A 57,671-nucleotide genomic window follows, 5' to 3' on the forward strand; every position below is an offset into this window, starting at 1 on the left:
TCGGTGTGTCTCGGTGTCGCGGTGATCCCGGTGGATCGGACGCTCGGGGGTGACCGCGTCCCGGTGGAGGCCGGTGCGGAGCAGTCGTGTCCTCCCGCGGCGCATTCGGCGTGGAACGCAGGCCGGTTCGCGTGGAATCAGCCTGGATCCCGCCCGCCTCTCAGGGTGGCCACTCAGCAGGGCGAAGGGTCCGGCTGCCGGCGGAGTCGTCGTGGGGTCCTGCTCCCTGCGCCCCGCGCCCGCCCGTTCCGGGCGGTTCTGCCCGTGCGCTCTCGCGTGGGCGACCGGCGCCGCAGGGATGTGAGGGCTGACGAGGGCCGGTGCGCTCCTGTCGGGTTCTCGCCGCAGGACCCGGCTCGGTTCACGCGCCTGCTCCACCGCTGCTCTCACCACGACGCCTCGGACCCCGAGGGCCGAGACGTGGCCGTGCTTCAGTCGGCGTGTGGTCTCAGGTTCGGCTCACCCCGGTCTCGAGGCTCCCGGTCCCGAGGCTCTCGGACCCGCCGGCCACGGCCCCGCGACGTCGCAGGATCGCCCGGATCATGGCCACCGCCGCCAGAGCGAACGAGATCGGCAGGAGCACCATCGGCAGATAGGTGAGCACGTGCGAGGGAGTGCGGCCCATCCACGCCTGTCCCAGAACGCCGATGAGCCCGGCTGCCCCGAGCACGGAGGCGGCAACGGCCACGACGATGATGGTGGTGTCGACGCGCTTGGCAGACAATGCTCATCCTTCCCGAGATCCTCATCATTTCGACCGCTCCATTGTACCCCGCAGGATAAACTGGGCCCGATGCCCATGACCTTCAGCACGTGGCTGGCCCAGTGCCCCGAGCCCGATTTCGAGTCCTTCGTCAGGACCCGCCGCGATCTCCTCCGTCCCGAGGCGCCGACCATCGCGGCCCTGGCCGCCGCCGCGTCCTCGCGCATCGGGGTCTCCCGCGGCATCGAGGCACTGCGCGCCGCCGAGCTCGACGTCGCCATCGCCCTGGCCACCGCCGCCCGCACCTCGTCCGACATCGCGGTGAGTGAGAATTCCCATATCGACGCCGCCCTCGCCGAGGCGGTCCTCCCCCGCCTGCGCGACCTCGGACTCGCGTGGCCGAGCTCCGAGTCCCCGTCCTCCGCCGAGGTGCTCTCTCCCGCCGTCGCCCCGGCCGAGGTGGACTCCCCCACCGGGTCGGCTGCACCGTCCCCGTCCCCCGACGGGATGCCCTCCCGCACCACTCCCGCTGCGGACCGCTCCGCGCTCGCCGCCCACCCCGTGTGGCGGATCCAGTCGGAGGCGATCACCCTCCTGCCCACCTCGGCGGCGGAATCGGTCCGCGCCCATCCATGGCGGTCCCCTGCGCGAGGGGTCGACGACACCGCGGAGGCGATCCCGCAGTCCCTCATCCACAACGGCGAACAGGCTGCCGTCGCCGAGGTGATCTCCTCCCTGCGCGGACTCGTCGACGAGCTCGCCGCCTCCCCCGTTTCCCGCCTGACCAGCGGAGGAATCTCCAAACGCGATGTCTCTCGGCTCGCGCGGACGATCGACCTCGGACTCGAGCAGACGATCACCCTGCTGCTGGCGGCGAAGTCGCTTCGCCTCATCGGCGTCCTCGACGACCCGCTCGACCCGCAGTGGACCGCCGCCGACACCGCCGCCGAGGCACTCGAAGGCGATCGCGGCGAGCTGTGGGCCCGGCTGGTCACGACCTGGCTGCGCGAGTCCCAGGACGTCACCCAGCTCATCGCCGGCTCGAGCGCCAATGAACGGCTCACGGTCCTCGCGACGCCGAAGAAGGCCCTGTTCAAAGGATTCGCGCAGTCGGTGCCCGCGATGCCGCTGCTGCGCCTGACCGTGCTCGAGGTCCTCCACGACATCGGGCTCGGATCCTCCCGGTCCGCAGCCTGGATCCACGCCCAGGTCCTCGACCGGCATCCGCTCATCCCCGCCCACGAGTTCCGGATCACCGAGCAGGTGCTCCGGACGGCCGTCACCCTCGGATTGGCGACCACTCCGCTCAAGAGCCCTGACCGCTTCGGCCCGAGCCGGTTCGGTGCGATGCTCGCCGCCGGTGTGACCCGGGCGATGGACGAGGAGATCGGAGAGGATCCCTCGATCGCGCCCCTGGGCTTCAGCCTCGACCGCCTTCAGGTCACCGCCGAGGTGACCGCGGCCGTGCGCGACGGACTCGTCGAGGAGGTCGACTCCGTGCTCATCCAGTCCGATCTCACCGCCGTCGCCACCGGCCCCATCCAGCCGCGCGTCCATCACATCCTGAGGAGGTACGCCGTCGTCGAGGCGCGCGGCCAGGGGACGGTCTATCGCATCGACGCGGACACCGTCGAGGCCAGCCTGCAGTCGGGCGTCGACCCGCACGACGCGCTCGCCGAACTCGCGGAGATCAGCGCCGAGGCGCTGCCCTCGACGCTCGAGTTCCTCATCACGAACACGGCGGCCCGCCTGCACCGGGTCCGCGTCGCCGGCGCCCGCGCGGTGCTCGTCGTCGACGACCCCGTCGACCTCGACGTCATCCTCTCCGATCCGCTCATGCTCCCCGCGGCACTCGAGCGACTCGCGCCCACCGTCGCGGTCAGCCAGATCGGGCCCGAGCGCACGATGCATCTGCTCGAGTCCGCCGACCACCATGCCCTCCTCCACGCCCCCGAGGGCGCGCCGCGCCGGCGCTCGGTGATCACCGCGAGCGAACCGGAGGTCCACGTGCGCCGGCGTGCGCGCGTCACGGACGCCGACCTCGGCGAGTACATCCGGATCCTGCGCTCCCCGGACTCCCGCCGGACGAGGGCGCACACCGAGGAGCCGCTGGGACACATGGACCGCCTCCGCGAGGCCGCGACCCAGGGGCAGATGGTGCGGATCCGGCTCGCCGACTCGCACGGGCAGGAGCGGGTCATCGAGATGCTCCCGGCGACTGTCAACGGGGGTCGCGTCCGCGGTCGGGTGACGACGACCGGCGCCGAGGCGTCCCTGTCGATCGCGCGGATCGTCAGCGTCGAACTCGCCGAGGCGAGCGCCTGACCCACGCGAATCCGCCCCACCCTGTCCGCCCCGCACTCCCTGCCGGTCCGCGAACTCCATCCCGTTCACCCCGCACTCCCTACACTTGGCAGGACAACCGCGCGGTGCAGCACGACGACATGGCGCTATGCGTAGGACATTCGGGAAATGCTCCGGAGGCACCCGGCCGCCGGATCGGCCCCGCGGAACAATCGGCGCTCCTCGTGCGTTGACTTCGGCGGAGATCGGGACGGTCCCGGCATGACCGCGGATGACGCGGAACGCGCGCACCGCCTCGGCGTCGCAAAGACACCTCGGGGAGAGGGGAATCAGGAGAGAGATGAACGGTCCCTTGATCGTGCAGTCCGACCGGACCGTGCTGTTGGAGTCGGGGCACCCCCTGGCCGTCGAGGCGGCGGTGGCGATCGCCCCGTTCGCGCAGCTCTCGCGGACCCCCGAATACATCCACACCTACACGATCACCCCGCTGGGACTGTGGAATGCCCGGGCCAGCGGCCACGACGCGGAATCCGTCGTCGACGTCCTCCTCGAATTCGCCAAGTACCCCGTCCCCCACGAACTGCTCGTCGACATCGTCGACATCATGGACCGCTTCGGGGTCCTCACCCTCATCGACCATCCGATCCACGGCCTCACGCTGACCTCGACCGAACCCGACCTGCTCGATGAGCTGGTCGGCCAGCCCGACCTCGTCGGGAAGTTCGGCCGCCGTCTCGACGCCGACTCCGTGCTCGTCCACCCCTCGGAGCGCGGCGAGCTCAAGCACGCCCTGCTCACCCTCGGCCATCCGGTCTCCGACCATGCCGGCTACGTCGACGGCGAGGCCCATGAGATCGAGCTCAGCGACGACGCCCACGGCGGGGCCTGGCACCTGCGCGACTACCAGCGGGAGGCGATCGAGACGTCCCTCACCGGAGAGTCGGGCGTCGTCGTCCTCCCCTGCGGGGCGGGGAAGACGATCGTCGGGGTGGCGACGATGTCCCGCGTGCAGACGACGACGCTGATCCTCGTGACGAACTCGGTGTCGGCCCAGCAGTGGAAGGACGAGATCCTCGCCCGCACGACCCTGACCGAGGACGAGATCGGCGAGTACTCGGGATCGACGAAGGAGATCCGGCCGATCACGATCGCCACGTACCAGGTGCTCACGACCCGCCGGAAGGGCTCCTACCTGCATCTCGAGCTCCTCGACGCCAAGGACTGGGGGCTCGTCATCTACGACGAGGTCCATCTGCTGCCCGCACCGATCTTCCGGCTCACGGCCAGCCTCCAGGCCCGGCGCCGACTCGGGCTGACCGCAACCCTCGTCCGGGAGGACGGACGCGAGGACGAGGTGTTCTCCCTCATCGGGCCCAAGCAGTACGAGGTGCCGTGGAAGGAGCTCGAGCGGCAGGGATTCATCGCCACGGCGAACTGCCATGAGGTCCGGGTCCGCCTCGACGGGGGCACGCGGACGGCGTACGCCCGGGCCGACGGCGAGGACCGCTACCGGCTGGCCGCGACCTCGGATGCGAAGCTGCCGATCGTCAGCCAGCTCGTCGCCGACCACCCCGACGCCCAGATCCTCGTCATCGGCCAGTACCTCGATCAGCTCGAGGAGGTCGGGGACGTGCTCGGGGCACCCGTGCTCACCGGTCAGACCCCGGAGTCGCGGCGTCAGGAGCTCTTCCGCGACTTCCGGTCTGGTGATCTGCGGGTGCTCGTCGTGTCGAAGGTCGCGAACTTCTCCGTCGACCTGCCCGCCGCCTCGGTGGCGATCCAGGTCTCCGGCGCGTTCGGGTCCCGGCAGGAGGAGGCTCAGCGGCTCGGGCGGATCCTGCGGCCCAAGGCCGATGCCGGTTCCGCGACCTTCTACACCGTCGTCGCCGCCGACACCGTCGACGAGCACTTCGCCGCTCAGCGCCGCCGGTTCCTCACCGAGCAGGGCTACAGCTACGACATCGAGATGCGCTGAGCGCCGGCACCCTCACGTGATGCGAAGGGACAAATTCGATGCGGCGCCACGTCGAATTTGTCCCTTCGCATCACGTCAGCGTCGCGGGGTTCAGTCGCGGGCGAGCAGGGCGGGCTCCGGCTCCGAGAGCGCGAGCACCTCGCGCCTGGCCACCCGGCGGGCCAGCCGGGCCTCGCCCCACTTGATGAACCCGACCCCGCCGAGGATGAACACGCCTCCGAAGAGCTGGATCGGCGCCGGCATCTCGGCGAGGAGCAGCCAGGCCGCGATGACGGAGAACGGGACCTCGATGAGGTTGACGAACGAGCCGACGGTCGCGCCGATGTAGCGCAGTCCGACGATGCCGGTGATGTAGGCACCGACGGTGAAGAGGACGATCATCGCCATCGGCAGGATCCACGAGACGCTGCGTCCCCCGAAGTCGACGTCGGCGGTGACGATCCGCCCGGGCATGACGCCGGCGAGGACGACGATGCCCATGACGAGGGCGCCCACGCCCATTCCGAGTCCGGTCAGGGCGACCGGGGGCACATTGATCGACTCCTTCGCCGAAACGAGGAAGTAGCTGGCCAGGCATACCGCCGCGGCCAACGCCATGAGCACCCCGAACAGGCTGATGGAGGAGTTGCGCAGGTCGAGGATGAGCACGAGTCCGATCATCGACACGACGACTCCGATGAAGGTCACGGTCGCCGGGCGCGTCCGCGTCCGGGCCCAGATCCAGAACACGATGAGCATCGGGGCCGTCATCTCGAGCAACAGCGCCACCGCCACGGTCAGGTGCTCGACGGCCATGAAGTAGAAGCCCTGGACCCCGGCCATCGAGACCAGTCCGTAGGTGGCGACGGTCTTCCAGTGCCGGCGGACCTCGTCCCATCGGCCGCGCAGGGCGATGAGGCTGGGGATGAGCAGGAGCAGCGCCGACCCGGTGAGGCGGATGAGCACGACCGAGCCCGGGTTCCAGCCGATCGCGTACATCGTCTTCGCGATCGGTCCCGACACCGCGAAGAAGAATGCGGAGGCGAGGGTGAGGAGGAACCCCATGACGACGGCGCGATTCATTCCTGACCTCCTGGCTGTGGGACGTGGCGCGTCCGGTGCGGGACGTGCTCGGCGGTGTGGCGTGCTGGGTGCGCGACGCGCTGCGCACTCGCGGCCGGACGGCAGCGGTCTGAGCCCCCAGGGTGCGGGAAGACCGTGCGTCGCAGGCTCCCTGACAGTATTTCCCGGGAGGATGAAATGAGTCAAATGCGTTTTGCTCCTTACGGGCCGTGTCACAATGGAGTCATCATGACCTTCGCCCACGATGTCCGCTCGAACCTGCTCATGCTCGTCGACCTGCTCAACTCCGCCGGCGACGACGCCGGGGCGCCCGACACCCTGACGACGAGCGCTCAGCTCCGTGATTTCGCGGCACGGCACGACTTCTCCGGACCGCTGGAGGCCACGGACGCCGATGTCGCGGCGACCCGGCGACTGCGCGCCCGCTTCGCCCGGGCCCTCGACACCGCCGCCGAGGCGATGGAGGAGGAGGTCGCGAATGCGGCGAACCTCACACTCACCGAGACCGCTGCGCTGCCCCAGCTCGTGCGCCACGACGACTGGGACTGGCACCTCCATGCCGTGGGCGCCTCGGCGAGCCTGTCCGACCGGGTCGCCGCCGACGTCGCCCTCGTGCTCATCGACCTCATCCGCGCCGGAGAGCTCGATCGCCTCGGCCGCTGCGCCGCCGAGGACTGCAGCGCCTACCTCGCCGACTTCAGCCGCAACCGTTCGAAGCGGTTCTGCGACACCGGCAACTGCGCGAATCGCACGCACGTCGCGGCCTTCCGCGCCCGCCAGGGCTCATAGACTCACGACGGCCCGCATTCACCCGCCGGCGACACTGCCCACGACGACCGGCGACACCGATCCCCGCAACCGGTGACGTCGACCCCGGCGGCCGTCGAACCTGTGAAGCGATTGCATGCCGGCTGAAACAGTCCTCAATTCGCCACTCGATTCCTGAGAGTGGTGAGCGTCGAGGTGACCGGAATCGGATTCTCCGGGAAATTTTCAGTGACGCCGATCACATTCGCATTCAGGTGAAAGCCAAGTAACTCTCAGACTCCGGGACCAGACTGGGGTCATGAGCACACAGAACGATACCGACATCGAAGCCACCCTGCTCGTTGTCGACGATGAGCCCAACATCCGCGAACTTCTCTCGACCAGCCTGCGCTTCGCCGGATTCGACGTCGTCTCCGCGGCCAACGGCGCCGAGGCGCTCCGCCTCGCCGAGCAGACCAACCCCGATCTCCTCGTCCTCGACGTCATGCTGCCCGACATGGACGGATTCACCGTCACCCGTCGGCTGCGCCAGATCGGCATGAACGCCCCCGTCGTCTTCCTCACCGCCCGCGATGACACCTCGGACAAGATCACGGGCCTGACGGTCGGCGGCGACGACTACGTGACCAAGCCCTTCAGCCTCGAAGAGGTCGTCGCCCGCATCCGCGCCGTCCTCCGCCGCACCCGCAGCCTCGAGGACGAGGAGAACGCCGTCATCGTCGCCGGTGACCTCGAACTCGATGACGACACCCATGAGGTCCGCCGCTCCGGCATCCTCATCGACCTCTCCCCCACCGAGTTCAAGCTGCTGCGCTACCTCATGCTCAACGCCAACCGGGTGCTGTCGAAGTCGCAGATCCTCGACCACGTCTGGGAGTACGACTTCGGCGGGGACACCGGCATCGTCGAGTCCTACATCTCCTACCTGCGCCGCAAGATCGACGTCACTCCCGAGACCGATGCCGCCGGTCACCCGATCGAGATGGAGTGGACGCCGATGATTCAGACCAAGCGCGGAGTCGGTTACATGCTGCGCACACCCGAGTCCAAGTAGTCGTCCAACCGCAGGCGGTACATTACCCACGTGGCAAGAGAATCCCGTCCCAGCTCGCCCAGCTTCTGGGAAGAGTGGTCGCTGACCACCAAACTGCTGGCCATCATGATGCTGCTCATGCTGCTCGTGCTCTCCGGCACGAGCGCGTGGGTGCTCGAGAACCTCCGCGACAGCCTCATCGAGCGCACCGACGAGCGGCTCATCTCCGCCTCGGAGACCTTGGCGAAGCAGGCGTACCAGGAGGTCTTCCAGCCGGCCGAGCTGCAGTCGACGGATGACTCGGAGTCGGCGGAGACGACGATCGACCCGAATTCCTGGGACGAGCTCCAGGATCTCCTGCCCGGCGGGTTCTACGTCCAGTTCTACGACTCCGACGGGGATCCGATCAGGGACCCGGTCGCTCCCGAGCCGAACAATCGGCCGGTCCTCCCCCATGTCAACGAGGCCAAGGTCTACGAGCTCTCCGGCGCCCCGTTCACGGTCAGCGGCACCCAGTCCCAGTGGCGGGCACGGGCGATGAAGGTGCAGAACACCGACATCCTCGTGTCGATCGCGGTGCCCTTCGACCGCGAGATCGACAACATCAACGAACGCGCCCGCAACACGATGATCGGCATCGGGCTCATGGCCCTGGCGATGGTCGCGGGCGTCGGCTACTGGGCGATCAACAATACGTTCCGCCCGCTGCGCGACATCGAGAAGACGGCCTCGCGCATCGCCGCCGGCGATCTCAGCCAGCGTGTCCCGAGCTTCCCCCGCAACACCGAGCTCGGGCGGCTGTCGGCGGCTCTCAACACGATGCTCGGACGCATCGAGGACTCCTTCGACGGGCAGACCCGCTCGGAGAAGCGGATCCGCCAGTTCGTCTCCGACGCCTCGCACGAGCTCCGGACGCCCTTGGTCACGATCCGCGGCTACGCCGAGCTCTACCGGCAGGGTGCGATCACCAGGCCCGAGGATGTCGCCCAGGCGATGGAGCGGATGGAGTCGGAGGCCAAGCGCATGGGCGTGCTCGTCGACGACCTCGTCGTCCTCGCCCGCCTCGACGAGCAGCGGCGAGCGGAGATCGGTCCGCTCGACCTCCACACGATCGTCCGGGATGCGGCCGCCGACACCGCGGCCCAGGCGCCCGACCGCGACATCAGCTTCATCGGCCTCGACGGCGGCGATGCTCCGCAGGTGCCCCTCATCCAGGGTTCGGAGACGAAGATCCGGCAGGTCATCGTCAACCTCGCGGGCAACGCGGTCAGGCACACCCCGGAGAACACCGCGATCGAGTTCGCGGTCGGTGCTCTCGGCTCTCCCGCCGAGGAGGCTCGGAAGTCGCAGTCCGCGCAGGGTTCGCGGGACTCCGGGGCCAAGGAGAAGACCCGGGAGCGCGGTTTCGTCACCGGGGGTGTGCGGATCTTCCGCCGAGGCGAGGCGAACGGCGGCGACGCGTCCGAAGCGGGCCAGAAGCCCCAGGAGACGGGCCATCCCGCGGGAATCGTCCCGGATGTCACGGCCGCGGGCACGGTGGCGCTCGACGACTCCCTGCGCGGGTTCCCCAACGGCCGCGTGCGGTTCGAGGTCCGCGACCACGGTGAGGGCATCGATCCCGAGGTGGTTCCCCGCATCTTCGAGAGGTTCTACCGACTCGATGTCTCCCGCACCCGAGACACGGGCGGTTCCGGTCTGGGGCTCTCGATCGTCAAGGCGATCGTCGAGAACCACCACGGTGCGATCTCCGTGCACCGGACCCCCGGCGGCGGAGCGACATTCCGCGTCGACCTGCCGATCCCCGAACCCGATGACAATGCTCCGAACGCGCGAAAGGACGAGCGATGAGCAGCAACGACGATTCCGGCACCACCCCCGACGGTGGTCGGAGCGAGGACCGCAACGGGGTCCCCCCGCAGCGGGGACGTCACGGCGAACCCGCTCAGCGGACGTTCCCCGACAACGGCTCGCGCGGCCGGAGCGAGGTTCCCCGCACCTTCGGATCGGACTCCCCGCATGGCCCCGGCCGCGTGAGCCCACCGGTCGCGCCCCCGGCTCGCGGGTACTCGCAGTCCCCGCAGAGCACCCCACCCTACGCACAGAACGGCCCGTCGTCCCAGCAGAACAGCCCGTCGTCCCAGCAGGACGGGCAGTCGTTCCAGCAGGGTTCCTCGCCGTACCAGCAGGACGGTCCGCCGTACCGGCAGGACACACGACAACCCCAGCCGAACGCCTCGCCGTCCGCACAGGACCCGCAGCACGGGACCGGGTCCGCCTCTCCCCACGGTGCCGGTCCGACGCACGGCTCCGGGCCCTCGCCCACGGCCGGCCAACCGCGGATCGACCCCACTTATGCTCATTCGCCTGTGGACTCGGCGTCGGGGCACGGTTACGGGTACCCGGGATCCGAGGGCTCCTCGGGAGACGGCGGGCAGTCATCCCCGTACGCGGCTCCTCCCGGCTACCCGCCGACCGCCCCGCCTCGGCGTGCGAAGAAGGGCCCCGGCTGGGGCGCGACGATCGCGATCGCCGCCATCGCGGCTCTCCTCGGCGGCGGGGCGGCCTTCGGGGGAAGCTATGCGGTGACCTCGATGCAGGACGAGCCCAACCGTCAGGTGGCCGAGCAGACGATCGAGACCCCGGACTGGACCGAGGTCGCGAAGAAGACCTCGCAGAGCGTCGTCTCGATCCAGGCGGCCTCGGGCGGCCAGGTCGTCGCCCTCGGCTCGGGCTCGCTCTACGACGACCAGGGCCACGTCGTGACGAACAACCACGTCGTCGCACCCGCCGACACCCCGGATGGCGAGCTCAACGTGACGATGAAGAACGGGGCCTCGATCAGGGCCGAGATCGTCGGGCGCGACCCGTCGACCGACATCGCGATCATCAAGCTCGAGCAGGTGCCCGACGGGGTCACCCCGCTTCCCGTCGGGGAATCGGCGGATCTGCAGGTCGGGGATCCGGTCATGGCCCTCGGCAATCCGCTCGGGCTGGCGGACACGGTCACCACCGGGATCGTCTCGGCCCTCGACAGGCCGGTGTCGACGGAGAACATCGGGGAGGACGTCAGCGCCCAGGAGCGGGAGATGACGATCACCAACGCGATCCAGACGGATGCCGCGATCAATCCGGGCAATTCGGGCGGACCGCTCGTCGACGGCAACGGCAAGTTCATCGGCGTGAACTCGGCCGCCGCCTCGCTGAGCCAGCCGGGTGAGAGCGGGCAGTCGGGCTCGATCGGCATCGGCTTCGCGATCCCGTCCGCCCAAGCGGTGATGATCGCCGACCAGCTCATCGCGACCGGCGAGGCCAAGCACCCGTTCCTCGGCATCACCCTCACCGATGGTCAGGTCAACAGCGCCGGCATCACGCGCGGCAGCGCCAAGGTCCAATCCGTGCAGAACGGCTCACCGGCCGCGGCGGCAGGCTTCCAGGCCGGCGACGACATCATCGCCGTCGGGGGTTCGACGGTGAACAATGCGATCGGGCTGCGAGCCCTTGTCCGCGCCCAGCCGGTGCAGCAGCCGGTCGAGTTCACGGTCATCCGCGGCGGACAGGAGCAGACGCTCACCGCGACCCTGGTCCTCCAGTAGGCCGCGCCCGGTGCGTCGTGGTCGGCCGGGCTGCTGTCGCTCGGGCCGCGGCCGGTCGAGGAGTGGCCGGCCGGACTGCGGCCGGTCCCGGCGCGGTCGGTCCCGGCGCGGTCGGGCGGCCGCACGGAATCGCCGGTCCCGCCGAGTCGGCGCCGCCGGGGACTCGGGTGCACAGGGCCGATCCACTCGTGTGCGGAACGGGTGTGGACGCCGAGCGCGCGTCCACACCCCGGCTCTCGGATCTTCCCCCGCACCTGGTTCGGGCCGACGATGGTGGAGTCAGCGACAGATCCCGAACAGGAGCAGCCATGAGCTTTGAAGTCGACGCCGATCGCGTCTCCTCCGCAGCCACCGCCACCGCCGCCACCTCCCAGACCCTCGTCGCCGAGGCCCATGCGATGCTGAGGAATCTGCTCGCCCTGCAGGACTGCTGGAAGGGCAGCGCGGCGCAGAACTTCCAGGGGGTCATCAACGAGTGGGAAGGCGCGCAGAAGCAGCTGTTCGCCTCCCTGGACTCCATCCACGGCGCGCTCAACACGGCGGCTCAGCAGTACTCCGAGGTCGAAGCGGCGAACTCGCGGCTCTTCGCGCCCTGATCTTTGACGCCGCAGGGAGCTCCTCCGACTTGTGCTCCGACGCCGCCGCACCCCCGGTGACGTGGACGATTTCCTTGTGACGCACCTGGCAAACTATCAGTCTTTGTCAGTAAGCTGATGACGATAGTTCCGGACTGTGTCGACAGGCGAATCCTCTCGGGGATCATGGTCAAGCAGCCTCGGGTCAGAACCAATGCAGGAGTCGACTACGGATGAGCATCTTCCAGAGAATCGCGACGATCTTCGGAGCGAAGGCCAACAAGGCCTTGGACAAGGCCGAGAACCCCAACGAAACTCTCGACTACTCGTACCAGAAGCAGCTTGAGCTGCTGCAGAAGGTTCGCCGCGGCGTCGCCGACGTCGCCACGAGCCGCAAGCGGCTCGAACTGCAGATCACTCAGCTCGAACAGCAGCAGAACAAGCTCTCAGGCCAGGCGCAGAAGGCGATGGAGATCGGTCGGGAGGACCTCGCTCGCGAGGCCCTGACCCGCAAGTCGGGGCTCTCCCAGCAGATCACCGACCTCCAGACCCAGCACGAGGCGCTGCAGGGCGAGGAGCAGAAGCTGACGATGGCCTCTCAGCGCCTCCAGGCCAAGGTCGATGCCTTCCGGACGAAGAAGGAGACCATCAAGGCCACCTACACCGCGGCGGAAGCCCAGTCGAAGATCGGCGAGGCGTTCTCCGGCATCTCGGAGGAGCTCGGCGACGTCGGGCTCGCAGTGCAGCGTGCGGAGGACAAGACCGCGGCCCTGCAGGCTCGCGCGGGAGCCGTCGACGAGCTCATCGCCTCGGGCGCCCTCGACGACGTCACCGGTTCGCGCAAGGACGACATCAGCGCCCAGCTCGACGCCCTCTCCAGTGAGAACGACGTCGAGATGGAACTGGCGCGGATGCGCGAATCGCTGCCCGCCGGTTCCGAGAGCCAGCAGAAGTCGCTCGAAGGCGAGGACAAGCGATGATCGTCAGGATCATGGGCGAGGGCCAGTTCGACGTCGCGGACGTCGACAGCGAAGTCCTCCAGAGGTACGACAACGAGGTCGAGGACGCCGTCAGGAGCGGCGACGAGGAGGCAGTGAAGTCGAAGCTGAGCGCCCTGCACGACTTCGTCATCGAACACGGCAAGCCGGTCTCCGACGATTTCCTCGGCACCAGCGACTTCGTGATCCCGTTCGTCGACGCGTCGCTCGAGGAGATCTCCGAACTCCTCACCGGCGAGGGATTCATCCCCGATCCGGCCTGATCCCGCACTCGGCCTCGCTGCTCCGGCCCATCGCCTCTGGCAGGCGGTGGGCCGGAGTTGCCGAACGAGGGTGCGAGCACGAACTCTGAGAGGATGACACCATGAAGAACCGCTTCGTCAAGGACAACGGGCTAAGCATGCGCATGGGGTGGACGATCTTCCTCAACGGCCTCATCTACGTCGTGCTCATCCTCGCGATCTGGTGGATCCTCGGAGGCAGCACCTCCGGGGTCATCATCGCCGTGCTGCTCAGCGCCGGCGCGTTCTTCTTCCAGTGGTACTTCTCCGATTCGATCGCGATGCGCGCCATGGGTGCCAGGGAGGTCACTCCCGAACAGGCTCCGCAGCTGCACACGATGATCGACCGGCTGTGCCAGCTCTCGGACTCGACGAAGCCGAAGGTCGCGGTCTCCGACTCCGCGACCCCGAACGCCTTCGCCACCGGCCGCTCCCCGCAGCGGTCCGTCGTGTGCGTGACGAGAGGGCTGCTCGAGACCCTCGACCGCGACGAGGTGGAGGTGGTCCTCGCGCACGAGCTCTCGCACGTCGCCCACAGAGACGTCACCGTGATGACCGTGGCCGGAGTGACCGGCGTCGTCGCCGGACTGATGATGCGCGCGGGCTACTACATGAGCTTCGGCCGACGCGACAACAACAACGGCGGCATTCCGGTCCAGCTGCTCTTCGTCCTCGTCGGCGCCGTCGTCTATGCCCTCTCGTTCCTGCTCATCCGCAGCCTGTCGCGCTATCGTGAGCTCGCCGCCGATCGTGCCGCCGCGATCCTCACCGGCGCACCCTCGACGCTCGCCTCGGCGCTGACGAAGCTCAGCGGGGACATGAACAAGATCCCGCAGAAGGATCTGCGGGCCAGCGCCTCGGCGAACCACCTCGCCCTCATCCCGGCCGCGCACGGCGGCTCCGGCTTCGGGGAGCTGTTCTCCACCCATCCCTCGCTGGATCGGCGGCTCGAGCAGCTGGCGACGATCTCCCGCCAGCTGTCCCAACCACACTGAGGATCAAGGACTTCCATGGGATTCTTCGACGCACTGCTCGGACGCTCCACCCCGAAACGGGCCAACCTCGACGATCTGTTCGCCCTTCCGCCGGCGGCCCTGACGCTGCAGGCCGCCACCGGCTTCGTGCCGACAGGAGCCGGAGCTGTGGCCTTCCGGCAGGTCGAAGGCTCGGCCTTCAGAACCGCCGAGCAGGAGAGCGTGGCCCTCATCGGCTCGGACCCGGCCACCTCGGTGACTCAGGTGAATGACGGGTTCGGGTACACCTGGCAGGTGATCACGGACGCCAACCGGGACGTCTCCAACCTCGTCACGAACCTCCATGCGGTCAATGCCGCGCTGGTCGCTCAGGGGTTCGACACCATGCTCCTGTGCTCCACGGTCTACTTCGCCGACCCCGAGGGACGACGGCTCGCGCTCGTCTACCAGTACAAGCGGGGCACCTACTATCCCTTCGCCCAGACGGGTCCTCAGCAGCGGGACAACTCTCTGGAGATCCAGGTGAGAGGCGTGCTGGCGAGCGAGCTTCCCTTCGAAGCCGACACCTCGCGCTGGTCGGCGCTCTGGGACGCTCCGGGACTGGACCGCTGACCGGTCTGCTACTCGGGATGGACCGCTGGCTGGTCTGTTGTTACTCGGGACAGGGCGGCTGGCTGCACCGGGGCCGGCGCTCGAACCCGGTCCGCCGACTGACGTGCACTGGGGATGTGTGCTGGGATCGGTCTGCCGGAAACGGTCCCCGGCGACTAGTCCTCGGCCGCGACCTCGAAGACCTCGCCCATCGCCTCGACGCGGTCTCCCGGTCGGATCGTGGCGCCTCGGCGCGTCTCCACCTCGCCGTTGACCATGACGTCGCCTGCGGCGATCATGTCCTTGGCCATCGCTCCGTGCTCGGCGACGCCGTGGAGTTTGAGCAGCTGGCCGAGTCGGATCGACTCGTCGCGGATGACGATCGTCTCCATCAGAGGTCGAAGCCTCCGAAGTCGAATCCTCCGCCGTCGCCGCCGAAGAGACCGCCGCCGTCTCCACCGTCGAAGAATCCGCCGCCGTCACCGGCATCGCCGCCGGCGTCTCCGGCACCACCGACGTCGCCCATTCCGTCGCCGTAGGCGCCGTCCCAGCCGCCGCCCATTCCGCCGAAGAGCATCGCTCCCATGAGGACTCCGGGCAGAAGGCCGGAACCGGCATAGGAGTTGAAGTAGCCGCGGTTGTACTCGGCGTAGGCGGGTCCCGCCTCCCAGTACGCGCGTCGGGTGTGTCCGTCTCCGGTGACGACCTTGCGCACGGCGGGCTCGGCGCCGACGGCCACGCGCTCGGCGTCGGCCGCGCACACCGGCACGGGGCGCAGCTGGCCGCCGGCAGGGGCCCAGTCGATGTCCTCGACGGAGGGGCCGTGCTGGGGGTTGAAGAAGCAGGGCGGGCGCCGGACGGGCAGCGGCTTGCCTTCGACGCGGGCGCGCACGCACTTGCCGGCGTAGCGACCGTCCTCGAGTGCTTCGGTGACGTGCCGGATGTCGCTGGGCTCGTCGACCTTCTCGAGCGTCTCCTTGGCGGTGTCATAGGCGTCGAGTGCGCGCTTGTAGTCCTGCGCACCGCCTTCGTCGAGTTCGACACCGGCGGTGAGGATGTCGAGTTCGGCGACTTCTTCGCCGAAGGAGGTGACGTCTTCCTCCGCGCTCTTCCTGACCTGGGCCAGCTCCGCTTCGAGCTGCTCCCGCTTGCGCTTCTTCTCCTTGCGGTGACCGACGAAGAAGATGGTTCCGAGAACGATGAGAATCAACAGGAATACTGTTCCCACGGTGTGCGCCTCCCCAGCTGAAAGTTCCTCACCCAGTATGCCGGATGAATCTGACAGACGACTGAGGTCAACCACCACGTCCGCTCAGCATCTCCGCCTCGCGTCGGTTTCACTGCAGGAGCCCCTTGAGCAGTGTCGTCACTCCCCCGCCGAGGGCGAGGAGGATCATCGCCGCCCGCGCCGCCGAGACAGGGATCCGTTTCGCCAGCCATTCTCCCGACGACAGGCCCCCGGCCATGACCGCGGCGAGGCCGAGCCACGCCGGAAGGCTCAGCTGCGGCCAGGCGCTCGGTTCCAGCGCGAGCTTGAGGGCGACGGCGGATCCCGCTCCGATGATGAGGAACGGCTGCAGGGTGGCTGCGAAGGCCCGGTGCTCCCAGGTCGTCAGCACCGCATAGGCGCTGATCGCCGGGCCGCCGGTGCCCGCCGAGGCGGACATCGCCCCGGACAGCGCTCCGGCGGTGAGACGGGTGGGGAGTGTTCCTGGGAGGACGTGTCCGAAGCGGCCGATGACGAGGGAGCTGAGGAGGGAGACGATGATGAGCGCCCCGATGAGGATCTGCAGGCCGGCGGCCGGCAGCGCCGAGGCGAGCAGCGCTCCCGGGATCGCACCGAGCATCGCTCCGAGGCCCAGCTGCCACAGCGAGTCCCATTCGACCTCCCGCCAGGTGCGGGCGAAGACGACGGAGGCGGCGACGATGCCGCAGAGATTGACCAGCACGACCCCGGAGAACGGGTCGAGGAGCAGCACGAGGAACGGTCCGCAGACCAGTGCGAAACCCATCCCGGTGACCCGCTGCGACAGTGCCCCGACGAAGACGGCGAAGAGGATGAGCAGGACGACGGGTTCCACGCCCCGAGTCTAGTCGAGCCCGAGATCCGGCCCCTGGCACCCCGGCCGCGGACGCGTCGCGCCGTGCTGGCAGGCACCCGACCCGCTCATGAGAAGCGCCGTGGCGGCGCCCTTTCGGGCACCGACACGGCGCTGAGCACTCGCACGGCCGAGGCCGCACTCCGGCTGGGTCAGAAGCCCATGCCGCCCATTCCGTCCATGCCAGCCGCACCGGCGTCGGCTCCGGCAGCGGCCTTCGCAGGCTTGTCGGCGACGACCGATTCGGTGGTGAGGAACAGACCGGCGATCGAGGCGGCGTTCTGCAGAGCGGAACGGGTCACCTTGACCGGGTCGTTGATACCGGCGGCCAGCAGGTCCTCGTACTCGCCGGTGGCGGCGTTGAGGCCGTAACCGCGATCGAGGTTGGCGACCTTGTCGGCGACCACGCCGGCTTCGAGCCCGGCGTTCGTGGCGATCTGTTTGAGCGGAGCCTCGATGGCCACCTTGACGATGTTGGCGCCGGTTGCCTCGTCACCCTCGAGCGAGAGGTTGGCGAAGGCATCCTTGCCGGCCTGGATGAGGGCGACACCGCCGCCTGCGACGATGCCCTCCTCGACGGCTGCCTTGGCGTTGCGCACAGCATCCTCGATGCGGTGCTTGGTCTCCTTGAGCTCGACCTCGGTCGCGGCTCCGGCCTTGATGACTGCGACGCCGCCGGCCAGCTTGGCCAGGCGCTCCTGCAGCTTCTCACGGTCGTAGTCCGAGTCCGAGTTCTCGATCTCGGCACGGATCTGTGCCACGCGACCGGCGATCTCCTCGGCGTCGCCCGCACCTTCGACGATGGTGGTCTCGTCCTTGGTGATGACGACCTTGCGGGCGGTGCCCAGCAGGTCGAGGGTGACGTTGTCGAGCTTGAGACCGACTTCCTCGGACACGACCTGGCCACCGGTGAGGATGGCGATGTCGGCCAGCTGCGCCTTGCGGCGGTCACCGAATCCGGGAGCCTTGACGGCCACGGACTTGAAGGTGCCGCGGATCTTGTTGAGCACGAGGACGGCGAGAGCTTCGCCCTCGACGTCTTCGGCGATGATGAACAGCGGCTTGTTCGACTGCTGGACCTTCTCGAGGACCGGCAGCAGATCCTTCACGTTCGAGATCTTGGAGTTGACGATGAGGATGTAGGGATCCTCGAGGACAGCTTCCTGGCGCTCGGTGTCGGTGACGAAGTAACCGGAGATGTAGCCCTTGTCGAAGCGCATTCCCTCGGTCAGTTCGAGTTCGAGTCCGAAGGTGTTGGACTCCTCGACGGTGACGACGCCTTCCTTGCCGACCTTGTCGATCGCCTCGGCGATGAGCTCACCGATGGCGGGGTCCCCGGCGGAGATCCCGGCAGTGGCGGCGATCTGCTCCTTGGTCTCGATGTCGATGGCGTTGTCGAGCAGGACATCCGTGACAGCCGAGACTGCCTTCTCGATGCCGCGCTTGAGGCTCAGCGGGTCGGCACCGGCGGCAACGTTGCGCAGGCCTTCGCGGACGAGGGCCTGGGCGAGAACCGTTGCGGTGGTGGTGCCGTCGCCTGCGACGTCGTCGGTCTTCTTGGCGACTTCCTTGACGAGCTCGGCGCCGATCTTCTCGTAGGGGTCCTCGAGTTCGATCTCCTTGGCAATGGAGACGCCATCGTTGGTGATGGTCGGTGCTCCCCACTGCTTTTCGAGCACGACATTGCGGCCACGGGGTCCAAGGGTTACCTTGACCGCGTCCGCGAGCTGGTTGAGACCTGCTTCAAGTCCCCGACGAGCTTCTTCGTCGAATGCAATCATCTTTGCCATAGTGGCTTAGATCCTCCCTGATGGAGTGGAGTGGGATCCAGAGCAATCGTTCTCGCCCGCGACGGCAGAGAGTGAGCCCACATGTTCCATTCCACACGTGCGCCACGCCCTCGAAACGATTGGTGAGTCCCTTGGCTTTCACCACTACTAGATTTAGCACTCTCCCCATGAGAGTGCAAATATCGGGATCCCTCGCGCGACTTGTGCAGACCACCGGCGACGGCGATGCTGAGGGGGTGACCTCCTCCGATGCCATCGACGAGCAGCCTCGACTGTGGCCGACGCTGCTCCCGCTGCTGACGGCGATCCTCGCCGGCGCGCTCGGAGTGAGCATGATCAACACGGCGCTGCCGCGCATCGCCGTCGACCTCGGTCTCGCCGATTCGACTCGGGCCTGGGTCGTCGATGCCTACCCCCTGACCACGGCGGTGACGATCGTCGTCGCCGCTCGCCTCGGCGATCGCCTCGGCCGACGGCGCATCCTCCTCGTCGGCACCCTCGGCTACGCCCTGTTCGCGGGTCTCGCGGCGCTGAGCGCGCACGCGCTGCTCCTCATCGTCGCCCGGGCGCTGATGGGAGCCTCGAGCGCCCTCATCATCGCCGCGGTCGTCGGAACCATCGGGACCCTGTTCAGCGGTCGCAGCCTCATCCTCGCCAATGGACTGTGGGTGGCGGTGTACGGCCTCGGGAGCTCGCTCGGCCCCGTGCTCGGCGGAGTCCTCACCGAGGTGTGGGGCTGGCAGGGGGTGTTCCTCGCCTGCCTGCCCGTGGCGGTGGCCGCCGCCGTCCTCACGGTCGCCTGCCTGGTCGAGACCTCGTCCCCCGGGACCCACTCGCTCGACGCCCTCAGCGTGATCACTTCCGCAATCGCCATCGGAGCGATCGTCTACGGCATCAAGAGGGTGCCGGTGTCGTGGATCGAGAGCCCGTTCTGGCTGCTCGGCGGAGGACTGGTGCTGGCCCTCTTCGTCGCCCGGCAGCGTCGCCTGCGCGACCCTCTCCTCGCTGTGGACCTCTTCGCCCGCGCCTCGTTCTCCGCCGCGGGCGTCCAGATCCTCATCGCCGCGGCCACCTCGCTGGCCTGCGTCTACCTTCTCAGCATCCACCTGCAGGACCACTTCGGCCGCACTCCCGGCGAGGCCGGACTGGCCCTCACCCCGCACGCGGTGGCGACGATCCTCGGCGGACTGGCGGCACCGACGGCCGCGGCCCGGCTGGGCAAGGCCAGGACGATCTGCGCGGGCCTGCTCGTCCAATCGGCCGGACTCGGCTGGCTCGGACTGGCCCCGGAGGCCGGCCTGGTGCCGCTCATCCTCGTCGGCTTCGGCTTCGGGATCATCGGCGCCCTGTCGACGACAGCGCTCTTCGAGGCCGCGCCCCGCAGTCGCGCCGGTCAGGTCGGGGCGATCCAGGAAGTGTTCTTCGCCTTGGGCGGCGGTTGCGGTGTCGCGATCTTCGCCACCATCGCCCTGCTCGACCCGCCCCTGGGCTTCACGGTCTCACTGCTGATCGCGGCCGTTCTCACCGCCGCGACGGGGCCCTTGGCGTTCCTCACCGGTCGCGGGCCCGGGCACCGGCGGACCGTCACCCAATGAGCTGCGGCGGGAGCCGACCGGAGTCGGCCCCCGCCGCAGCGAAGTCCTTGTCGTTTCCGAGCCCGGACATCAGGCTCTCGGATCTCAGAGGAGGGTGACGGATTCCGCCTGTGGACCCTTCTGCCCCTCTCCGACCTCGAACTCAACTCGCTGACCCTCTTCGAGGGCCCGGTAGCCGTCCATCTGGATGGCGCTCCAGTGGACGAACACGTCCTGGTTCTCGCCTTCGAGGGTGATGAAGCCGTATCCCTTTTCAGCGTTGAACCACTTGACGGTACCTTGTGCCATTACTTCTCCATACAATGCAGTGTCGATTCCATTCCGCCGTCCGCTGACGGGCAGCATGGGCGGACGCTAGTAAAACTCAACGGACCCCGCGGATTCCCTCCAATACCTCTGGAGAATGATCTCGGTGAAGCACGAACAGAACACAAGGTGGAAGTGCTTGCCTAGCTGGTGCCACTCTACCGCAGGCCGGTCATCGGCGACCCGCGGCCGATCACTGTTATCGATTCGTTACCTGGGGGGCTGAATACCCGCGCGTGAGCAGGTCAGACTCTCACTGCTCGCCGAGGCCGGACGTCTCCCCGGTGTCCTGGGACGAGCTCTCGCTCGGCGCGCCCGCGGCCGGCTCCGGCCCTCGTCGGGCAATGTCCGAGCAGATGACCACGGTGAGGTCGGAGGTGAAGTCCCCCGACTGCTCGGTCGCCTCGATGCCGAGGGAATCGGCGACGAGTTTCGCCTGCGCGGCGTTCGACTCCTCCGCGTAGTACACGACCGAGTCGGAGCGGGACGTCGAGTGATTGCCCACGGTCCCGAGCTTCCACCCCTTCTTCTCCACGGCCTCGGAGAACTTCTTCGCGGCCCCGGAGACACCGGATGCGTTGAGGACGTCGACCTCGAGCGAGGAGTCGACGACGCTGACCTCGCTCTCGGTGGGAGTCGGGGTGGCCGGGGCGGAGGAGGTGGTGGGAGCGGGTTCCGCGACGTTCGACTCGGGGTCGCGCATCGACGAGGTGATGATGTTGATCGCGGCGACCACGAGCAGCACCGCGACGAGGGCGATGACGATGACCAGGGCGATCGCGCCCATGTTCGACCGCGCTGTGGCCTCCTGGCGATGCGCGCCGCTGCGACGTCCCGGTTGGACGTCGTCGAGATCGTCGTTCATGCTCACCTCGAGACCCGGGCCTGGGCGCGTTCGCTCTGCCGCGTGGAGCGGATCCGGCGCAGCCGCTTGACCAGCATGGGATCGCTGGCCAGCGCCGCCGGGTTGTCGAGCAGTGAGTTGAGGATCTGGAAGTAGCTGGTGGCGGACATGTCGAACCGCTCACGGATGGCATGGTCCTTGGCGCCGCCGTATTTCCACCATCGCCGCTCGAACTCCAGAACGGACACCTCGAGTTCGCTGAGTTCAGGGGTGTCTTCGGTGCGCGGCATAGAGGGTGTGCTCCTTCGGAGTGATCGTTGCTGATCATATTATCGCCCGAATGACAGGACTGTCATTCCACGGGCGTGCCGCGCCCCTCACATTCGGGGCTGCCGGGGCTTCGATTCGCGGGGACCCGAGACCTCATATCGTCCGCCGCGCAGACCCCATCGTCCGGCATGCAGACCTCACGGCGGAGGGCAGGGAGACGACGATCCCCCTGCCCTCCGCACGCACCTGAGGTCACCGGATCCGGATGTTGACCTGCTTGATCTGGGTGAACCCTTCGAGCATGCCCTCCAGCGAGGCCTCACGGCCGAAGCCCGAGGTCTTCATGCCGCCGTAGGACTGGCCGGCCTGCTGGCCGCCTCCCTGGTTGATCTGGATCCAGCCCGAGTCGATCCTGTCGGCCAGCGACAGCGCCGCGTCGATGTTCTTCGTGAACACGTAGGCCGCGAGGCCGAACTCGACGTCGTTGGCCATCCGCACGACCTCGTCGACGTCCTTCCAGGGGATGACCGACAGGACGGGCCCGAAGATCTCCTCCTGACTCGTCTGCCAGTCGTTCTTCGCCTTCGAGAAGATGACGGGGGCGTGGTAGAAGCCGGGCTCGCCGACCTCGAGGGAGTCGGAACCGTCATAGGCGACCTCCACTCCCTCCATCGACTTGCCCATCTCGATGTAGGACGCGACCTGGTCGTACTGCTTCTGGTTGATGATGCAGCCGATGTCGGAGGATTCGTCGCGGGGGTCGCCGACCTTCATCGCCGACACGGCGTCGACGAGCTTGGACAGGAAGTCGTCGTAGATGTCCTCGTGGAGGAACAGGCGCGAGCCCATCGTGCAGGACTGACCCTGCCGAGCGAAGCGGGTCGAGAGCAGCACCTGCTCGAGCGTGTCCTGATCATTGGAGTCGGGGAAGATGATGTTCGGGCTCTTGCCGCCGAGCTCCATCGACGAGTGGGCCAGGCGTCCGCCGGCCACCTCGGCGACGTGACGACCGATGCTCGTCGAGCCGGTGAAGGAGACCTTGTCGACTCCCGGATGCTGGTTGAGGGCCTCGCCGATGACCGAGCCCTTCCCGGTGACGACGTTGAGGACGCCGGCCGGGAGGATGTCGGAGATGAGCTCGGCCATCTTGAGGATCGTCAGGGGCGCGTCCTCGGCGCACTTGAGCACCACGGTGTTGCCGGCGGCGAGCGCGGCCGGGGTCTTGAACGCGGCGATCATCAGCGGCGAGTTCCACGGCAGGATCCCCGCGACGACGCCGAGCGGCACGCGCTTCGTGTACTGCAGCTGCGAGTCGCCCGCCGGCAGGGTGTTGCCCTTGACCTCGCCCGCGACTCCGCCCATGTAGCGGAAGAGATCGGCGAGGATGACGGTCTCGGGGCGCGCCTGCGTGCGGATCGCGTTGCCGGTGTCGAGCGCGGTCAGCTGGGCGAGCTCCTCGGAGCCGGCCTCGAGGGCGTCGGCGCAGGCGACGAGCATCTTCTGGCGTTCCTTGAACGGCAGAGCGGCCCAGGCGGGGAAGGCGCTGCGCGCGGCGGCGACGGCACGATCGGCGTCGGCCTCCTTGCCATTGGGAACCGTGGCGATGACGACATTGCGATCGATGGGAGTGATGACGTCGGTGCGCGCACCGTCGGCGGCATCGACCCACTCGCCGCCGATGAGCATCTTCCAGTCCTCGGCCTGGGGGAATTGCGACATTGTGGTCCTTTCGACAACGCTGCGTGGAGAATCCTCCACCCGAGCATATCGCCTGCCCCCACGTGAGAAGAATGCCTCCCGGCTGCGCGTTCACGCACATCCCGTCTGCGTCGAGGCGGGACGACCGTGACCTAGAATCGCGACCATGAGTCTGTCGACGATCATGTCCCCGGATTGGGCCGCAGCGCTGAGCGAGGTGGAGGACGACATCCACGCCATGGGCGACTTCCTGCGCGCGGAGATCGCCGCCGGCCGTTCCTACCTCCCCGCCGGTGATCGCATCTTCCGCGCGTTCGCGGAGCCCCTCGCCGAGGTGAAGGTCCTCATCGTCGGTCAGGATCCCTATCCCACTCCCGGACATCCGATCGGACTGTCGTTCGCCGTCGACCCCGAAGTCCGGCCGCTGCCGCGGTCGCTCGTGAACATCTACCGCGAGCTCGAGTCCGACCTCGGTGTCGCCCCCGCCCCGCACGGGGACCTGCGTGCCTGGTCACGGCAGGGAGTCATGCTGCTCAACCGGGTGCTCACGGTGAGTCCGGGCGAACCGGCGTCCCACCGCGGCAAGGGCTGGGAGGAGGTGACGGGCCACGCGATCAGGGCGCTGGTCGACCGGGACCGGCCGCTCGTCGCGATCCTCTGGGGCAACGATGCCCGCAAGCTGGCGCCGATGCTGAGGGCGGGCCGCTCCGAGGTCGCGATCATCGAATCCGCGCACCCGTCTCCCCTGTCGGCCAGCCGCGGGTTCTTCGGCTCCCGGCCCTTCTCCCGGACGAACGAGCTGCTCGCCCAGAAGGGGATCGCGCCCATCGACTGGGCCCTCGGCTGATCGATCACGCTCCCCGGACGGTGTCGGGCCCGCGCGCCGACTCGGGTCCCCTGGCCTCCTCGGCGGCGGTGTCGGCCTTGGCCTTCTTCCGCTGCAGGGGCCGGGACAGGTAGCCGCCGAGGACCGCGCCGACGGCGAGCGCGGCATTGGCGACGATCGCGGTGAACAGCGCCGAGAGGCCGACCGCGAACGAGGTCGTGTCGGACTCGGCGACGATCTGGTAGACGGCGGTGAAGATCGCCAGCCCCTGGAGCAGGGTGTAGATCGCCGGAATCGTCAGCACGATCGCCGGCGCGCCGAGGCGAAGCGCGAGCGGCCGGGAGAGGAATCCGGCGACCGTCGCCGAGAGGAGGCTGGCGAGGACGTTGTCGACGTCGAGCAGGGTCAGGGTCATCATCGTGATGTGCGAGGCCAGGCCGACGAAGGCCGCCGGCAGGATGAACCGGCGGGTCGCCTGCATGCCCACGGCTCCGGCCATCGCGACGATCGCGGCGGCGGCCATGGTGATGATCGCCGCGACGACGTGGATGTTCGTGCGCGGGACGAGGACCTCGATCGGGTCGAGTCCGATCGCGCGTCCGCAGACGAGCCCGATGGCCAGCCCCGAGATGATGCCGGCGAACGACATGAACACCCCGATGATCCGCCCGGCCGCGGTGAGTGGGAAGTTCGTCAGGGCGTCCTGGACGGCGGAGAAGAGCGCCTGCGTGGGCAGCAGGAGGACGACCCCTGCGGCCACGAGGTACTGCGGGGCGTCGACGAGATCGAAGTTCCACGCGGCCATGGCGATGAGCGTCGCGACCGCGGCCTGGATGACGGTGATGAAGAACGGGGGCAGGCTCGTGCGCCCGATGTACTTCCCGAGCTCGAACACGAGCAGAGCCATGACGACGCCGAGGCCGATGGCGACCAGGCCCCCGCCCAACAGCAGGACGACGCTGCCGACCAGCAGCCCCCAGGCCGCGGTGACGAACCACTCCTGGAACGGCCGGCGCTGGGAGCGGATGGCGTCGAGGCGGTTGCGGGCCTCGTGGAACCCCAACGTCCCGTCGACGAGGTCGGAGACGAGCTTGTGGACGGAGGCGAGCTTCGCGTAGTGCGTCGACTCGCCGCGGTTGACGCGCATGACGGTGAGCAGACGACCGTCGGACGTCGAGTAGTGGACGACGAGCGTGTTCGAGGTCAGGTCCACCTCGACGGTGGCGAGACCGCATGCGGTGCACGCGGCGATGACGGACACCTCGACGTCGCTCGACCCCGCGCCCGCGCGCATCATGATCGCGGCGATGTCGGCGGCGAGGTCGAGGACCATCCTCGCCTCGTCCTCGCTCGGCTCGCTCGCCTGGACCGGCGCCTGATACGGGGTTCCCTTGAGGGCCGTGATGATCGGCACCGGCTGGGTGTTGACGGACGTGCCGGAGACCAGCTTGCCCACGGTGCGCCGGGCCACCCGCTGGGCGACCCGCTGGGAGGCGCCGCGCTGCTCGGACTTCGTCTTCGCCTTCGCCCCGTTGCCTCCGCGCGCGGACTCCTGCCGCGCGCGGTCGAGGAGTTCACGCAGCGCCTGCGAGCCCTGACCCGGCCGCGCCGCGGATCCCCGAATCGGTCGCTCAGAGGATCCCTTCCCCGCGCCGACCCGCTCATCCGGCGCCGCACCGGCCCGCTCGTCCGGCGCCTCGCCGGCGCTCTCGTTCCGAGGCGCAGTGCCCGCGGCCGGGGCCGCGCGCCTGAGAGGAACCTCGGCGGTGGTGGCCTCGTCGCTGCGGTCGTTCGTCACGGCTCGCTGATGAGAGTCGGGCCGAACGGGTCGGCGACGTCCGCCGTGCCCGTCTCGGCGTCGAATTCGTAGACCCTGCGTCCGGAGACGAAGACCTGCTCGGCGCGGGAGTCGAGGTCGAGCGGGTCCGCGGACCAGACGACGAGGTCGGCGTCCCTGCCCGGGGCCAGGGACCCGAGCCGATCGTCGAGTCCGAGCATCGCGGCCGGGTTGATCGTCAGCGCCTCGATCGCGACGACGGGGTCGAGGCCCTCCTTGACGGCCAGTGACGCCTCGTGGACGAGGAAGTTGATCGGGATCACCGGGTGGTCGGTGGTCAGCGCGATGCGCACTCCCGCCTCGGCGAGCGCCGCCGCGGTGGCCAGGGTGCGGTCGCGCAGCTCCACCTTCGACCGCGACGTCATCAGCGGTCCGAGGATGACGTCGATGCCCTTGGCGGCGATGTAGTCGGCGACCCTGTGCCCCTCGGTGCCGTGGTTGATGATCAGCCGGTAGCCGAACTCCTCGGCCAGCCGGATGGCCGTGGCGATGTCGTCGGCGCGATGGCAGTGCTGGTCCCAGGCGAGCTTCCCGTCGAGGACGTCGGCGAGGGTCTCGTGGACGAGGCTGCGCTCGAACGGTGTGCCCTCGGTCGCGGCATGGTCCCGCCTGGCGCGGTAGTTCTGCGCCTCGACGAACGCGTCGCGGATGACCTTCGCGGTACCCATCCGCGTCGACGGTGCGGCCTTCTTCTCCCCGTAGACGCGCTTCGGGTTCTCCCCCAGCGCCGACTTCACGGACAGGTCCTGGGTCACGAGCATCTCGTCGACGATCCGCCCCCAGGTCTTGACGAAGGCGGTGCGTCCGCCGATCGGATTGCCCGAGCCGGGTTTGATCAGCGCCGAGGTGACGCCTCCGCGCAGTGCGTCCTTGAAGCCGAGGTCGTTCGGGTCGATGGCGTCGAGGGCCCGCAGGCCCGCTCCGTTGGGATCGGTCATCTCGTTCGTGTCGTCGCCGGACCAGCCCTCCCCGTCCTCATGGACGCCGAGGTGACCGTGGGCTTCGATGAATCCGGGCAGCACCCAGCGTCCGCCGGCATCGATGGTCTCGATGCCTGCGGGCAGGTCGAGGGAGGAGTCGCCGACGGCCGCGATCGTCTGGCCGGTGACAAGGATCGTTCCTGATTCGATGGGTTCGGCGCGCTGCCCGTGGGTGTCGGCGACGGGCACGATGTGCGCGTTGACGATGGCGAAGTCCGCGAGTGCGGGAACGGGAACCGAACGATACATTGTGCTCCTGGTGCATCGGTGTTTCACCAGCGTCGATGCGCTGGCCGAGGGGCGCGGCGGCGCTGCTCGCCGTGTCGGTTCGAGTCTACGCCACTGCGGATCTCAGCCCGGAGACGGAGGACAGGACGGTCGTTCGCGTGTAGCTTGGGGACGGAGACGAATGACGAGAAGAAGGACCCGCGGATGCTCGAGACCATCACCTCCTATGTCGCGGTCGGCGATTCGTTCAGCGAGGGCCTGATGGACCACGATCCGGACGTCCCCGACCGGTTCCGGGGATGGACGGACCGGCTGGCGCAGATGCTCGTCGACTCGCCGATCGGCAGCCCGGACCTGACGTATGCCAACCTCGCGATCCGTGGGCGGCTGCTGGCCCAGATCGTCGACGAGCAGGTCCCGAAGGCGCTCGATCTCCGTCCCGATCTGGTCAGCTTCTGCGCCGGGGGCAACGACTGCCTGCGGCCCAAGGCCGACATCGACGAACTGGCCGATCAGTTCGAACGCGCGGTCATCGCCCTCCGCTCCGAGGGCATCGAGGTGCTCATGTGCACCGGATTCGACACCGAGATCAGCTCGCCGCTGATCCGGGCGATGCGCCCCCGGGTCGGGATCTACAACTCGCACCTGTGGACGATCGCCCAACGGCACGGCTGCCACATGATCGATGTGTGGGGACTGCGTCCCGTCTACGCGCCGCAGATGTGGGCCGAGGATCGCATCCACCTCTCGCCCCAGGGTCATGACCTCGTCGCGCGGCAGGCACTGGCCACGCTCGAGAGCGGTCACTCCCTCCCCGGGCAGGGCTTCGCGATGCCGGCCCGGCCGACGCGCGCGATCAAGGCCGCGATGGCCGAGGAGTCGAAGTGGGCCAAGGAGCACCTGGCCCCCTGGGTCTCCCGTCGTCTGCGCGGTGCCTCCTCGGGCGACAACGTCGTCCCCAAGCTGCCGACGTTGACTCCCGTGCGCCGGAGCGCCGCCGACGACTCCGAGCCGGTGCGCGGAACGGCCGCCGGCGACTCCGGCGACGCGGACTGACCACGGCCGGAATCCGAGCGGTTCACTGTGGACGGCGGCGTTCGGGCTCCGTGATCTCCCGGACCTCGTCGACGATCCGCTTCCACTCCCCGCTCAGCTCTCCCTCCCCGAAGCGCACCTGCCCGAAGCGGCTCTCGATCGCGTAGACGAAGCGGTCCGCACCGCCGGGAACCCCCGGCGAGCCCGATCCGGGGGTGCGCGTCCCCGGCGCCTCGGCGCTCGCGCCCGATGCGACGTCCGGGCCCCCGGCCCCGGTGTCCTCCTGCCAGGGCAGCTCGGCCACACGCGCCCCGATCTCCTCCCGGCGGGAGCTGCGGTCGATGTCGAGGTCCCACACGAGGCGGAAGCCGCCGATCCCGCCGCTGCGCTCGACGACGAGGTGCCCGAACTCGCGCTCGTCCCCGGTGCTCACCAGCTGCTCCCGTGGTTGCCCCGCTGTGCCCGGGCGCTCGGGATGCCCACCGTCTCCCAGCCCTGGACGACCGCGTCGTGGACGTCGGTGCCCTCACCGAACTGCACGGCCGCCTCGGCGATGGTCATCTGGGCGAACTGCGCGAAGTCGGTGCGCGTGGTGATGTCATCGCCGGCGAGCACCGAGAACCACACCTGCCCCACGGTCTCCCACGCGTTCTGGCCGAGGGCCGTCGCGGCCGAGGCGAACGCACGATTGGGGATGCCCGAGTTGAGGTGCACTCCGCCGTTGTCCGAGTCCGTGTCGAAGTAGTCGTCCATGTGGCCCGGCTGGGGGTCCTTGCCGAGGACGTCGTCGTCGTAGGCGGTGCCGGGCTCGAGCATGTTCCGCAGCGCCTTCCCGCTGACGGCGGGGGTGAAGATCCCCGCCCCGATCAGCCAGCTCGCGCTGCGAGCGTCCTCACCCTTCGCGTACTGCTCGGTGAGCGCCCCGAAGACATCGGCGACATGCTCGTTGAGGGCCCCCGGCTGGCCCTGGTACTCGAGGTTCGCCGTGTGCGCGATGACGCCGTGGCTGAGCTCGTGGCCGATGATGCTCAGCGAACCGGTGAACCCGGTGAACACCTGCTCGTCCCCGTCGCCGAAGACCATCTGGCGTCCGTCGAAGAACGCGTTGTCGTAGTCCTGACCGTAATGGACGGTGGCGCTCAGCGGCATTCCCCGGCCGTCGAGGGAGTCGTGGCCGAACACCTCGGCGAAGAGCCGGTACGAGGCGCCGAGCCCGTCGTAGGCCTCGTTCACCGCCTCGTCGTCGACGGGGTCCTCGCCCTCGCTGCGCACGAGGACACCGGGCAGCTCCTCGCGGTTCTCGGCGTCGTGGACGAGTCGGGTGAGCCCGGCGCCGGCTCGCACGGCCTCCCGGACCCCTTCGGGCACGGGTGGTTGTCGCAGTCCCTCGCGGCGCAGTCTGCGGCACTCGATGTCGGTGGGTCGGCAGCTTCTCGCCGCGGCGGCCGCGCGCGGGAACCTCTCGGCCCCGTGCTCGGCGATGGCGTCGAGGAGGTAGGGCGGGACGACGCCCCGGCGGATGGTCGGAGCGGTGGGATCGTTCTGCTCATCGTTCATGTGACCAGCGTCGCACACGGAGCTGACACGGACCAGGGGTGGAGAGACGGTTCAGCCCGGAGCCGCCGCGGTCGATCCCGTGTCCCCCTCGACGGCTTTCGGGGTACGCAGCACCAGGGTGATGACGATGACGATCATGAAGAGGGTGGTGAGGAATGTGGGAATCGGGATGACGGGGTCGAGCAGCACCAGCACTGCGCACACCGGGACCACCGTGTTGACGACGCCGTCGGCGTTGGCCCTGATCGCCAGGAGCCAGACCCCGAGCACGAAGATCGCGATCGGCACGGAGACGGTGAACGTCGCGAGCACCGGGTCGAGCGAGCTGTGGCCCAGTTGGGAGTCGACCTCGACGCCGACCCCGGCGGAGAACGCCCCCGCCGCGGCGAAGATGAAGTAGTGCCCGTAGCCGTACATGAGCGAACCGCGCAGCGCCGTGATCGCCCGATGGTGCGGGGGCCAGAAGTAGATCCACCACATCGACGCGGTGACGATGAGGCAGAGCACGCCCAGCGCGATGAGCGGGAGGAGGTCCTCGATGTCGGACAGGGCCTCGAAGATCGCGGTCGACGAGGCGAGCAGGCTCTCGCCGAGGAGGATGATCGTGAACAGGCTGTAGCGCTCCGTGATGTGATGCGGATGCCACGGCGTCGTTCCCCGGGTCTCGGCGATGACGGGGATCGAGAGCTCGGCGAGGGCGAGGACGAGGAAGCTGACCGGTGCCATCGACTCGGGAACGGCCAGCCATGCCAGCCAGAGGATCTGGACGACTCCGATCCCGCAGGCGTAGACGATGGTCGACCGGCGGGCCGGTCCTGCCCGTCGGGAGGCCCGCAGCCACTGCGCGATCATGACGACGCGCATGAGGACGTAGCCGAGGACCGTGAGGAGGAACTCGCCGTCACTGAACGCCGGCTCGATGCCGGCGGCCAGGACGAGGACCCCGCCCATCTGGAGGATCGTCATCACCCGGTAGAGCCAGTCGTCGTTGTCGAACGAGGTGGCGAACCAGGTGAAGTTCATCCACGCCCACCAGATCGCGAAGAACATCATGAGGTACGCCGTCAGGCCGTCGGCGATGTGGCCCGCGGAGACCGCGTGGTGGAGGTTCTCAGCGGCGATCGCGACCGCGATGACGAAGGTGAGGTCGAAGAAGAGCTCGAGCGAGCTCGCCGCCCGGCCCGGCTCCCCGGGATCGCGCGGGCGCATCGGGGTGAGCCTGTACCGGCCCGTGTCCGCAGCTGTCATGGTCCTCGCCTCTCCTCGGTGATGGCCGACAGCCTCATCCTAGGGCCGGCGGGCGCGACAAGGCCCCCATCGCCTGATGGGGGCCCGTGGTGAGGGTGGACTACCTGTCGAGGTCGTCCTTGGCGTCGCGGCCGACGTCCTTCACCTTCTCGCCTGCCTGCTTGGCGTGGGCCTTGTACTTCTCGCCCGTGCCTTCGGCCTGCATGTCAGGATTGTCAGTGGCATCGCCGACCTTCTCCTTGGCTTTGCCCTTCAGCTCTTCGGCCTTGTTGCCGATCTTGTCGCCCAAGCCCATGTCAACCTCCTGGAAAGTCTTCGACTGCCTCCCCCGGATGGGGGCTTTTCACGCTACTGGGCGAACCTGGAATCTCACTGGGTGCACGGTGTGGATGTCCTCAAGGCGACCTGCCGAGCTCGGGTTCGCCGCGCCGGTCGGTCACCCCTCCGGGGCCGAGGTCAGGGCTCCCGCGGCGTAGGCGGCCTGCGCGACGTGGGCGATCGCGTCGTCGACGATCGAGACCAGCCGCACCCCACGGGTCACGGGCGGGTCCCAGCCCTCGTCGACGACCTCGTCGAGCACCGAGGCGGACAGCGTGCGCACATGGTCCCGGAGCGCGGTCAGCGTGGCCCGGAGGTAGTCGACGAGCAGATCCTGGTCCTCGACGCGGATCGACCCCGCCTGCTCCGCGGAGTGCCCGTAGCCGATGGTCTCCCCGACCTCACCGAGGTCGAAGCGGGCCCGGTACTCCTCCCATCGAGGCGGATCAGCGGTGAGGTCGGCCAGCTGGACGTCGACCTCGCGTCCCGTGTGCCAGAGGAGCCAGGCGATGGAGTTGGGATGACCGGCCGGGTGGGCGTTGAGCTGCTCCGGGGTCAGGGCGGGCAGGGCGGCGACCGCGTCGATGGGACGCTGGGCCAGGTCGGCGAGGAGGTCAACGGCATCCATGTCGTCCATTGTGCGCCGACAGGCCGCGAGAGGTCGAGGCCCTCCCGCCGCGCCATCGACGGGGTCGATGGTCCGGGAACGCCGCCGGGGGCGGTGCTGGTACACCGCCCCCGGACGATGGAGCCCCCTGTCAGACTCGAACTGACGACCTTCGCTTTACAAGAGCGGTGCTCTACCAACTGAGCTAAGGAGGCGGGATGCGCCGCGGCAGACCCGCCGACGACTGAGATGATCGTAGTCCATTCACCCGAACCGCGACAAAACGGCCCGGCCCCTGCCGGGGACCGGGCCGTGCCGGAGCGGTGCGCGGGGCACCGCCGGGTCGAAGACCCGCGCCGCTGGCGTCGCCGAGGCGGTCTCAGCCCTTGATCTCGCCCGTGGCCCGGAGGATCTCCAAGGTCAGGGCCTGCGGATCACCGGTCTGATCGGTCTGCTCGCCGTTGATGAGCACCCACGGGGTGGCTTCCACGCCCGAGTCGAGGGCGTCCTGGGTCGTCGTCTCGACGTACTTCTTGAAGGACTGCTCGGTCACGCACTGCTCGACGGTCTGCTCGGGATCGGCCGACAGCGCCTTGCTCGTGTCGACTCCGGCGTCCTCGGCCACCTGAAGCAGCTCCTCGTCCGTGCGACCGTCGGTTCCCTCCTCGGGCTGCTGGTCGAAGAGCGCCGAGATGAGATCGGAGGCGACCTCGGGCTGCGAATCGATGACGCAGGCGGCGAGGTTGGCCGAGCGGGTCGAGTACTCGTTGCCGTTGGAGAAGCGGTCGAGGATCGCGATCGGCTTGTACTCGAGGATGATCGTCCCCTCCTCGACGAGCTTCATCAATGTCGGGGAGTTGGTCTCCTCGAAGGACCGGCAGCCGGGGCACTGGAAGTCGAGGTAGACGGTCACCGTCGCGGCGTTCTCCTTGACCCCGGCCTCGGCCGGAGTGGGAAGGTCGGAGGTCTCTCCCTCGGGCATCGTCTTGGGCTGGACGACCGTGTTGCCCTTGGCGAGGCTGATTCCGCCGGCGACGAGGTTCGCGGGGGTCTTGCCCGGCTGTGCCTGCTGGAAGATGAGGACGCCGACGACCGCGACGACCACGAGCACGACGACGACGATGCCCGACCACAGGATCGTCTTGGCGGTCTTCTCCTTCTTCGCCTGGGCCGCTGCGATCTGGCGCGCGTTCTCGCGCGCCCTGTTCCGCCTCTGCTCTGCGGAGTTGTCTTTCGCCATTGTTCCTCACGTTGGATCGGTTCGACGGTCCGGCTTCGGACCAGCGGGAATCGGTTCAGCCCGACGAACACACCTTACCGAAGGCAGTCGATGACCGATTCCCAGAACTCATTCACTTTTCAACCACAGCCCGCTCCCGCTCCCGGACGGGCCCCGCCGGCCGAGCGCCGGCGCCGCAGAGGCACCGGCCGTCACCCGCTCCCGCTCCTACACGGGCCCCGGCAGGTAGTCGAACGGGCTGACCGGCAGCGGCCACCAGTTCATTCCGGCTCCCGACTGGATGACCATGATGCCGAGCAGGACGAGGAGGGTGATGATCGCCAGGGCGATCAGCCGGCCGAGCTGGTTCCGGGTCGCCCCCGACACCAGCAGGCGCGAGCCGAAGCGGAGGCTCGCGGCCCCCGGGCCGAGCCACAGCACCAGGGCGCCGGCGGCTCCGGCGGCCCACACGGACCACTGCTCCGAGTACGATCCCGGGACGATCCCCGCGACGTCGAGGCGGGTGAGGACGAGGGTCGCGATGCCGGCGACCGCCGGCAGGATGAAGGACGCGGCGGACGTCGCGGTCGAGGCGAGGAGGGATCCCGGCACCGAGGCGACCGAGCGCAGCCTGCCCCCTCCGCCCTCGAGGCGGTACCGCTGCGTCTTGCGGTCGAGACGCGAGGCCGTGCGGGCGAGGATCGACCACAGGAGCGAGAATCCGCAGAGGATCAGCGGGCTCAGCGGCATGAGCGCGACGGCGAGGACGATGAGCCCGAACACCACCCAGCCTCCGGTGTGCACGCGGCGGGCCGCAGCCGGACCCCATTCGGATTCCTGCTGCGGCAGCGGCCGGTCTCCCGAGCCCGGCTGGTGCTGCCCCTGCTGCTGGATGCCCTGCTGGGGCACGTACGACTGCCGCTGCAGGCCGTTCTGCCCGGCCTGGCCGGGCTGCCCGACCGCGCCGGGCCACGCCTGCGCCCCATGGCCGGGTCGGTATCCGTCCCGGAAGACGGGCTGAGCCTGCGGCCCCCCGACCTGACCGTGGCCCTGTGGCCCCTGGCCGACGCCCTGCGGGTGTCGACCAGGGCCCTGCGGCCCGGAGCCCGGATTCTGCGGGGCGAAGTCCTGCCGCCCGGGATATCCCTGCCTCCCGGGATGGCCCTGGGGCCCGGAGTAGTCACCGCGCAGGGATCCATGTCCCTCGGCGCCGAGGCCCGACATCCCGCCGCGTCCGTCGAGGCGGTTCGCTCCCGCCCCCAATCCCGACCCGGGGCCGGCCATCCCAGGCCCGGCGAACCCGGGCCCGGCCGTGCCGGAACCGGCCAGACCGGCACCGAGGCCCGCGGCGCCGAGCCCCGCCGCTCCTGCCATCCCGGCGCCGGTCCCCCGATGGGTCGAGCCGTCGGCGGGCACCGCGGGCATGACCGCCGTGCCGCCGTTCGTCCGGCCCGACGAGCCGATCCCCTGGGCGAGCGACCCCGAGCCCAGCTGCGGAAGCCTGCCGGATTCGATGTCGACGAGGGCATCGAGGATCATCTGCCCGCTCGGTCGGCGTTCGGGCCTCGGGTCGAGGCAGGCCCGCAGCAGGGGGATGAAATTGGGCGGTGCCCCCTCGAGGTCGAACTTCCCCATGGCGACGCGGCCGAGGACGGCCTCGAGCGGACCCGAGCCGTAGGGGTTGCGGCCGGTGGCGGCGAACGCCATCGTCGCCGCCCACCCCCACCAGTCGGTCTTCTCGCTCGAGGACTTGCCGTCGGCGATCTCCGGGGACAGGTACCCGGGCGTGCCCATGACGAGCCCGGTGGCGGTGACCCGCACCTCGTCGGCGACCTGGGCGATGCCGAAGTCGATGACCATCGGCTCGCCGTCCATGATCATGACGTTGGCGGGCTTGAGGTCGCGGTGGATGACGCCCGACTCGTGGACGGCGTTGAGCGCGTCGAGGAGGGCATGGCCGAAGTGGACGAGCTCGTCCTCGGCGAAGGGGCCGTTCTCCCGCACGTCGTCGGACAGGGTCTGACCGTCGACGAACTCGGTGATGATGAACGGCTGCTCGGAGTCGAGCTCGGCGTCGAGCACCTCGGCGATGCGGGGGTGCCGGATCCGGCGCAGGGTCCGGACCTCCCGGGCCAGGCGCTTCCTGGCGGTCTCGTCGCCGGCGATGTGCGGATGGAGGACCTTGACGGCGACGGGGTTGTTGCCGCCGTCGACCCCGAGGTACACGACACCCATCCCACCGGAGCCGAGCTCCTCGATGAGGCGGTATCCACCCAAATCCTGAACCATCACGACTCCCAGGGTAGTCGAGCGAGTAGAGTTCTCTTCCAAGGACCATCACAAGAGGAGGCGCAGATGAACACCGTCAACTCTGCCGAGCCCGCCGGCAAGCCCACCTACGGCGACAGCGAATTCGTCGTCGTCGCGAATCGGCTCCCGGTCGATCGGGACACCTCCGACAACGACGCCGAATGGCGCACCTCACCAGGAGGTCTGGTCACGGCCGTGGCTCCGGTGATGAAGGCCCACGCAGGGGCGTGGATCGGCTGGACCGGCGTCGCCGATGTCGACTTCGACCCGTTCACGATCGACGGCATGCACCTGATCCCGGTCACCTTGAGCAGTGAGGACGTGCTCAGGTACTACGAAGGATTCTCCAACGCGACGCTGTGGCCGCTCTACCACGACGTCATCGTCACCCCGGAGTACCACCGCAAGTGGTGGGAGGCGTACGTGCGCGTCAACAAGCGCTTCGCGGCCAGGGTCGCCGAGGTGGCCGCCGAGGGAGCGACGGTGTGGGTCCACGACTACCAGCTCCAGCTCGTGCCGCAGCTCGTGCGCCAGCGCAGACCCGACCTGGCGATCGGGTTCTTCAACCACATCCCGTTCCCTCCCTACGAGCTCTTCGCGCAGCTGCCCTGGCGCGACCAGATCCTCCAGGGCCTCCTCGGCGCGGACCTCATCGGCTTCCAGCGTCCCGCCGACGCCGCGAACTTCCGCCGGGCGGTGCGCGGTCGGCTCAACTACATGACCAAGGGATCGACGGTCTCGGTGCCGTCCTCGGATTCCCTGCCCGCCCACATCGTGCGCGCGGAGGCATTCCCCATCTCCATCGACACCCCCTTCCTCGAGGAGCTCGCCCAGGACCCCAAGATCATCGAGCGGGCCGAGCAGATCCGGCGGGAGGTCGGCAACCCCAAGGTCATCATGCTCGGCGTCGACCGGATGGACTACACGAAGGGCATCCGGCACCGGCTCAAGGCCTTCGGCGAGCTGCTCGCGGAGAAGAAGCTCAAGGTCGAGGACGTCGTCCTCATCCAGATCGCCACCCCGTCGCGCGAACGGCTCGAGCAATACAAGATCATCCGCCACGACGTCGAGCTCGCGGTCGGGCGCATCAACGGTGAGCAGGCGGACGTCGGCGACATCGCCGTCTACTACCTCCACCACTCCTACCCCCGCGACGAGATGACCGCGTTCTTCCTCGCCGCCGACGTCATGCTCGTCACCGCGCTGCGCGACGGGATGAACCTCGTGGCGAAGGAGTACGTCGCGTGCCGGACCGACGAGGACGGGGTGCTCGTGCTCTCCGAGTTCACGGGTGCGGCCGAGCAGCTGCGCGGAGCCGTGCTCGTCAACCCGCACGACATCGCCGACCTCAAGGCCGGCATCGTCGACGCCGTGCACATGGATGCGAAGACCAAGCGGCGCCGGATGCGCCAGATGCGCAAGAAGGTCGCCTCCGACACCGTGAGCGTGTGGTCCCAGAGATTCCTCACCGAGCTGCGCGCGATCCGCACCCACCCCGACGACGTCACCCGGGGGGAGCCGGTCGTCGCGGACCCGATCGACGAGGAGGCCTCCGAGATCGTGCCGACGTCGCTGGAGACGGCTGCCGCCACGGAAGCCGCCGAGGCGGCACCCACCATGGCCGATGCTCCCGCGACCACCGAGGCCGCGCCGACGCCCGAGGCCGCCGTACCGGAAACCGCCGAGGCACCCGACCGGGAAGCCGCCGAGACGGCACCCACCGCAGAGACCCCGGCCGATGCCGACCCCAAGGCCGCAGGGGTGGCACCGCCCGTCGCCTCCGCGTCGACCTCGGGTCCGACCGTGCCCCTGGGCGCCTCGGCCCCGGCCGATCCCACATCGGGAACCGAGAGCCGGGCGAGCTTCAGCACCGTCTCCGCGACGAGCCCGTCCGCCTCCCCCCGCTCCTTCGACGCATAGGACATCCGTGGCTTCCCTCACTCCTGATTTCACCGCCGTGGGCGACGTCGACCTGCGTGCCCTGGCGAGCGCGGACCGCCTCCTCATCGGCCTCGACTTCGACGGCGTGCTCGCCCCGCTGCAGGACGATCCCGCGACGAGCCGGATGCTCGACGGCTCGTCCCGGGCGATCGCCCGGCTGAGCCGGATCCCCGGCACCCGGGTGGCCCTCGTCTCCGGCCGCGACGCCGCGACCCTGCGTCGGCTCGCCGATCCCGGCCCCGGCGTGTGGCTGATCGGCTCGCACGGCGCCGAGGTGGACTTCGGCGCCGACGGCGACGTCGTCTCCCCGATCCGCGGCGACTCGGCGGCCGGCTCCGAGGTCGGCGCCCCGGGTGCGGGGGAACCCGCCGTCCAGGACCCGCCCATGCTCACCCCCGCCGAGCAGGAGATGCTCGAGGCGATCGACTCCCACATCGCGACGTTCGAGCACACGGTGCCCGAGCACAGCGACATGGAGATCCGGGTCGAGCACAAGCCGTTCGCCCGGACCGTGCACACCCGGGGCCTCGACCAGACCTTCGCCTCCGACCTCCATGAGCACGTCGTCCAGGTGCAGAAGGAGCACCCGGGCATCCGCGTCATCGAGGGCCACGACATCGTCGAGCTCTCGGTCAAGCGCGCGACGAAGGGCGACGGGATGCACATCCTCGCCGAGGCGTTCGCCCCGCAGGCGACCCTCTACCTCGGCGACGACGTCACCGACGAGGATGCGTTCGCCCAGCTCGAATCGGTGCCCGGCAGCGTCGGGATCAAGGTCGGGCCCTCGCCGACCCGGGCGGGCCTGCGCATCGCGGACCCCGAGGCGGTCGCCGAGCTCCTGCTGCGCCTGGCCGAGGAGCGCGAGCGCCTGCGGTCCTGAACCGTCACCGCCGCTGAACCTTCACCGCCTTTGAGCCGTCACCGCCGCTGGGGTGGGACGGCGCTGGCCCGCAGCACGAGGTCCGGGGTGATCGAGTAGTCGACCGGGACCGCCTCGGCGGGGTCGGCCATCATCGTCAGCACCTCGTGGAGGGCCGACTCCGCCACCGTCTCCCAGTCGTAGCTGACCTGCGACAGGGGCGGGGCGATGACATCGGCGTCGGGCATGTCCCCGACCGTGAGCAGGGACAGGTCGCGCGGCACGTCGAGGCGTGCACGGGCCGCCGCCTCGAGCACCCCGAACGACAGCGAGGGCGCGCACGCGATCACCGCCGAGCACCGGACGTCGAGCAGCTCCTCGGCCGCGGCGACCCCGGCCATCGTCCCGCCCGTCGCCTCGACGATGGGCGCCTGATCGCGGGTGGCGGGGATGTGGAGGATGCTCGCCATCGCCTTGCGGAAGGCGGCGATGCGGCCCGCGGCGGCGGAGTCCCGGAGCACGGCGAGCCCGATCCGGCGATGCCCGAGGTGGACGAGATGCTGGACGGCGGTGGCGATGCCGTCGGCCGCGTCGAGGACGATGCGGGAGATCCCGTCGGAGTGCCGGGCGTTGGAGATCCGGATCTGCGGCAGCCCCAGCTCCTGCAGCCGCGCGGCGAGCTCACCGGCCGCTCCCCCGCCGAGGACGAGGGCGGCGCCCACGCTCTCACCGGTGCCGTCGGCCCCGACGAGCGACCTGGCGAGGTCGTCGCCGCGGCCGGGAACCGCCTCGACGTGGACCGCGGCGATCCGCTGGGCGAAGATCCTGTCGGTGAGGATCTGGAACAGCCGGGCATAGGGGTCGACGTTGCCCGCCGGCACCGAGGGACGCGCGAGCGCGATCATCGGGATCTCTCGCCGCGTCGTCGCCTCCGCCTCGACGCCCATGACCGCCAGGGCCCGCCGCACCTTCGCCAGCGACGCCGCCGAGACGGAGCCAGGGTCACGGAGGGCGCGCGAGGCCGTCGCCTTCGACACCGTGGCGATCGCGGCGATGTCGCCGAGCCGCACGGTCCGGTGCTGGCGCAGTCGGGCGAGCACGGACTCGTCCGGACCGGGGGTGCCGTTCATCGGCGGGCCGCCGTCGTCGAGGCGCGGGCATAGAGGCGGGGCCGGAACACGGGCGGGACCGACCGGGACGCCTCGTCGGTGATCCGCAGGGTGCTCAGCGTCGCCTCGACGAGCGCCTGGGAGAGGCCGTCGAGGTCGAGGCCGAGCACCGTGGCCGGGGGGCCGGTGAACCGCATCGTCGGCGAGTCCCCGAAGCCGACGACCGACATGTCCCGGGGCACCTGCAGCTGTCGGCTGCGCAGACCGTGGAGCGCGCCGTGCAGCTGGAGCTGGGACTGGACGATCACGGCGGTGCAGGTCGCGTCCTTGAGCTCGAGGGCGGCCCTGGTCCCGCCGGAGAAGGACTTGGGCACCCGCGCGATCCAGTCGTCGAGGTTGAGCCCGAACGAGCGGGCCGGGTGGTCGGCGCGGAACCGCCTGATCAGCTGCACGGCGAGCTCACCGCTGTCGTTGCAGATGAGTCCGATGCGCCGGTGCCCGATCGCGCGCAGATGCTCGAAGGCCGTCGTCATCCCGCCGCCGAGGTCGAGGCGGGCGGCGATGATGTCGCCGGTCGAGTCGTCCGCGGTTCCCGCCGACTGCTCGTCGACCCTGATGCACGGGATGTCCGTGCCCAGGCTGGTCAGGGTCGGGGTGACGAGCGCCACCGCGCCGGCGGCGATGGCGATCTCGAGCGGAGCCGTCTCGGTCTCGACCGGCGGGCGGGTGATGAGCAGGCCGTGGTCCTGCAGGGCGGTGGCCACACGGGTGCACACCTGGACCTGCCAGTACTCGGGGTTGCCGGGGGCGCTGACGGCCACGAGCCGCCTCGGCGCGGTCCGCAGCAGCGTCGACCGCGAGTAGCCGAGCTCGTCCATGGCCGCGAAGACCCTCGCCCGGGTCGCCGCGGCGACCCGACCGCGGTTGCCGAGCACCCGCGAGACGGTGGCCAGGGACACTCCCGCCCGGGCCGCGACGTCGTCGAGCTTGACCTTCATACCGCAGAGTCTACTGTCGGGACCTCCCGCCCCTTGAGCACCTTGGCCGCTGCCGGCCCGCGCCGCGGCGGGCGGATGAGCACAAGCTGACCGGCAGGTGACATGGGGCTGTCGGCGGACTGGCACAGTGCTGAGAATCACCCCTGCCACCCCGGGATCGGCGAGACTCACCCGGACTCCTCCGCTTAGGATGGACAGGACTGAGCATCCCCGCCAGGTCACCGACGACCAGCTGCTCATGACGAACGTAGGAGGAAGTATGTCAACAGTGTCGTTGAATGGCCTCAGTCACACGTACGAGAACACCGTCTCACCCTCGGTCCATCCCTTCAGCCTGTTCATCGACGACGGTGAGTTCCTCGTCCTCTACGGCCCGACCGGATCGGGCAAGTCGACGATCCTGAGGATGCTCCACGGGCTCGAGCAGCCGAAGACCGGTTCGATCCTCATCGACGGGGTCGACGTCACGCAGGCCGCGGTCAACGACCGGGACGTGACCCTCGCACTCGAGAGCTACGCCCTCTACCCGCACATGAGCGTGCGCGACAACCTCGGCTTCGCCCTGCGCGTCGACGGGCTGCCCGACGAGGAGATCCGCTCCCGCGTCGAATCCGTGACCTCGAAGATCGGGCTCAGCGACATCCTCGACTCCAAGCCCGGGGACCTCTCGCAGCTGCAGCGGCAGACGATCGCCTTGGCCCGGGCCGTCGTCCGCCAGCCCAAGGTGCTCATCATGGACGAACCCGTCGTCAACCTCGTGCCGGAGGACCAGGCCGACACCCTCAGGCTCGTCAAGGACCTCCAGCAGGAGTTCCGGCTGACGACCCTCTACGCGACCGCGAACCTCGAGGACGCGAAGGTCCTCGGCGACCGGATCGCCTACCTCGAGAACGGGCGGCTGATCGGGGTGGAGAAGCCGGAGGTCGCCGAGGCGCTCGTCGCCTCGGGCTCGGACGCGGACCTCTGATCGGTGCCCGTGCCCGAACCGCCGCGGATCCATGCGGTCCACCGCGCCGACCACGCGGCGATCGCCGAGCTGCCCTGGCATCTGCCGCTCAAGGACTGGCCCGAGCAGTTCCTCGGCGGTCTGCCCCGCGGGATCTCCCGCCATGTCGTGCGCTTCGTCGAGATCGGCGATGAGGTCCTGGCGATCAAGGAGACCGAGGACGATCGGGCCCGGCGCGAGTTCGACATCCTCGGCGTGCTCGGCAACCTCGACGTGCCCACCGTCGAGACCCGCGCGATCGTCACGAACCGGGTGACCGACTCCGGTCAGCCCCTGCCGGGCGCCCTCATCACCGCCTACCTCGACTTCTCCCTGCCGTACCGGGCCCTGTTCTCCCGCTCGCTGGCCGAGGACACGACCGGCCGCCTCGTCGACGCCCTCGCCGTGCTCCTCGCCCGGCTCCACCTCGTCGGGTTCTACTGGGGTGACGTGTCGCTGTCGAACACGCTGTTCCGCCGCGACGCCGACGCCTACGCCGCCTACGTCGTCGACGCCGAGACCGGAGAGCTCCACGATCAGCTCTCCCCCGGCCAGCGGGAGATGGATCTGCGGATCGCGCGGACGAACATCGCCGGGGACTTCCTCGACCTCCAGGCCGGCGGGGTCGTCGATCCGGGCGTCGATCCGCTCGCGGCCAGCGACCGGCTGCTCGAGGCGTACAACGGGCTGTGGGCCGAGCTCACCCGTGTCGAGGAGTTCGCGATCAACGAGCGCTGGCGCATCGACGAGCGCATCCGCCGCCTCAACGACCTCGGCTTCGACCTCGGCGAGCTCACCGTCACCACCGACCTCGACGGGGTCAGTCTCCTCGTCGAGCCGAAGGTCGTCGAGCCCAACCACCATTCGCGCCGGCTGCTGCGCTTGACCGGGATCGGGGCGAACGAGAACCAGGCCCGGGCGATGCTCAACGACCTCGACGCCTACCGGTCGGAGGCGGGAGCCGACGAGAGGGCCCGGGCGGGGGCGGACCGCTCCCTCGCCGCGTCTCCCGGGTTCGGCGGCGCCCATGGGTCCGGCGGGTCCCCCGTCGAGCTCAGCGAGGAGGAGGCGGCCCGGATCTGGCTCGCCGAGGTCTACAAGCCCCTCATCGACGCGATCCCCGGCAGCCTGGCGAACAAGCTCGAGCCCGCGCAGATCTTCTACGAGTTCGTCGAGCACCGCCGCGCGATGGCCCACGCCCGCCAGCGCGACGTCCCGTTCCGGGAGGCGATCGCGTACTTCATCATGGACGACCTCGCCAAGCTGCCCGACGAGTCCCGGTACGTCGACAGCAGGCAGTTCTGAGGGCACGCGCCAGTGCTCGCGGTGCCTGCCGCCCGGCCCTGCTCACGTCGGAAGTCGTGGCCGCCGGGCTGATAGGTTGAGTGTTGTCCACACCACATCCCTTTCGAGAGCAAGGACGATCGATGTCGCAGGATCCAGCACCGTCGAACGACGCCAACCCCTCCATCCCCACGCTGTTCGACCTCAGCGGCCGCACCGCCGTCGTCGTCGGTGCGGGTTCCGGACTCGGCCAGGCGAGCGCCATCGGCCTCGCCGATGCCGGTGCCCATGTCGTCGCCGCTGACCTCAACCTCTCCGGCGCCGAGGCGACCGTGGAGATCATCGCATCCCGCACCCACGGCGGGCACAGCGCTCGGTCGGGTCCGCCCGCCGAGGCCGCGCAGGTCGACATCACCGACAGTGAGTCCGTCAGCGCTCTGGTCTCCGCCCATCCCGACGCCGAGGTGCTCGTCGTCACCCCCGGCGCCAACGTCCGCAAGCGCCTCGTCTCGACGACCGACGAGGAGTTCGACCGGGTCATCGACATCAACCTCAAGGGCACGTACCGGCTGATGCGCGGCTTCGGCGCCGAGATGGCCGAGCGGGGCCGCGGCTCGATCATCACCTTCGCCTCGTTCCGCGCGCTCACCGTCGAACCCGGTCAGGGCATCTACGCGGCGGCCAAGGCCGGAGTCGTCCAGCTGACGAAGACGCTGTCCAGTGAGCTCGGGCCGCAGGGGGTGCGCGTCAACGCGATCCTGCCGGGGCCCTTCGACACCCCGCTCACGCAGCAGATCAAGGCCGACGAGGAGTGGTGGAACGCCTACGCGGACAAGACGACCCTGGGCCGATGGGGACGACTCCACGAGATCGCAGGGCCCGTGCTCTTCCTCGCCTCGGATGCGTCCTCCTACGTGACGGGGCATTCGCAGCTCGTCGACGGCGGATGGATGGCCCACGACGGACGGTTCACCCCCGAGGTGTGAGGGCGTCGCCCTGTCACCTCACCGGGGTGATGCCCTCACACCTCGGGGCGATGCGCGGCGCCGGAGGCGGCGGGTCTAGACTGTGCAGTCGTGGCCGAACGATACATCGATGACACCTCACCCGCCTCGGCGCGTTCCCGTCCTCCCCTGACCCGGCAGCTGACGCGCCGGAAGTCGATGAGCGCGATGGTCGCCGACAGCCGCGAGGCTCAGTCCGCCGGTCTGCGCCGGACCTTCGGGGTGTTCCAGCTGACGATGATCAGTGTCGGCGCGACGCTGGGCACGGGCATCCTCGTCATCCTCGGCGAGGCGGTGCCGATCGCCGGACCCGGGGTGTGGATCGCGTTCATCCTCGCCGGAGTCACCGCGCTGCTCTCGGCGCTCAGCTATGCCGAGATGGCGGGCATGGTGCCGGTGTCGGGGTCGAGCTACTCGTACGCATACGCCACTCTGGGTGAGGGCGTCGCCTGGATCTGCGGCTGGTGCCTCGTCCTCGAGTACGCGGTGTCCGTGGCCGCCGTCGCGGTCGGTGCCGCCGACTACGTCAACGAGACGCTGCGGATCTTCGGCCTCCACCTGCCGCCGTCGCTGACCGCTGGGCCCGAGGCCGAGGGCGGGGTCATCAACGTCTCGGCGCTCGTCGTCGTCGCCCTGGCCACGGTGCTGCTCATGCGCGGCGCGAGGGAGTCGGCACTCGTCAACACGGTCATCGTGTTCGTCAAGATCGGCATCCTCGTGTTCTTCTGCCTCGTCGCGTTCACCGCGTTCCGGGCCGGCAACTTCACCCCGCTGCTGCCGATGGGCGCGGCGGGGATGAGCGCTGCCGCCTCGAGCGTCTTCTTCTCCTACATCGGCTTCGACGCCGCCTCGACCGCCGGGGAGGAGGCGAAGAACCCGAAGCGGGATCTGCCCCGGGCGATCATCGCCTCGATGCTCATCGTCACGACGATGTACGTGCTCGTCGCGATCGCCGCGATCGGGGCCAGGCGCTGGGAGTGGTTCGAGACCTCGGCCGCTCCCCTGGTCCAGATCGTCCACGAGATCACCCGCTCGGATGTCGTCGTCCTCGTCTTCGCCGCCTCGGCGGTGCTCGCGATCTTCTCCGTCGTCATCACCGTCCTCTACGGGCAGTCGCGCATCCTGCTCACGATGGCCCGCGACGGGATGGTCCCCCGGGTGTTCGGCGTCGTGTCCCGGCGCACCGGCACCCCGCTGCGGGGCACCCTCATCGTCGGCGCGCTCGTCGCGGTCACAGCCGCGCTGATCCCTCTCGGGGAGCTCGCGAACGCGACGAGCATCGGCACGCTGTTCGCGTTCTGCCTCGTCAACGCCGCGGTCATCTGCCTGCGGGTGACCCGCCCGGACCTGCCGCGGACGTTCCGGGTGCCGCTGGGACCGATCCTGCCCGTCCTCGGGTCGCTCGCGTGCGTCTACCTCATGGTCAACCTCGGCGGAACGACGTGGGCCGTGTTCGGGGTGTGGATGCTCGCCGGCGTCCTCGTGTACCTCGCCTACGGCCGTCGCCGCTCCCGGGTCGGCGCCCTCACCGAGGCTGCCTACCGCGCCGGCCACGCGAACTGAGCCGGCCGCGGTGGCTCATCCGGCCGTCAGCCGCGGCGGGTGCGGGCGACCTCGTAGAGGGACACCGCGGCGGCGATGCCCGCGTTGAGGGACTCCGTGGTCGCGGCGATCGGGATCGACACGATCTGATCGCACTTGTCGGCGATGAGTCGGGAGATGCCCTTGCCCTCGGAGCCGACGACGATGCACAGGGGGTCGCGGCTGAAGCTGAGCTCCGGCAGTTCGACGTCGCCGTCCATGTCGAGTCCGACGACGAAGACGTTCTGCTTCTTCAGCTCGTCGATGGTCCGTGCGAGGTTGACGACCTGGGCGACCCGGATCCGGGCGGCCGCGCCTGCGGAGGTCTTCCAGGCCGCGGCCGTCATCGAGGCGGCGCGGCGTTCGGGGATGATGACCCCGTGACCGCCGAAGGCCGCGACGGACCTGACGATCGCGCCGAGGTTGCGCGGATCGGTGATCCCGTCGAGGGCGACGAGCAGCGGGGCCTCCGCGCGGTCGGCCGCGAACTCGAGGAGGTCCTCGGGCTCCGCGTAGTCGTAGGGCGGGATCTGCAGGGCGATGCCCTGATGGATCGCGTCGTCGGTGAGCCGGTCGAGGTCGGGCTTCGAGGCCTCGAGCATCGAGATGCCGCGCTCGGCGGCGATCTTGATCGACTCGCGCACGCGGTCGTCCGAGTCGATCCGCCCGACCACGTAGAGCGCGGTCGCCGGGACGTCCTCGCGCAGCGCCTCGAGCACCGAGTTGCGGCCGGCGACCATGTTGGGGCCGAGCTCCTTCTTCCTCCGCTTGGCCTGCTGGCTGGCGCCGGCGGCCTGGCGCGCCTGCTTGGCCTTGTACGCCTTGTGGTAGACGCGGTCCTCGGCCTTCGGGGTCGGTCCCCGGCCCTGCAGGCTGCGGCGGTTCTTGCCGCCCGAGCCCTTGGTCGGGCCCTTCTTGCGGCCGGAGCCACCGGTGCGGGAGTTCGATGCCATGTGTGTCCTTCGTTCGGCGTTCGTGTCAGCGGGGCTGCCGCTGCATGTCTGATGGTCAGGTGATCGGCCCTGCCATGGGGCCGGTCCCCGTCTCGGTCGGTCGCTGTCGGCCGGTCGCTGTCGGCCGGTCGGGCCGCTGAGTCGGTCGAGTCGATCGGGACGGTCGGTCTGCCCTCGAGCCGGTCGGTCTGCCCTCCGACCGGTCGGCGTTTCGGGTCAGCTGTCCTTGAGGTGGTAGCGGTAGCCGTCCGCCGTGTCCTCGATGACGACGCCCGCTGCCGCCAGGTTGTCGCGGATGGCGTCGGCGACCGCGAAGTTCCGCTGCGCCTTCGCCGCGGCCCGCTGCTCGGCGAGTCCGGCGACGAGGGCGTCGAGGGCGAACTCGAGCTTCGGGTCCGCGCTTGAGGCCGCCCACACCTCGGCGCTGGGATTGACGCCGAGGATGTCGAGCATGAGCTCCACCTCGGCGACGATCCCCCGCAGCCGAGCTCTCTCGGCCGCGGAGTCGAGGAGCTTGGCGCCCTCGGTGACCCTCGCGAAGACGACGGACAGCGCGCGCGGCACGCCGAGGTCGTCGTCGAGGGCCGCGGCGAACTCCGCGGGCACGTCGACGCTGCGCTCGGCGTAGCCGGAGTGGACGTTCGGCAGGGCCGGCGCCTCGTCGCCGAGGGCCTGACGGGCGCGGTCGAGGAAGTTCGCCAGCCGGTCGAGGGAGGCGGTCTGCCGCTCCATCGCCTCGGCGGAGAACTCGAGGATCGAACGGTAGCCGGCGCTCGTGAGGAAGTAGCGCACGGCCAGGGGGCTGAACCGGGCGAAGAGATCGGAGGCGAAGACGGAGTTGCCGAGCGACTTCGACATCTTGTCCCCGCCGACGTTGAGCAGTCCGGAGTGCATCCAGATCTTCGCGAAGCCGTCCCCGGCCGCGCGGGCCTGGGCGAGCTCGTTCTCGTGGTGGGGGAAGCGGAGGTCGAGTCCGCCGCCGTGGATGTCGAATTCGGTGCCGAGGTACTTCATCGACATCGCCGAGCATTCGATGTGCCAGCCGGGGCGCCCGCGGCCCCATGGCGAGGGCCAGGAGGCGGTGTCGGGTTCGCCGGGCTTGTGCGCCTTCCACAGGGCGAAGTCCCGCGGATCCTTCTTCCCGCGCAGCTCGGAGTCACCGGCGGGCTCCATGTCGTCGATGCGCTGGTTGGTCAGCTCTCCGTAGTCCGCCCACGAGGTCGCGTCGAAGTACACGTCTCCGCAGCCGTCGAGGGCCGGGTAGGCGTGGCCGGCGGCGATGAGCCGATCGATGAGCTCGATCATCTCCGTGATGTGGCCGGTCGCCCGCGGTTCGTACGTGGGCGGGAGGACGTCGAGCGCGGCGTAGGCGTCGGTGAACGCGCGTTCATAGAGGTAGGCGTGGGCGAACCAGGGACGTCCCTCCTCGACCGACTTCGACAGGATCTTGTCGTCGATGTCGGTGACGTTGCGGATGAGGGTGACCGCGTAGCCGCGGTAGAGCAGCCACCGGCGCAGCTGGTCGAAGACCGAGGCCGAGCGCAGGTGCCCGATGTGGGGTTCGCCCTGCACCGTGGCACCACAGACGTAGATCCCGACATGCCCCTCGGCGACGGGGCGCAGTTCTTCCGTTGTGCGGCTGGCGGTGTTGTAGAGAGCGATAGTCACACGGCCAAGTCTACCGCCGGGTGGCCTCGCGAGCCGATCGCCGGCGAGCGCCCAGGTGGGAGCGATGGTCGCCGAGGTGACGCAGAGTGTCGTCCGGGCGATCCGGCGGTCCCGCCGCGGGGATTTGCGGTGTCCGGATTTCGATATGAGACTGTTACGCGGTTCAAGTGAGCTGACCCACGCTTCACGGCGAATTCACAGTAAACTTGTTCCCAGTATTCGAGACAGACGTTCGCTGAACGGGGAGACCCTCCAGGAGGCGACCTGAGTACAGGTCCACGTCGTCATCCCACAGGAGACGGCCCCTGACCACTGTTCGGCCTCACAACAATGTGGTTGAGAAAGAAAGGACATCATGTCTACCACCGCTACACCCCAGAGGGAGGTCTTCGCCACCCGGGGCGCGTTCATCTTCGCGGCCATCGGCTCGGCCGTGGGCCTCGGCAACATCTGGCGCTTCCCCTACGTCACGTATGACAACGGCGGCGGCGCGTTCATCATCCCCTATCTGGTCGCACTGCTGACCGCGGGCATCCCCCTGCTGTTCTTCGACTACGCGCTCGGTCACCGGTCCCGCGGGTCGGCTCCCCTGGCGTTCCGGATGGCGACGAAGGTCGCCGAGCCCATCGGCTGGTTCCAGACAGGTGTCGCGTTCGTCATCGGCATCTACTACGCGGCGATCATCGCGTGGGCCGGCTGCTACATGTTCTTCTCGCTCAACCAGGCCTGGGGAGACGACGCCGAGGGATTCCTCTTCGGAGAGTTCCTCCAGCTCGGCGACCCGGGCGTCTCGTTCGACTTCGTCCCCGGCGTCCTCATCCCGGTCATCCTCGTCTGGGTCATCACCCTGGGCATCCTGCTCATGGGCGTGCAGAACGGGATCGCCGGCTTCTCGAAGATCTTCATCCCGCTGCTCGTCATCCTGTTCCTCGCCCTGGTCATCCGGGCGCTGTTCCTGCCCGGTGCGGCAGAGGGCCTCAACGCGCTCTTCACCCCGGACTTCGCGGCACTGGCGGATCCCGCGGTGTGGATCGCGGCCTACGGGCAGATCTTCTTCTCCCTGTCGATCGCCTTCGGCATCATGATCACCTACGCCTCGTACCTCAAGCGGAAGACGAACCTCACCGGTTCGGGCCTGGTCGTCGCGTTCTCGAACTCCGGTTTCGAGATCCTCGCGGGCATCGGCGTCTTCGCCGCGCTCGGCTTCATGGCCACCGCGCAGGGCACCGAGGTCTCCGAGGTCGCCTCGAGCGGCATCGGTCTCGCCTTCGTCGGGTTCCCGACGCTGATCTCCGAGATGCCGGGCGGCGGACTGTTCGGCTTCGCCTTCTTCGCCTGCCTCGTCTTCGCCGGGCTCACCTCGCTGATCTCCATCGTGCAGGTGCCCATCCAGGCGCTGCGTGAGAAGTTCGGCGTCGGCAACAAGGCGTCGATCCTGCTGGTCGGAGGCGTCATGGCGGTCATCTCGATCCTCCTCATGCCGACCGTCACCGGCCTCTACGTCCTCGACACCGTCGATGCGTGGGCCAACAACATCGGCATCGTCGGTGCGGCCGTCGTCGGTCTCATCGTCGTCGGCTGGGTGGCCCGGAAGCTGCCGCTGCTGCGTGATCACCTCAATGCGATCTCGAGCTTCAAGGTCGGCCGGGTGTGGATGATCGTCCTCGGCGGAATCACCACCGTGGTACTGGCCTACATGCTCATCACCCAGATCATCACCTACGTCACCGAGGGGTACGAGGGCTACCCGCCGCTCATCACCGGCGTCTTCGGCTGGGGCATGATCGGCCTGCTCATCGTCATCGCCATCGTGCTGTCGCTCATCAAGTGGCCGCAGAAGACACTCGACGACACCGACGCCTCCGTCGCGGACTCGGTGCACGAAGAACTCAAAGGAGGTAAGTGATGGAAGCGCCTGCAATCATCATGATGGTCATCGCCATGATCACCGTCTGGGGCGGCCTCGCGGCTGCGATCATGCACCTGCGCAAGCACCCCGACATGGAGTGAGCTGAGCGAGCTCGAACCTCATATTCGTGAGTTCCGGAGATCGAGCTCGACGCGAAGTCAGTCGGAACGGCAGCAGACCGTCCGATCGACCGATTCCACCGAGGCGGGCGCGACATCAGTCGCGCCCGCCTCGCATCGTGTTGTCTGTCGAGCGATCTTCCGATGAGTTCAGAGACAAACTCATCCTCTAGCCTCGACTTCGTTAGAATAGATCCAGGTCAAGTAGTGTGCTCCCCGCCTACGCGGGGATGATCCGACGGCGATCAATGCCGTCTGGAATTTCATTAAGTGCTCCCCGCCTACGCGGGGATGATCCGATGATCCCGCCGTAGGTCTCCCGCTCGATGGGGTGCTCCCCGCCTACGCGGGGATGATCCGGTCACGATCTACCCGGCCGAGTCGGGTGAGAAGTGCTCCCCGCCTACGCGGGGATGATCCGTCACTCATCGCACTCGCGGCAGACGTCCCGGAGTGCTCCCCGCCTACGCGGGGATGATCCCATCCCCGCTGGCAGGGTGATTACACGAGTGACGTGCTCCCCGCCTACGCGGGGATGATCCTTGTCGACCTGTCCGTTTGCCCATACGCTGCCGGTGCTCCCCGCCTACGCGGGGATGATCCGCCGAGTACCGAAGTCGGTCTATAGAGGCGTATGTGCTCCCCGCCTACGCGGGGATGATCCCTCCAAGTCAATGCCGGTGGGCGTGGTGATCGTGTGCTCCCCGCCTACGCGGGGATGATCCCGCCATCGCCATGCTGATCTCGTGCGGGGTGAGGTGCTCCCCGCCTACGCGGGGATGATCCGAGTAGAACATCGGCACGGCACCGAACGGGCCGGTGCTCCCCGCCTACGCGGGGATGATCCCAACTAGGGTGGCTGCGGAGGCGATGAGGGCTCGTGCTCCCCGCCTACGCGGGGATGATCCTCCAGAACTCGTCACCCTGAGCGAAGTCGATCGGTGCTCCCCGCCTACGCGGGGATGATCCGTTGATCGCCGCCACCAGAATCGTGCCCACGATGTGCTCCCCGCCTACGCGGGGATGATCCCCTTGTCTGATGCTGCCCGATGGTGGCAGGCCAGTGCTCCCCGCCTACGCGGGGATGATCCGCAGGTGTTCGTTTTCACGCTCGGTGGTCTCGCGTGCTCCCCGCCTACGCGGGGATGATCCCCGGGTGTAGACGTACACCAAGCCCCCGTGGTGGTGCTCCCCGCCTACGCGGGGATGATCCTGCCTCCGCTGACGACATTCAGCTCGCGAAAGAGTGCTCCCCGCCTACGCGGGGATGATCCGAACCGCCACGGTGCTACGAGGGAAGTGGATTTGTGCTCCCCGCCTACGCGGGGATGATCCGTCCTGGTATCAGCGGGAGAAGTCCAAGGCCGTGTGCTCCCCGCCTACGCGGGGATGATCCGGACGCAATGAACAACCTCACCGACGACGATCAGTGCTCCCCGCCTACGCGGGGATGATCCCTCGCGGCATTTGCGTTGCACGTACTCGGCGATGTGCTCCCCGCCTACGCGGGGATGATCCCCGTGGGTGGATGAAGTCGACGTGGTGGACCCGGTGCTCCCCGCCTACGCGGGGATGATCCCCCTGGCGGGGTGCACGCCGCGGAGAAGCTGATGTGCTCCCCGCCTACGCGGGGATGATCCCACCACATCTCCGCGATGACCTGCTTGTCTCGCGTGCTCCCCGCCTACGCGGGGATGATCCCAGAAACGGCAACGCCAAATCGAACGAATCGAGGTGCTCCCCGCCTACGCGGGGATGATCCCATCCTTTGCCACGTCGTCCCCAGATTCTTCGGGTGCTCCCCGCCTACGCGGGGATGATCCGCACAAGCCCATGGAGGTGACGGGGTGACACGAGTGCTCCCCGCCTACGCGGGGATGATCCGCGATCCCGTGAGCTATTGCTAGCAACGGAATGGTGCTCCCCGCCTACGCGGGGATGATCCCTGTCGGCTCAACGGCGGAAAGTGGAGAAGCGGGTGCTCCCCGCCTACGCGGGGATGATCCCTGATGGTAGTTCACCCCGTCACCTCCATCGGCGTGCTCCCCGCCTACGCGGGGATGATCCGTACGCGATCCAATGCCAGTGGGAAATGTGGGTGTGCTCCCCGCCTACGCGGGGATGATCCCCGCTCGACACCGGGCCCGCATTCGATGCCGACGTGCTCCCCGCCTACGCGGGGATGATCCCGAACCCACCACCACCACACAGGAGCACAGCAGGTGCTCCCCGCCTACGCGGGGATGATCCCTGCCACTCGACGACCGTGAATACGGGGTGCTCGTGCTCCCCGCCTACGCGGGGATGATCCCGATTCTCGCCCGACTGCTTGTCCTGCCACTGCGTGCTCCCCGCCTACGCGGGGATGATCCTAGTTCTGTGCCATCCACATGTTCTCGAGCATGGTGCTCCCCGCCTACGCGGGGATGATCCGAAAAGCCTCGAAGAATACCGAGCAAACATGATGTGCTCCCCGCCTACGCGGGGATGATCCCTCGCAACGCGTGTTGGAGCATCCAACGAATCGGTGCTCCCCGCCTACGCGGGGATGATCCGCGGCGTGCCTTGCTGGTGTCCGGTCCATGCAGGTGCTCCCCGCCTACGCGGGGATGATCCGCACGGCGATGAGGGCGTTGAGCCGTCCCCCTAGTGCTCCCCGCCTACGCGGGGATGATCCCTGGCCGCGCTTGAGTTCGGTGGCGATAGTCTGGTGCTCCCCGCCTACGCGGGGATGATCCGGGCTACGGGTCCGGGTGCCGGAACGTCAGGGTGTGCTCCCCGCCTACGCGGGGATGATCCCCGCGTACTGAGTCGCGTCCGGGTCGATATCGAGTGCTCCCCGCCTACGCGGGGATGATCCGCACCACTGGGTCACAGTGGAACTGGACAGGCAGTGCTCCCCGCCTACGCGGGGATGATCCCTCCACGGCGAGGGGCGTCTCCCGTCGACGTTCGTGCTCCCCGCCTACGCGGGGATGATCCGTGGCGCGCGAACGATCGCGCGATCCGCCGCGCGTGCTCCCCGCCTACGCGGGGATGATCCGTCGAAGCCGCCGAGCGACTCGGAGTAAGCCTCGTGCTCCCCGCCTACGCGGGGATGATCCGTTCTGACCCACCCACCCGCGCACCACCTCACCGTGCTCCCCGCCTACGCGGGGATGATCCCGTCACCTGGTCCTTCTCGCAGTCCCATTTCTCGTGCTCCCCGCCTACGCGGGGATGATCCGGGTCTCCCGGCTGGACCTCGGGATCTGTGTACGTGCTCCCCGCCTACGCGGGGATGATCCCGCCTTGATCGCCTCCACACGCCCGTGCTCGGGGTGCTCCCCGCCTACGCGGGGATGATCCGCGCGTCGCCCAGAACGTCCACGACCTCAGCGTGTGCTCCCCGCCTACGCGGGGATGATCCTGGTTCGTCGCGACCCGGACCTCGACGCCCGGGGTGCTCCCCGCCTACGCGGGGATGATCCGATGGACATTGTTACCAGACTGTGACCTTGGGCGTGCTCCCCGCCTACGCGGGGATGATCCCAGCCCCTTGCCGATGCGGGGATCAGTCTCGGGGTGCTCCCCGCCTACGCGGGGATGATCCGGTGACGATCTACCCGGCCGAGTCGGGTGAGAAGTGCTCCCCGCCTACGCGGGGATGATCCCCCCCCACCGAAGCCCACGCCATCCTCGAAGACCGTGCTCCCCGCCTACGCGGGGATGATCCCGTGCCGCGCTCGCGGGCTGCGTGAGTCCGTGGGTGCTCCCCGCCTACGCGGGGATGATCCCACCTACGACGCCGCGGACCCCGCGCACCGGAAGTGCTCCCCGCCTACGCGGGGATGATCCGACCGCGGGCCACCGTTCCGCGAACGGGATCAAGTGCTCCCCGCCTACGCGGGGATGATCCCAGCAGCAGATAGTCGGCGAGCGCGGGTCGGACGTGCTCCCCGCCTACGCGGGGATGATCCGAGCCCTGCTGAAGAGCTCCCCACCCATCAGACGTGCTCCCCGCCTACGCGGGGATGATCCGCCAAAACAGCCGACGTGGAGTTCAAGCACCGAGTGCTCCCCGCCTACGCGGGGATGATCCCCCGCCGATCAGATCTCGCTCGGTCAGGTGCTCGTGCTCCCCGCCTACGCGGGGATGATCCCAACCCGCACCCACCATGCCTCAACTGCTATCAGTGCTCCCCGCCTACGCGGGGATGATCCGCCCATGCTCATCACCGATTCGTCGTGGTCCAGGTGCTCCCCGCCTACGCGGGGATGATCCGTTGTGAGGATACTCGCCGGTAACATCGGGCAGGTGCTCCCCGCCTACGCGGGGATGATCCTGGGCGGACGAGCTGTGGGTCACCCCGCAGACAGTGCTCCCCGCCTACGCGGGGATGATCCCAGCCCATCCCAGCGGACGATGAGCGCACCATGGTGCTCCCCGCCTACGCGGGGATGATCCGGGTGGGGTGCGACGTTCGTCAAGCACACCGGCGTGCTCCCCGCCTACGCGGGGATGATCCCAGGGGAATCTCCTCATCCGTGAGGTCGTTGCGGTGCTCCCCGCCTACGCGGGGATGATCCGTCCCGCTACTTCGGGCAGATCGCCCCGTCGATGTGCTCCCCGCCTACGCGGGGATGATCCCTGGGAGACCCTCGACGATCCCGCCTACGTCATGTGCTCCCCGCCTACGCGGGGATGATCCGGTCGTCGCCCGTCTCGACGGGGAAGTGGTCAGGTGCTCCCCGCCTACGCGGGGATGATCCGGCGGCTGCTGCTGAGTCGGCGGCGAAAGCCCAGTGCTCCCCGCCTACGCGGGGATGATCCGCGTCGTGGGCGCCCGTGGGTCTCACCCACTCAGTGCTCCCCGCCTACGCGGGGATGATCCCCCCGGAGACCTGGTGTTCGACCCCTTCGGAGGGTGCTCCCCGCCTACGCGGGGATGATCCTGGTGGCTCAACGAAACCGCCTGGATACTCATCGTGCTCCCCGCCTACGCGGGGATGATCCCTGCCCGATGTCGTGGTCACACTCAGTGAGCGTGTGCTCCCCGCCTACGCGGGGATGATCCCGTCGGTGACGATTCATGGAAGGACAGCGATCAGTGCTCCCCGCCTACGCGGGGATGATCCTGCTCGGCCGCGGTTGGTTCGGGCGGTGCGGGGGTGCTCCCCGCCTACGCGGGGATGATCCTCCGGGCGGGTCGCCGCCTACTCAACGAATGCAGTGCTCCCCGCCTACGCGGGGATGATCCCTCACCCACCGACTCGGCTTCCACGGCCATGTCGTGCTCCCCGCCTACGCGGGGATGATCCGCTGCAGCGTTCCACGGTGACGTTGCGGGTGTGGTGCTCCCCGCCTACGCTGGGATGATCCCCCATCCGTCACGGGTGGGATCATGGTGCCCACGTGCTCCCCGCCTACGCGGGGATGATCCTCGGCGTTCCAGCGGTACCAGCGGCCAGCGAGGGTGCTCCCCGCCTACGCGGGGATGATCCGGGTTACGCCGACGAACCGGTGACCAAGACCGTGTGCTCCCCGCCTACGCGGGGATGATCCCACGAACTCCCCGAACGCGGCCACCGACAACGAGTGCTCCCCGCCTACGCGGGGATGATCCTCAGTGCCATCCCACACCGAGAGGAGGTTCCTCGTGCTCCCCGCCTACGCGGGGATGATCCGAAGAACCTCCAGGAGGACGCGAGGAAGTCTCGGTGCTCCCCGCCTACGCGGGGATGATCCCCCGCCAGCTCGTCCACGACCTCGAGGCCGACGGTGCTCCCCGCCTACGCGGGGATGATCCCACGGCAAGCCACCCCGCGATGCTCGCGAGACGGTGCTCCCCGCCTACGCGGGGATGATCCCGCTTCCGGGCGATCCGACTTCGCAGGAGTGAAGTGCTCCCCGCCTACGCGGGGATGATCCTGCTACGTATCCACGGAACCAAACCCTGCAGGGGTGCTCCCCGCCTACGCGGGGATGATCCCCCATCCGTCACGGGTGGGAGCATGGTGCCCACGTGCTCCCCGCCTACGCGGGGATGATCCCACGTCGCGCGGGGTGTCGTGCTTGTTGACGCCGTGCTCCCCGCCTACGCGGGGATGATCCGTTCTTCCGCAGGTCCTGCTCGTCACCCTTGATGTGCTCCCCGCCTACGCGGGGATGATCCCTGCGGCGACACCCAACGCGACGACGCCGGCCGGTGCTCCCCGCCTACGCGGGGATGATCCACGTTGCATTTCCGCTTCCGCGACCGTGAGGGTGTGCTCCCCGCCTACGCGGGGATGATCCCTCTGGCATCCACTTATCGAAGAACCGTTGCTCGTGCTCCCCGCCTACGCGGGGATGATCCTGTTCAATCACATATTGATAATTGAATGTTCAAGTGCTCCCCGCCTACGCGGGAATGATCCCAGGTAGCCGAGAGGGTGAGTCGCGGTCGCCTTGTGCTCCCCGCCTACGCGGGGATGATCCGGCGGTCGGGTTCTTCTCGCTCGAGATGGACGAGTGCTCCCCGCCTACTCGGGGATGATCCCGTCACGGGCATCACCCAGCAGGCGCGCATCACGGTGCTCCCCGCCTACGCGGGGATGATCCGTTCGTCCGCACCGTCTGGTCGGCGAGGTCCGTGTGCTCCCCGCCTACGCGGGGATGATCCCTGACTGCATCGTCGAGAAGCGCTCGCAGATCGGTGCTCCCCGCCTACGCGGGGATGATCCGCACTCCGCTGGCTCGACGAGCACCCAGACAAGGTGCTCCCCGCCTACGCGGGGATGATCCGATCTCGAGGTGGGACTTGGGCACCTGATGGGGGTGCTCCCCGCCTACGCGGGGATGATCCGCGTGCTGAGATCACCGACGCGAAGGAGCGGAAGTGCTCCCCGCCTACGCGGGGATGATCCGTCGATGAGCTGGCGGGCCGCGATCCGCTCCACCGTGCTCCCCGCCTGCGCGGGGATGATCCCGTCTGCCACGGCCCGTCCGTCGCTGCGGCGTGGTGCTCCCCGCCTGCGCGGGGATGATCCGGACGGCGAGGAGTGGATCGACGGCACCGCCACGTGCTCCCCGCCTGCGCGGGGATGATCCCAAGCAGAAGTCGTGGATCTCAGTGCGCAGATGGTGCTCCCCGCCTGCGCGGGGATGATCCCTCGGTGGCCCCGTTCTTCCGCACCACCTGCTTGTGCTCCCCGCCTGCGCGGGGATGATCCCTCGCCAGCCGTCGCCCAGATGGGTATGTTGTCGTGCTCCCCGCCTGCGCGGGGATGATCCCTCACTGAGAAGCGCCGCAACGGTGAGATCAAGGTGCTCCCCGCCTGCGCGGGGATGATCCGTGTACCACGATCACCGATAGTTTGAACCTGTGGTGCTCCCCGCCTGCGCGGGGATGATCCGTGTACCACGATCACCGATAGTTTGAACCTGTGGTGCTCCCCGCCTGCGCGGGGATGATCCGCAGATGCACACCGAGGCGAAAGTCGCATATCGGTGCTCCCCGCCTGCGCGGGGATGATCCGTGGATCGACATTCCCAGCGAGCAACGCGATCGGTGCTCCCCGCCTGCGCGGGGATGATCCGACCGTCATCAATGGGATGAAACGGGCCGCGCGGTGCTCCCCGCCTGCGTGGGGATGATCCCATGCGGTCGCCGGTG

Annotated in this window: 44 protein-coding genes, 1 tRNA gene, 1 pseudogene and 1 CRISPR repeat array (1 of these 47 cut by a window edge); of the genes and pseudogenes, 22 read left to right on the forward strand and 24 right to left on the reverse strand. The window is 68.9% G+C overall.

All coding sequences use genetic code 11. The features are described from left to right. Positions 1-448: 448 nt before the first annotated feature. The gene (locus DFO65_RS06965; protein WP_245940518.1) at positions 449-724 is read right to left on the reverse strand and encodes a hypothetical protein; all 276 of its coding nucleotides are present in this window, start codon (positions 722-724) and stop codon (positions 449-451) included. A 69-nt stretch (positions 725-793) separates the two neighbouring features. Between DFO65_RS06965 and DFO65_RS06970 the strand changes: the two genes are divergently transcribed. Both DFO65_RS06970 and DFO65_RS06975 read left to right on the forward strand, forming a co-directional pair. Next, positions 794-3,028 (forward strand): helicase-associated domain-containing protein, encoded by a 2,235-nt coding sequence (locus DFO65_RS06970; RefSeq protein ID WP_245940519.1) that lies wholly within the window; start codon positions 794-796, stop codon positions 3,026-3,028. Positions 3,029-3,347: 319 nt separating this feature from the next. Further along, on the forward strand, positions 3,348-4,982 hold the full coding sequence (locus DFO65_RS06975) for a DNA repair helicase XPB (RefSeq protein ID WP_113903703.1): 1,635 nt from the start codon (positions 3,348-3,350) through the stop codon (positions 4,980-4,982). Positions 4,983-5,072: 90 nt separating this feature from the next. Here DFO65_RS06975 and DFO65_RS06980 read toward each other — a convergent pair whose 3' ends face one another. Next, entirely contained in the window at positions 5,073-6,044 is a 972-nt protein-coding gene (locus DFO65_RS06980; RefSeq protein ID WP_245940520.1) for an EamA family transporter, read from the reverse strand. 228 nt (positions 6,045-6,272) lie between these two features. Here DFO65_RS06980 and DFO65_RS06985 point away from each other — a divergent pair, with 228 nt between their 5' ends. From DFO65_RS06985 to pspAB, 9 genes are all read left to right on the forward strand, one after another. Next, positions 6,273-6,833 (forward strand): CGNR zinc finger domain-containing protein, encoded by a 561-nt coding sequence (locus DFO65_RS06985; protein WP_113903704.1) that lies wholly within the window; start codon positions 6,273-6,275, stop codon positions 6,831-6,833. A 277-nt stretch (positions 6,834-7,110) separates the two neighbouring features. After that, positions 7,111-7,866: a response regulator transcription factor gene (locus DFO65_RS06990; RefSeq protein WP_113903705.1), complete on the forward strand. Its 756-nt coding sequence runs from the start codon at positions 7,111-7,113 to the stop codon at positions 7,864-7,866. 30 nt (positions 7,867-7,896) lie between these two features. Then, the gene (locus DFO65_RS06995; protein ID WP_113903706.1) at positions 7,897-9,693 is read left to right on the forward strand and encodes a sensor histidine kinase; all 1,797 of its coding nucleotides are present in this window, start codon (positions 7,897-7,899) and stop codon (positions 9,691-9,693) included. Then, positions 9,690-11,438, forward strand: a complete 1,749-nt coding sequence (locus DFO65_RS07000) for a S1C family serine protease (RefSeq protein WP_147233300.1) — start codon at positions 9,690-9,692, stop codon at positions 11,436-11,438. Before DFO65_RS06995 ends, DFO65_RS07000 begins: the two co-directional genes overlap by 4 nt. Positions 11,439-11,746: 308 nt before the next feature. Beyond that, on the forward strand, positions 11,747-12,034 hold the full coding sequence (locus DFO65_RS07005) for a WXG100 family type VII secretion target (RefSeq protein ID WP_113903708.1): 288 nt from the start codon (positions 11,747-11,749) through the stop codon (positions 12,032-12,034). 212 nt (positions 12,035-12,246) lie between these two features. Further along, complete coding sequence (locus tag DFO65_RS07010; protein WP_113903709.1) at positions 12,247-12,993, forward strand: PspA/IM30 family protein; 747 nt, start codon at positions 12,247-12,249, stop codon at positions 12,991-12,993. Then, positions 12,990-13,274, forward strand: coding sequence for a PspA-associated protein PspAA (gene pspAA / locus DFO65_RS07015; protein WP_113903710.1), 285 nt, complete (start codon positions 12,990-12,992; stop codon positions 13,272-13,274). The genes DFO65_RS07010 and pspAA overlap by 4 nt, the downstream gene beginning before the upstream one ends. 101 nt (positions 13,275-13,375) lie before the next feature. After that, on the forward strand, positions 13,376-14,287 hold the full coding sequence (gene htpX / locus DFO65_RS07020; RefSeq protein ID WP_113903711.1) for a zinc metalloprotease HtpX: 912 nt from the start codon (positions 13,376-13,378) through the stop codon (positions 14,285-14,287). A gap of 15 nt (positions 14,288-14,302) precedes the next feature. Further along, positions 14,303-14,878 carry a PspA-associated protein PspAB gene (pspAB, locus tag DFO65_RS07025; RefSeq protein ID WP_113903712.1) on the forward strand — a complete coding sequence of 192 codons (576 nt, stop codon included), beginning with the start codon at positions 14,303-14,305 and terminating at the stop codon, positions 14,876-14,878. Between the two features lie 155 nt (positions 14,879-15,033). Here pspAB and DFO65_RS07030 read toward each other — a convergent pair whose 3' ends face one another. From DFO65_RS07030 to groL, 4 genes are all read right to left on the reverse strand, one after another. Then, on the reverse strand, positions 15,034-15,249 hold the full coding sequence (locus tag DFO65_RS07030) for an RNA-binding S4 domain-containing protein (RefSeq protein WP_113903713.1): 216 nt from the start codon (positions 15,247-15,249) through the stop codon (positions 15,034-15,036). Beyond that, positions 15,249-16,067, reverse strand: coding sequence for a hypothetical protein (locus DFO65_RS07035; protein WP_245940521.1), 819 nt, complete (start codon positions 16,065-16,067; stop codon positions 15,249-15,251). Before DFO65_RS07035 ends, DFO65_RS07030 begins: the two co-directional genes overlap by 1 nt. 127 nt (positions 16,068-16,194) lie before the next feature. After that, entirely contained in the window at positions 16,195-16,938 is a 744-nt protein-coding gene (locus DFO65_RS07040) for a TSUP family transporter (protein ID WP_113903715.1), read from the reverse strand. Positions 16,939-17,108: 170 nt separating this feature from the next. Then, on the reverse strand, positions 17,109-18,746 hold the full coding sequence (gene groL, locus DFO65_RS07045; protein ID WP_113903716.1) for a chaperonin GroEL: 1,638 nt from the start codon (positions 18,744-18,746) through the stop codon (positions 17,109-17,111). A 236-nt stretch (positions 18,747-18,982) separates the two neighbouring features. Here groL and DFO65_RS07050 point away from each other — a divergent pair, with 236 nt between their 5' ends. Beyond that, a complete protein-coding gene (locus tag DFO65_RS07050; protein ID WP_181778656.1) occupies positions 18,983-20,341 on the forward strand; it encodes an MFS transporter in 1,359 nt (452 codons plus the stop codon). An 84-nt stretch (positions 20,342-20,425) separates the two neighbouring features. On the opposite strand, the gene DFO65_RS07055 is transcribed toward DFO65_RS07050, so the two are convergent. The 4 genes from DFO65_RS07055 to DFO65_RS07070 form a co-directional block, all read right to left on the reverse strand. Further along, the gene (locus tag DFO65_RS07055; RefSeq protein WP_113903718.1) at positions 20,426-20,629 is read right to left on the reverse strand and encodes a cold-shock protein; all 204 of its coding nucleotides are present in this window, start codon (positions 20,627-20,629) and stop codon (positions 20,426-20,428) included. A gap of 271 nt (positions 20,630-20,900) precedes the next feature. Next, a complete protein-coding gene (locus DFO65_RS07060) occupies positions 20,901-21,512 on the reverse strand; it encodes a LytR C-terminal domain-containing protein (protein ID WP_113903719.1) in 612 nt (203 codons plus the stop codon). Positions 21,513-21,514: 2 nt separating this feature from the next. Further along, on the reverse strand, positions 21,515-21,781 hold the full coding sequence (locus tag DFO65_RS07065; protein ID WP_113903720.1) for a DUF3263 domain-containing protein: 267 nt from the start codon (positions 21,779-21,781) through the stop codon (positions 21,515-21,517). A gap of 232 nt (positions 21,782-22,013) precedes the next feature. Further along, entirely contained in the window at positions 22,014-23,480 is a 1,467-nt protein-coding gene (locus DFO65_RS07070; RefSeq protein ID WP_113903721.1) for an aldehyde dehydrogenase family protein, read from the reverse strand. Positions 23,481-23,625: 145 nt separating this feature from the next. Here DFO65_RS07070 and DFO65_RS07075 point away from each other — a divergent pair, with 145 nt between their 5' ends. Further along, the gene (locus DFO65_RS07075) at positions 23,626-24,306 is read left to right on the forward strand and encodes a uracil-DNA glycosylase (protein WP_113903722.1); all 681 of its coding nucleotides are present in this window, start codon (positions 23,626-23,628) and stop codon (positions 24,304-24,306) included. 4 nt (positions 24,307-24,310) lie between these two features. On the opposite strand, the gene DFO65_RS07080 is transcribed toward DFO65_RS07075, so the two are convergent. After that, entirely contained in the window at positions 24,311-26,083 is a 1,773-nt protein-coding gene (locus DFO65_RS07080) for a threonine/serine exporter family protein (protein ID WP_113903723.1), read from the reverse strand. Next, complete coding sequence (locus DFO65_RS07085; RefSeq protein WP_113903724.1) at positions 26,080-27,351, reverse strand: amidohydrolase; 1,272 nt, start codon at positions 27,349-27,351, stop codon at positions 26,080-26,082. The genes DFO65_RS07080 and DFO65_RS07085 overlap by 4 nt, the downstream gene beginning before the upstream one ends. A gap of 183 nt (positions 27,352-27,534) precedes the next feature. Between DFO65_RS07085 and DFO65_RS07090 the strand changes: the two genes are divergently transcribed. Beyond that, a complete protein-coding gene (locus tag DFO65_RS07090; RefSeq protein WP_113903911.1) occupies positions 27,535-28,386 on the forward strand; it encodes an SGNH/GDSL hydrolase family protein in 852 nt (283 codons plus the stop codon). 22 nt (positions 28,387-28,408) lie between these two features. On the opposite strand, the gene DFO65_RS07095 is transcribed toward DFO65_RS07090, so the two are convergent. From DFO65_RS07095 to DFO65_RS07130, 8 genes are all read right to left on the reverse strand, one after another. Then, entirely contained in the window at positions 28,409-28,798 is a 390-nt protein-coding gene (locus tag DFO65_RS07095) for a hypothetical protein (protein ID WP_113903725.1), read from the reverse strand. After that, positions 28,795-29,922 carry a M4 family metallopeptidase gene (locus DFO65_RS07100; RefSeq protein WP_113903726.1) on the reverse strand — a complete coding sequence of 376 codons (1,128 nt, stop codon included), beginning with the start codon at positions 29,920-29,922 and terminating at the stop codon, positions 28,795-28,797. The genes DFO65_RS07095 and DFO65_RS07100 overlap by 4 nt, the downstream gene beginning before the upstream one ends. Before the next feature lie 51 nt (positions 29,923-29,973). Next, the gene (locus tag DFO65_RS07105) at positions 29,974-31,170 is read right to left on the reverse strand and encodes a low temperature requirement protein A (RefSeq protein WP_220151248.1); all 1,197 of its coding nucleotides are present in this window, start codon (positions 31,168-31,170) and stop codon (positions 29,974-29,976) included. A 100-nt stretch (positions 31,171-31,270) separates the two neighbouring features. After that, a complete protein-coding gene (locus DFO65_RS07110; RefSeq protein ID WP_113903727.1) occupies positions 31,271-31,465 on the reverse strand; it encodes a CsbD family protein in 195 nt (64 codons plus the stop codon). 141 nt (positions 31,466-31,606) lie between these two features. Beyond that, positions 31,607-32,116: a mycothiol transferase gene (locus tag DFO65_RS07115; protein WP_113903728.1), complete on the reverse strand. Its 510-nt coding sequence runs from the start codon at positions 32,114-32,116 to the stop codon at positions 31,607-31,609. Between the two features lie 118 nt (positions 32,117-32,234). Then, positions 32,235-32,310 (reverse strand) — tRNA-Thr (locus DFO65_RS07120). Positions 32,311-32,474: 164 nt separating this feature from the next. Further along, positions 32,475-33,335 carry a DsbA family protein gene (locus tag DFO65_RS07125; RefSeq protein WP_113903729.1) on the reverse strand — a complete coding sequence of 287 codons (861 nt, stop codon included), beginning with the start codon at positions 33,333-33,335 and terminating at the stop codon, positions 32,475-32,477. A 207-nt stretch (positions 33,336-33,542) separates the two neighbouring features. Further along, the gene (locus tag DFO65_RS07130; protein ID WP_113903730.1) at positions 33,543-35,603 is read right to left on the reverse strand and encodes a serine/threonine-protein kinase; all 2,061 of its coding nucleotides are present in this window, start codon (positions 35,601-35,603) and stop codon (positions 33,543-33,545) included. Positions 35,604-35,669: 66 nt separating this feature from the next. Between DFO65_RS07130 and DFO65_RS07135 the strand changes: the two are divergent. Both DFO65_RS07135 and DFO65_RS07140 read left to right on the forward strand, forming a co-directional pair. Then, a pseudogene (locus DFO65_RS07135) lies at positions 35,670-37,122 on the forward strand (alpha,alpha-trehalose-phosphate synthase (UDP-forming)); the annotation flags it as partial. 429 nt (positions 37,123-37,551) lie between these two features. Further along, positions 37,552-38,445 carry a trehalose-phosphatase gene (locus tag DFO65_RS07140; protein ID WP_181778657.1) on the forward strand — a complete coding sequence of 298 codons (894 nt, stop codon included), beginning with the start codon at positions 37,552-37,554 and terminating at the stop codon, positions 38,443-38,445. A gap of 38 nt (positions 38,446-38,483) precedes the next feature. Here DFO65_RS07140 and DFO65_RS07145 read toward each other — a convergent pair whose 3' ends face one another. After that, positions 38,484-39,554 carry a LacI family DNA-binding transcriptional regulator gene (locus DFO65_RS07145; RefSeq protein ID WP_113903732.1) on the reverse strand — a complete coding sequence of 357 codons (1,071 nt, stop codon included), beginning with the start codon at positions 39,552-39,554 and terminating at the stop codon, positions 38,484-38,486. Beyond that, a complete protein-coding gene (locus tag DFO65_RS07150; RefSeq protein ID WP_113903733.1) occupies positions 39,551-40,531 on the reverse strand; it encodes a LacI family DNA-binding transcriptional regulator in 981 nt (326 codons plus the stop codon). Before DFO65_RS07150 ends, DFO65_RS07145 begins: the two co-directional genes overlap by 4 nt. 259 nt (positions 40,532-40,790) lie before the next feature. Here DFO65_RS07150 and DFO65_RS07155 point away from each other — a divergent pair, with 259 nt between their 5' ends. From DFO65_RS07155 to DFO65_RS07170, 4 genes are all read left to right on the forward strand, one after another. Continuing rightward, complete coding sequence (locus DFO65_RS07155; RefSeq protein ID WP_245940523.1) at positions 40,791-41,498, forward strand: ABC transporter ATP-binding protein; 708 nt, start codon at positions 40,791-40,793, stop codon at positions 41,496-41,498. A gap of 9 nt (positions 41,499-41,507) precedes the next feature. Next, complete coding sequence (locus DFO65_RS07160; protein WP_245940524.1) at positions 41,508-42,821, forward strand: DUF4032 domain-containing protein; 1,314 nt, start codon at positions 41,508-41,510, stop codon at positions 42,819-42,821. Between the two features lie 122 nt (positions 42,822-42,943). Continuing rightward, the gene (locus DFO65_RS07165) at positions 42,944-43,786 is read left to right on the forward strand and encodes an SDR family NAD(P)-dependent oxidoreductase (RefSeq protein WP_113903736.1); all 843 of its coding nucleotides are present in this window, start codon (positions 42,944-42,946) and stop codon (positions 43,784-43,786) included. Between the two features lie 177 nt (positions 43,787-43,963). Continuing rightward, entirely contained in the window at positions 43,964-45,367 is a 1,404-nt protein-coding gene (locus DFO65_RS07170; RefSeq protein WP_428844220.1) for an amino acid permease, read from the forward strand. 26 nt (positions 45,368-45,393) lie between these two features. Here DFO65_RS07170 and rlmB read toward each other — a convergent pair whose 3' ends face one another. Then, the gene (gene rlmB / locus DFO65_RS07175; protein ID WP_113903737.1) at positions 45,394-46,338 is read right to left on the reverse strand and encodes a 23S rRNA (guanosine(2251)-2'-O)-methyltransferase RlmB; all 945 of its coding nucleotides are present in this window, start codon (positions 46,336-46,338) and stop codon (positions 45,394-45,396) included. A 216-nt stretch (positions 46,339-46,554) separates the two neighbouring features. After that, complete coding sequence (gene cysS, locus DFO65_RS07180; protein ID WP_113903738.1) at positions 46,555-48,006, reverse strand: cysteine--tRNA ligase; 1,452 nt, start codon at positions 48,004-48,006, stop codon at positions 46,555-46,557. A gap of 355 nt (positions 48,007-48,361) precedes the next feature. On the opposite strand from cysS, the gene DFO65_RS07185 reads away from it, so the two are divergent. Next, a complete protein-coding gene (locus DFO65_RS07185) occupies positions 48,362-49,912 on the forward strand; it encodes a sodium-dependent transporter (protein WP_113903739.1) in 1,551 nt (516 codons plus the stop codon). After that, entirely contained in the window at positions 49,912-50,016 is a 105-nt protein-coding gene (locus DFO65_RS07190) for a methionine/alanine import family NSS transporter small subunit (protein ID WP_113903740.1), read from the forward strand. The genes DFO65_RS07185 and DFO65_RS07190 overlap by 1 nt, the downstream gene beginning before the upstream one ends. 227 nt (positions 50,017-50,243) lie before the next feature. Further along, positions 50,244-57,671: direct repeats of the CRISPR family, unit length 28 nt; unit sequence GTGCTCCCCGCCTACGCGGGGATGATCC; it runs 472 nt beyond the window's last position.

It is taken from the genome of Brevibacterium sanguinis (assembly GCF_003315415.1).
Taxonomy (GTDB): Bacteria; Actinomycetota; Actinomycetes; order Actinomycetales; family Brevibacteriaceae; genus Brevibacterium; species Brevibacterium celere_A.

Excerpts from the sequence above, each read along its gene's own strand:
- DFO65_RS06970 (WP_245940519.1), top strand. The coding sequence starts at position 794 with ATGCCCATGACCTTCAGCACGTGGCTGGCCCAGTGCCCCGAGCCCGAT.
- DFO65_RS06975 (WP_113903703.1), top strand. The coding sequence starts at position 3,348 with ATGAACGGTCCCTTGATCGTGCAGTCCGACCGGACCGTGCTGTTGGAG.
- DFO65_RS06980 (WP_245940520.1), bottom strand. The coding sequence starts at position 6,044 with ATGAATCGCGCCGTCGTCATGGGGTTCCTCCTCACCCTCGCCTCCGCA.
- DFO65_RS06985 (WP_113903704.1), top strand. The coding sequence starts at position 6,273 with ATGACCTTCGCCCACGATGTCCGCTCGAACCTGCTCATGCTCGTCGAC.
- DFO65_RS06990 (WP_113903705.1), top strand. The coding sequence starts at position 7,111 with ATGAGCACACAGAACGATACCGACATCGAAGCCACCCTGCTCGTTGTC.
- DFO65_RS07000 (WP_147233300.1), top strand. The coding sequence starts at position 9,690 with ATGAGCAGCAACGACGATTCCGGCACCACCCCCGACGGTGGTCGGAGC.
- DFO65_RS07005 (WP_113903708.1), top strand. The coding sequence starts at position 11,747 with ATGAGCTTTGAAGTCGACGCCGATCGCGTCTCCTCCGCAGCCACCGCC.
- DFO65_RS07010 (WP_113903709.1), top strand. The coding sequence starts at position 12,247 with ATGAGCATCTTCCAGAGAATCGCGACGATCTTCGGAGCGAAGGCCAAC.
- pspAA (WP_113903710.1), top strand. The coding sequence starts at position 12,990 with ATGATCGTCAGGATCATGGGCGAGGGCCAGTTCGACGTCGCGGACGTC.
- htpX (WP_113903711.1), top strand. The coding sequence starts at position 13,376 with ATGAAGAACCGCTTCGTCAAGGACAACGGGCTAAGCATGCGCATGGGG.
- pspAB (WP_113903712.1), top strand. The coding sequence starts at position 14,303 with ATGGGATTCTTCGACGCACTGCTCGGACGCTCCACCCCGAAACGGGCC.
- DFO65_RS07030 (WP_113903713.1), bottom strand. The coding sequence starts at position 15,249 with ATGGAGACGATCGTCATCCGCGACGAGTCGATCCGACTCGGCCAGCTG.
- groL (WP_113903716.1), bottom strand. The coding sequence starts at position 18,746 with ATGGCAAAGATGATTGCATTCGACGAAGAAGCTCGTCGGGGACTTGAA.
- DFO65_RS07055 (WP_113903718.1), bottom strand. The coding sequence starts at position 20,629 with ATGGCACAAGGTACCGTCAAGTGGTTCAACGCTGAAAAGGGATACGGC.
- DFO65_RS07060 (WP_113903719.1), bottom strand. The coding sequence starts at position 21,512 with ATGAACGACGATCTCGACGACGTCCAACCGGGACGTCGCAGCGGCGCG.
- DFO65_RS07065 (WP_113903720.1), bottom strand. The coding sequence starts at position 21,781 with ATGCCGCGCACCGAAGACACCCCTGAACTCAGCGAACTCGAGGTGTCC.
- DFO65_RS07070 (WP_113903721.1), bottom strand. The coding sequence starts at position 23,480 with ATGTCGCAATTCCCCCAGGCCGAGGACTGGAAGATGCTCATCGGCGGC.
- DFO65_RS07075 (WP_113903722.1), top strand. The coding sequence starts at position 23,626 with ATGAGTCTGTCGACGATCATGTCCCCGGATTGGGCCGCAGCGCTGAGC.
- DFO65_RS07085 (WP_113903724.1), bottom strand. The coding sequence starts at position 27,351 with ATGTATCGTTCGGTTCCCGTTCCCGCACTCGCGGACTTCGCCATCGTC.
- DFO65_RS07090 (WP_113903911.1), top strand. The coding sequence starts at position 27,535 with ATGCTCGAGACCATCACCTCCTATGTCGCGGTCGGCGATTCGTTCAGC.
- DFO65_RS07100 (WP_113903726.1), bottom strand. The coding sequence starts at position 29,922 with ATGAACGATGAGCAGAACGATCCCACCGCTCCGACCATCCGCCGGGGC.
- DFO65_RS07105 (WP_220151248.1), bottom strand. The coding sequence starts at position 31,170 with ATGACAGCTGCGGACACGGGCCGGTACAGGCTCACCCCGATGCGCCCG.
- DFO65_RS07110 (WP_113903727.1), bottom strand. The coding sequence starts at position 31,465 with ATGGGCTTGGGCGACAAGATCGGCAACAAGGCCGAAGAGCTGAAGGGC.
- DFO65_RS07115 (WP_113903728.1), bottom strand. The coding sequence starts at position 32,116 with ATGGATGCCGTTGACCTCCTCGCCGACCTGGCCCAGCGTCCCATCGAC.
- DFO65_RS07125 (WP_113903729.1), bottom strand. The coding sequence starts at position 33,335 with ATGGCGAAAGACAACTCCGCAGAGCAGAGGCGGAACAGGGCGCGCGAG.
- DFO65_RS07130 (WP_113903730.1), bottom strand. The coding sequence starts at position 35,603 with ATGGTTCAGGATTTGGGTGGATACCGCCTCATCGAGGAGCTCGGCTCC.
- DFO65_RS07145 (WP_113903732.1), bottom strand. The coding sequence starts at position 39,554 with ATGAACGGCACCCCCGGTCCGGACGAGTCCGTGCTCGCCCGACTGCGC.
- DFO65_RS07150 (WP_113903733.1), bottom strand. The coding sequence starts at position 40,531 with ATGAAGGTCAAGCTCGACGACGTCGCGGCCCGGGCGGGAGTGTCCCTG.
- DFO65_RS07155 (WP_245940523.1), top strand. The coding sequence starts at position 40,791 with ATGTCAACAGTGTCGTTGAATGGCCTCAGTCACACGTACGAGAACACC.
- DFO65_RS07165 (WP_113903736.1), top strand. The coding sequence starts at position 42,944 with ATGTCGCAGGATCCAGCACCGTCGAACGACGCCAACCCCTCCATCCCC.
- DFO65_RS07170 (WP_428844220.1), top strand. The coding sequence starts at position 43,964 with ATGAGCGCGATGGTCGCCGACAGCCGCGAGGCTCAGTCCGCCGGTCTG.
- rlmB (WP_113903737.1), bottom strand. The coding sequence starts at position 46,338 with ATGGCATCGAACTCCCGCACCGGTGGCTCCGGCCGCAAGAAGGGCCCG.
- DFO65_RS07185 (WP_113903739.1), top strand. The coding sequence starts at position 48,362 with ATGTCTACCACCGCTACACCCCAGAGGGAGGTCTTCGCCACCCGGGGC.
- DFO65_RS07190 (WP_113903740.1), top strand. The coding sequence starts at position 49,912 with ATGGAAGCGCCTGCAATCATCATGATGGTCATCGCCATGATCACCGTC.